General features: G+C 61.6%; 54 protein-coding genes, 1 tRNA gene and 1 riboswitch (2 of these 56 only partly in view). Of the genes, 23 read left to right on the top strand and 32 right to left on the bottom strand.

All coding sequences use genetic code 11. From position 1 onward, the window contains the following. A protein-coding gene (locus tag BMY52_RS02120; protein ID WP_090250211.1) for an MFS transporter crosses the window boundary here: on the top strand, nt 1-112 show its 3' portion. Its footprint begins 1,070 nt before the window's first position; the window shows 112 of its 1,182 coding nt (coding positions 1,071-1,182); its start codon lies off the left edge, out of view; the stop codon is at nt 110-112. A gap of 29 nt (nt 113-141) precedes the next feature. Here the strand turns inward: BMY52_RS02120 and BMY52_RS02115 are convergent, their stop codons facing one another. Both BMY52_RS02115 and BMY52_RS02110 read right to left on the bottom strand, forming a co-directional pair. Beyond that, nucleotides 142-933, bottom strand: coding sequence for an ABC transporter permease (locus BMY52_RS02115; protein WP_090250209.1), 792 nt, complete (start codon nt 931-933; stop codon nt 142-144). 2 nt (nt 934-935) lie between these two features. Next, entirely contained in the window at nt 936-1,577 is a 642-nt protein-coding gene (locus BMY52_RS02110; RefSeq protein WP_090250548.1) for an ABC transporter ATP-binding protein, read from the bottom strand. Between the two features lie 99 nt (nt 1,578-1,676). Further along, nucleotides 1,677-1,878, top strand: a riboswitch (cobalamin riboswitch). A 49-nt stretch (nt 1,879-1,927) separates the two neighbouring features. Here BMY52_RS02110 and bluB point away from each other — a divergent pair. The 3 genes from bluB (at nt 1,928) to BMY52_RS02095 (ending at nt 3,644) form a co-directional block, all read left to right on the top strand. Next, nucleotides 1,928-2,680, top strand: coding sequence for a 5,6-dimethylbenzimidazole synthase (gene bluB / locus BMY52_RS02105; RefSeq protein ID WP_090250207.1), 753 nt, complete (start codon nt 1,928-1,930; stop codon nt 2,678-2,680). Between the two features lie 94 nt (nt 2,681-2,774). Beyond that, on the top strand, nt 2,775-3,263 hold the full coding sequence (locus tag BMY52_RS02100; RefSeq protein ID WP_090250204.1) for a YaiI/YqxD family protein: 489 nt from the start codon (nt 2,775-2,777) through the stop codon (nt 3,261-3,263). 36 nt (nt 3,264-3,299) lie between these two features. After that, nucleotides 3,300-3,644 (top strand): hypothetical protein, encoded by a 345-nt coding sequence (locus BMY52_RS02095; protein ID WP_090250202.1) that lies wholly within the window; start codon nt 3,300-3,302, stop codon nt 3,642-3,644. A gap of 68 nt (nt 3,645-3,712) precedes the next feature. Here the strand turns inward: BMY52_RS02095 and BMY52_RS02090 are convergent, their stop codons facing one another. Both BMY52_RS02090 and BMY52_RS15490 read right to left on the bottom strand, forming a co-directional pair. After that, entirely contained in the window at nt 3,713-4,510 is a 798-nt protein-coding gene (locus BMY52_RS02090; RefSeq protein WP_090250199.1) for a transglutaminase domain-containing protein, read from the bottom strand. 203 nt (nt 4,511-4,713) lie between these two features. Then, entirely contained in the window at nt 4,714-5,403 is a 690-nt protein-coding gene (locus BMY52_RS15490) for a hypothetical protein (protein ID WP_090250197.1), read from the bottom strand. 159 nt (nt 5,404-5,562) lie between these two features. Here BMY52_RS15490 and BMY52_RS02080 point away from each other — a divergent pair. The 6 genes from BMY52_RS02080 (at nt 5,563) to mfd (ending at nt 11,894) form a co-directional block, all read left to right on the top strand. Continuing rightward, a tRNA-Leu gene (locus BMY52_RS02080) sits at nt 5,563-5,648 on the top strand. Nucleotides 5,649-5,734: 86 nt separating this feature from the next. Next, nucleotides 5,735-6,586 carry a universal stress protein gene (locus BMY52_RS02075; protein WP_177169804.1) on the top strand — a complete coding sequence of 284 codons (852 nt, stop codon included), beginning with the start codon at nt 5,735-5,737 and terminating at the stop codon, nt 6,584-6,586. A 57-nt stretch (nt 6,587-6,643) separates the two neighbouring features. Then, nucleotides 6,644-7,063, top strand: coding sequence for a hypothetical protein (locus BMY52_RS02070; protein WP_090250193.1), 420 nt, complete (start codon nt 6,644-6,646; stop codon nt 7,061-7,063). A 29-nt stretch (nt 7,064-7,092) separates the two neighbouring features. Beyond that, nucleotides 7,093-7,971, top strand: coding sequence for a carbon-nitrogen hydrolase (locus BMY52_RS02065; RefSeq protein WP_090250190.1), 879 nt, complete (start codon nt 7,093-7,095; stop codon nt 7,969-7,971). A gap of 109 nt (nt 7,972-8,080) precedes the next feature. Beyond that, nucleotides 8,081-8,287, top strand: a complete 207-nt coding sequence (locus BMY52_RS02060) for a YgaP family membrane protein (protein WP_090250188.1) — start codon at nt 8,081-8,083, stop codon at nt 8,285-8,287. 121 nt (nt 8,288-8,408) lie between these two features. Next, on the top strand, nt 8,409-11,894 hold the full coding sequence (mfd, locus tag BMY52_RS02055) for a transcription-repair coupling factor (protein ID WP_090250185.1): 3,486 nt from the start codon (nt 8,409-8,411) through the stop codon (nt 11,892-11,894). Nucleotides 11,895-11,909: 15 nt separating this feature from the next. On the opposite strand, the gene BMY52_RS02050 is transcribed toward mfd, so the two are convergent. From BMY52_RS02050 to BMY52_RS01995, 12 genes are all read right to left on the bottom strand, one after another. After that, a complete protein-coding gene (locus BMY52_RS02050; protein WP_090250183.1) occupies nt 11,910-13,337 on the bottom strand; it encodes a mannose-1-phosphate guanylyltransferase/mannose-6-phosphate isomerase in 1,428 nt (475 codons plus the stop codon). A gap of 345 nt (nt 13,338-13,682) precedes the next feature. After that, nucleotides 13,683-14,822, bottom strand: coding sequence for a photosynthetic reaction center cytochrome PufC (gene pufC / locus BMY52_RS02045; protein WP_090250180.1), 1,140 nt, complete (start codon nt 14,820-14,822; stop codon nt 13,683-13,685). Continuing rightward, nucleotides 14,819-15,793, bottom strand: a complete 975-nt coding sequence (gene pufM, locus BMY52_RS02040; protein WP_090250177.1) for a photosynthetic reaction center subunit M — start codon at nt 15,791-15,793, stop codon at nt 14,819-14,821. The genes pufC and pufM overlap by 4 nt, the downstream gene beginning before the upstream one ends. 15 nt (nt 15,794-15,808) lie before the next feature. Continuing rightward, the gene (gene pufL, locus BMY52_RS02035) at nt 15,809-16,633 is read right to left on the bottom strand and encodes a photosynthetic reaction center subunit L (RefSeq protein ID WP_090250174.1); all 825 of its coding nucleotides are present in this window, start codon (nt 16,631-16,633) and stop codon (nt 15,809-15,811) included. Nucleotides 16,634-16,781: 148 nt separating this feature from the next. Then, nucleotides 16,782-16,979 carry a light-harvesting antenna LH1, alpha subunit gene (gene pufA / locus BMY52_RS02030; RefSeq protein ID WP_090250171.1) on the bottom strand — a complete coding sequence of 66 codons (198 nt, stop codon included), beginning with the start codon at nt 16,977-16,979 and terminating at the stop codon, nt 16,782-16,784. A gap of 90 nt (nt 16,980-17,069) precedes the next feature. After that, a complete protein-coding gene (pufB, locus tag BMY52_RS02025; RefSeq protein ID WP_025281025.1) occupies nt 17,070-17,228 on the bottom strand; it encodes a light-harvesting antenna LH1, beta subunit in 159 nt (52 codons plus the stop codon). 274 nt (nt 17,229-17,502) lie between these two features. Then, nucleotides 17,503-18,954, bottom strand: coding sequence for a chlorophyllide a reductase subunit Z (gene bchZ / locus BMY52_RS02020; protein ID WP_090250168.1), 1,452 nt, complete (start codon nt 18,952-18,954; stop codon nt 17,503-17,505). Beyond that, complete coding sequence (bchY, locus tag BMY52_RS02015; protein ID WP_281244057.1) at nt 18,954-20,501, bottom strand: chlorophyllide a reductase subunit Y; 1,548 nt, start codon at nt 20,499-20,501, stop codon at nt 18,954-18,956. The genes bchZ and bchY overlap by 1 nt, the downstream gene beginning before the upstream one ends. Continuing rightward, the gene (locus BMY52_RS02010) at nt 20,494-21,450 is read right to left on the bottom strand and encodes a chlorophyllide a reductase iron protein subunit X (RefSeq protein WP_090250543.1); all 957 of its coding nucleotides are present in this window, start codon (nt 21,448-21,450) and stop codon (nt 20,494-20,496) included. The genes bchY and BMY52_RS02010 overlap by 8 nt, the downstream gene beginning before the upstream one ends. A 68-nt stretch (nt 21,451-21,518) precedes the next feature. Further along, the gene (gene bchC / locus BMY52_RS02005; RefSeq protein ID WP_090250165.1) at nt 21,519-22,478 is read right to left on the bottom strand and encodes a chlorophyll synthesis pathway protein BchC; all 960 of its coding nucleotides are present in this window, start codon (nt 22,476-22,478) and stop codon (nt 21,519-21,521) included. A gap of 97 nt (nt 22,479-22,575) precedes the next feature. Next, a complete protein-coding gene (locus BMY52_RS02000; protein WP_090250163.1) occupies nt 22,576-23,733 on the bottom strand; it encodes a methyltransferase in 1,158 nt (385 codons plus the stop codon). Nucleotides 23,734-23,748: 15 nt separating this feature from the next. Then, on the bottom strand, nt 23,749-24,618 hold the full coding sequence (locus BMY52_RS01995) for a polyprenyl synthetase family protein (RefSeq protein WP_090250160.1): 870 nt from the start codon (nt 24,616-24,618) through the stop codon (nt 23,749-23,751). Nucleotides 24,619-24,729: 111 nt separating this feature from the next. Between BMY52_RS01995 and crtD the strand changes: the two genes are divergently transcribed. After that, nucleotides 24,730-26,232 (top strand): 1-hydroxycarotenoid 3,4-desaturase CrtD, encoded by a 1,503-nt coding sequence (gene crtD / locus BMY52_RS01990; RefSeq protein ID WP_090250158.1) that lies wholly within the window; start codon nt 24,730-24,732, stop codon nt 26,230-26,232. A gap of 35 nt (nt 26,233-26,267) precedes the next feature. Then, nucleotides 26,268-27,140 (top strand): carotenoid 1,2-hydratase, encoded by an 873-nt coding sequence (locus BMY52_RS01985; RefSeq protein WP_090250155.1) that lies wholly within the window; start codon nt 26,268-26,270, stop codon nt 27,138-27,140. Here BMY52_RS01985 and BMY52_RS01980 read toward each other — a convergent pair. The 6 genes from BMY52_RS01980 to BMY52_RS01955 form a co-directional block, all read right to left on the bottom strand. Next, on the bottom strand, nt 27,137-28,273 hold the full coding sequence (locus BMY52_RS01980) for a phytoene/squalene synthase family protein (protein ID WP_090250153.1): 1,137 nt from the start codon (nt 28,271-28,273) through the stop codon (nt 27,137-27,139). The two genes, BMY52_RS01985 and BMY52_RS01980, sit on opposite strands and share 4 nt — an antisense overlap. Continuing rightward, entirely contained in the window at nt 28,270-29,811 is a 1,542-nt protein-coding gene (locus BMY52_RS01975; protein WP_238627165.1) for a phytoene desaturase, read from the bottom strand. Before BMY52_RS01975 ends, BMY52_RS01980 begins: the two co-directional genes overlap by 4 nt. Before the next feature lie 118 nt (nt 29,812-29,929). Next, nucleotides 29,930-30,823 carry an alpha/beta fold hydrolase BchO gene (bchO, locus tag BMY52_RS01970; protein ID WP_090250147.1) on the bottom strand — a complete coding sequence of 298 codons (894 nt, stop codon included), beginning with the start codon at nt 30,821-30,823 and terminating at the stop codon, nt 29,930-29,932. A 24-nt stretch (nt 30,824-30,847) separates the two neighbouring features. After that, a complete protein-coding gene (locus tag BMY52_RS01965) occupies nt 30,848-32,641 on the bottom strand; it encodes a magnesium chelatase subunit D (RefSeq protein ID WP_090250144.1) in 1,794 nt (597 codons plus the stop codon). Continuing rightward, complete coding sequence (gene bchI, locus BMY52_RS01960; protein ID WP_090250143.1) at nt 32,638-33,663, bottom strand: magnesium chelatase ATPase subunit I; 1,026 nt, start codon at nt 33,661-33,663, stop codon at nt 32,638-32,640. The genes BMY52_RS01965 and bchI overlap by 4 nt, the downstream gene beginning before the upstream one ends. 237 nt (nt 33,664-33,900) lie before the next feature. After that, nucleotides 33,901-34,410, bottom strand: a complete 510-nt coding sequence (locus tag BMY52_RS01955) for a GNAT family N-acetyltransferase (RefSeq protein ID WP_090250141.1) — start codon at nt 34,408-34,410, stop codon at nt 33,901-33,903. A 133-nt stretch (nt 34,411-34,543) separates the two neighbouring features. Here BMY52_RS01955 and hpnC point away from each other — a divergent pair, with 133 nt between their 5' ends. From hpnC to BMY52_RS01915, 8 genes are all read left to right on the top strand, one after another. Beyond that, nucleotides 34,544-35,419 carry a squalene synthase HpnC gene (hpnC, locus tag BMY52_RS01950; protein WP_090250541.1) on the top strand — a complete coding sequence of 292 codons (876 nt, stop codon included), beginning with the start codon at nt 34,544-34,546 and terminating at the stop codon, nt 35,417-35,419. 44 nt (nt 35,420-35,463) lie between these two features. Beyond that, the gene (gene hpnD / locus BMY52_RS01945) at nt 35,464-36,327 is read left to right on the top strand and encodes a presqualene diphosphate synthase HpnD (RefSeq protein WP_090250139.1); all 864 of its coding nucleotides are present in this window, start codon (nt 35,464-35,466) and stop codon (nt 36,325-36,327) included. After that, nucleotides 36,324-37,652, top strand: coding sequence for a hydroxysqualene dehydroxylase HpnE (gene hpnE, locus BMY52_RS01940; RefSeq protein ID WP_090250137.1), 1,329 nt, complete (start codon nt 36,324-36,326; stop codon nt 37,650-37,652). Before hpnD ends, hpnE begins: the two co-directional genes overlap by 4 nt. Next, a complete protein-coding gene (locus BMY52_RS01935) occupies nt 37,649-38,395 on the top strand; it encodes an SDR family NAD(P)-dependent oxidoreductase (RefSeq protein WP_090250135.1) in 747 nt (248 codons plus the stop codon). The genes hpnE and BMY52_RS01935 overlap by 4 nt, the downstream gene beginning before the upstream one ends. A gap of 219 nt (nt 38,396-38,614) precedes the next feature. Next, nucleotides 38,615-39,133, top strand: coding sequence for a YfiR family protein (locus BMY52_RS01930; RefSeq protein WP_177169803.1), 519 nt, complete (start codon nt 38,615-38,617; stop codon nt 39,131-39,133). Beyond that, the gene (locus BMY52_RS01925; protein ID WP_090250130.1) at nt 39,130-41,490 is read left to right on the top strand and encodes an ATP-binding protein; all 2,361 of its coding nucleotides are present in this window, start codon (nt 39,130-39,132) and stop codon (nt 41,488-41,490) included. The genes BMY52_RS01930 and BMY52_RS01925 overlap by 4 nt, the downstream gene beginning before the upstream one ends. Then, a complete protein-coding gene (locus tag BMY52_RS01920) occupies nt 41,487-43,571 on the top strand; it encodes a putative bifunctional diguanylate cyclase/phosphodiesterase (RefSeq protein ID WP_090250126.1) in 2,085 nt (694 codons plus the stop codon). Before BMY52_RS01925 ends, BMY52_RS01920 begins: the two co-directional genes overlap by 4 nt. Nucleotides 43,572-43,590: 19 nt before the next feature. After that, nucleotides 43,591-45,648: a TonB-dependent receptor plug domain-containing protein gene (locus BMY52_RS01915; protein ID WP_177169802.1), complete on the top strand. Its 2,058-nt coding sequence runs from the start codon at nt 43,591-43,593 to the stop codon at nt 45,646-45,648. A 22-nt stretch (nt 45,649-45,670) separates the two neighbouring features. Here BMY52_RS01915 and BMY52_RS01910 read toward each other — a convergent pair whose 3' ends face one another. After that, nucleotides 45,671-46,357, bottom strand: a complete 687-nt coding sequence (locus tag BMY52_RS01910) for an endonuclease III domain-containing protein (protein WP_238627157.1) — start codon at nt 46,355-46,357, stop codon at nt 45,671-45,673. Next, nucleotides 46,354-47,148: a 23S rRNA pseudouridine(2605) synthase RluB gene (rluB, locus tag BMY52_RS01905; RefSeq protein ID WP_090250119.1), complete on the bottom strand. Its 795-nt coding sequence runs from the start codon at nt 47,146-47,148 to the stop codon at nt 46,354-46,356. The genes BMY52_RS01910 and rluB overlap by 4 nt, the downstream gene beginning before the upstream one ends. A 141-nt stretch (nt 47,149-47,289) precedes the next feature. Here rluB and moaB point away from each other — a divergent pair, with 141 nt between their 5' ends. Continuing rightward, the gene (gene moaB, locus BMY52_RS01900) at nt 47,290-47,808 is read left to right on the top strand and encodes a molybdenum cofactor biosynthesis protein B (RefSeq protein ID WP_090250538.1); all 519 of its coding nucleotides are present in this window, start codon (nt 47,290-47,292) and stop codon (nt 47,806-47,808) included. A 6-nt stretch (nt 47,809-47,814) separates the two neighbouring features. Here the strand turns inward: moaB and scpB are convergent, their stop codons facing one another. From scpB to BMY52_RS01875, 5 genes are read right to left on the bottom strand one after another with little or no spacing between them, the layout of a single operon-like run. Next, nucleotides 47,815-48,354, bottom strand: coding sequence for an SMC-Scp complex subunit ScpB (gene scpB, locus BMY52_RS01895; protein WP_090250117.1), 540 nt, complete (start codon nt 48,352-48,354; stop codon nt 47,815-47,817). Beyond that, entirely contained in the window at nt 48,351-49,220 is an 870-nt protein-coding gene (locus BMY52_RS01890) for a segregation and condensation protein A (RefSeq protein ID WP_090250114.1), read from the bottom strand. The genes scpB and BMY52_RS01890 overlap by 4 nt, the downstream gene beginning before the upstream one ends. Before the next feature lie 9 nt (nt 49,221-49,229). Next, nucleotides 49,230-50,447 (bottom strand): tryptophan--tRNA ligase, encoded by a 1,218-nt coding sequence (locus tag BMY52_RS01885; RefSeq protein WP_090250111.1) that lies wholly within the window; start codon nt 50,445-50,447, stop codon nt 49,230-49,232. A gap of 38 nt (nt 50,448-50,485) precedes the next feature. Continuing rightward, nucleotides 50,486-51,163 carry a site-2 protease family protein gene (locus BMY52_RS01880; protein WP_090250107.1) on the bottom strand — a complete coding sequence of 226 codons (678 nt, stop codon included), beginning with the start codon at nt 51,161-51,163 and terminating at the stop codon, nt 50,486-50,488. A gap of 5 nt (nt 51,164-51,168) precedes the next feature. Beyond that, nucleotides 51,169-51,786, bottom strand: a complete 618-nt coding sequence (locus tag BMY52_RS01875) for an L-threonylcarbamoyladenylate synthase (RefSeq protein ID WP_218140380.1) — start codon at nt 51,784-51,786, stop codon at nt 51,169-51,171. Between the two features lie 355 nt (nt 51,787-52,141). Between BMY52_RS01875 and BMY52_RS01870 the strand changes: the two genes are divergently transcribed. Further along, nucleotides 52,142-52,441, top strand: a complete 300-nt coding sequence (locus BMY52_RS01870; RefSeq protein WP_090250102.1) for a YciI family protein — start codon at nt 52,142-52,144, stop codon at nt 52,439-52,441. A gap of 38 nt (nt 52,442-52,479) precedes the next feature. Continuing rightward, nucleotides 52,480-53,322 carry a peptidylprolyl isomerase gene (locus BMY52_RS01865; RefSeq protein WP_090250098.1) on the top strand — a complete coding sequence of 281 codons (843 nt, stop codon included), beginning with the start codon at nt 52,480-52,482 and terminating at the stop codon, nt 53,320-53,322. A gap of 161 nt (nt 53,323-53,483) precedes the next feature. On the opposite strand, the gene BMY52_RS01860 is transcribed toward BMY52_RS01865, so the two are convergent. The 3 genes from BMY52_RS01860 to BMY52_RS01850 form a co-directional block, all read right to left on the bottom strand. Then, complete coding sequence (locus BMY52_RS01860) at nt 53,484-54,842, bottom strand: phosphohexomutase domain-containing protein (protein ID WP_090250096.1); 1,359 nt, start codon at nt 54,840-54,842, stop codon at nt 53,484-53,486. 33 nt (nt 54,843-54,875) lie between these two features. Next, on the bottom strand, nt 54,876-55,883 hold the full coding sequence (locus BMY52_RS01855) for an NAD-dependent epimerase (protein ID WP_090250093.1): 1,008 nt from the start codon (nt 55,881-55,883) through the stop codon (nt 54,876-54,878). Between the two features lie 61 nt (nt 55,884-55,944). Then, nucleotides 55,945-57,070: the 3' portion of a nucleotide sugar dehydrogenase gene (locus BMY52_RS01850; protein WP_090250090.1), read on the bottom strand. The gene runs 155 nt beyond the window's last position; the window shows 1,126 of its 1,281 coding nt (coding positions 156-1,281); its start codon lies beyond the right edge, outside the window — the gene reads right to left on this strand; its stop codon occupies nt 55,945-55,947.

Here is a 57,070-nt window from a genome sequence, read left to right as displayed (position 1 = left end):
GGAAGGCCATGTGACCACCTTCATGCTCTTCGCCCTGGTTGGACTCGTGGTCGCTGGGCTGGGGTCATGGCTGCTGAGCGAACGCCCCGTGGTGGACTGGCAAATCTCTTGATGCCCCCGCTCCCGGGGGCGGGGTCCTCGTCAGGCCAGCCGATCCAGCCGCAAACGTTCGCGCTCGTCGAACAGGCGCCGGGCGCCCAGCCAGATGGCCCCCAAAGTGCCAAAGCCCGTGCCGGCGGTGATCAGGAACATGACCAGTATCTGGTATTTCACCGCTTCCATGGGGGGGGTGCCGGCGAGTATCTGACCGGTCATCATGCCCGGCAGGCTGACAATACCGGCAGCGGCCATGGCGTTGATGATGGGCATGAGCCCACTGCGGGCAGCATCCCGGCGGATATCCTGAATGGACTCGGACCAGGTCTGCCCCAGGATCAGACGCCCTTCGATCATGCGCCGCTGCTGCCAGGCCGTGGTGGTGAGCCGGTCCAGGCCCAGGGCAATGCCCGTCATGGTATTGCCCAGCAGCATACCCAGCAGGGGGATAGCGTACTGTGGCTCCCACCACGGGGCGGGGCTGATGATGACCGTGAGGGCCAGAATCGTGGCAGTAAAGGCCGATGTGAACATGGCCAAGGTGCCAATGCCATATCCCCACCAGCCCCGAAAACGCCGTGCCTGGCGTGCCATTACCTCGCGGCCCGCCACCAGCAGCATGATCAGCGCCATCAGAGCCACCCAATGCAAGGCAGCGTGCTCGAACAAGGTGGTCAGCACCAGTCCGATGAGCAGCAACTGGATCACGGTGCGCGTCGCTGCCACCAGCAGGCCCTTGGAGAGGCCCATGCCCACGCGGCTCGTCAACAGCGCCAAAGCCATGACCAGCAGGGCAGCGATGCTCAGATCCCAGGGGGAAAGATGTATCACCTCCATGGTCAGGCCCTCGATTCCAGCGCGGGTTCGGCCAGCCGCCCCAGTTCCATCATCAGCAGACGGCCACCCAGTCGCTGGCGCTGCTCATGATCATGACTGACCCAGATGGCACCGGCCTGTCGTTCAGTCATATATCCCCTGACCAGGGACTCCATGCGCAGAGTATTGTCGGGATCCAGGTTGGCCGTGGCCTCATCCAGGAGCAACACTCGAGGACCATTGCCGAGCATCCGGGCCAGGGCCAGGCGCTGACGCTCGCCACTGGAGAGGCGCTCCACCTCCCATTGGCGCACGTCCGACTGGAACCCCAACTGCTCCAGCCAGTCGTCCTGAACTCCCGTGAAATGCGCATCCACGGTATCCGCCCACCACACGGGCTCTGCCGGCAAATACCCCACCTGGCGGCGCCAAAGGGCGGGGAGAATGGTTTCCCGCAACTGGTTGTCCAGCCATACCTGGCCACGAAGGGGATCCAGATCGGCAATAGCCCTGAGCAGCAGCGACTTGCCGGCTCCGGAGGGGCCGGCGATGAGCAACAGTTCGCCAGGCGCCAGTGACAAATCAACCGGCCCCATGTGATCGGATTGCAATCCAGTCAGTTGAAGCAGGGGGCCATCGGTGACGGCAAATGTAGGCGCATCCATGCGGCCAGTATACCGACAGGTTTTGGAAAATGGGGCACCGGTTTCCACCCGGGACATCCTGCCGAACCAGGCAGACTATCCGTTATACTGCACCCCGCCATTCATCATCGGCTGTCGGGTGCCCGTTTTTACACGGGAGAATCGGGAATGCGGTGGGGTGATCGATCCACGATCACCGAGTCCGCAACGCGCCCAGCGCTGTGAGGGGGACCGCGGAGACATCATGCCACTGCCATGCGCGGGAAGGCGTTTCCACGGGACGAACCCGAGTCAGAAGACCGGCCCGACAGCTTCATTATGCGGCAGCAAGGCCGGGCTGCCGTCCCACCTGCTTGAACAAGGGGAATAACATGCAGGCTGGTGATTCAAACCACGAACCTCACCGTTTCACTCAGGCCGAACGCGAGGCCATCTACCGCAATATGCTCTGCCGGCGGGACGTGCGAGGGCAGTTCCTGCCCGACCCGGTGCCCGATGACATGCTGGCCCGGATCCTGACGGCGGCCCACTTTGCTCCCTCGGTAGGCTACATGCAGCCCTGGAGTTTCGTGGTCGTCAAGGATCCGCAAATCAAGGATCGGGCGCATCAGGCGTTCACCCGTGCCAATGAAGAGGCAGCGGGGATGTTCGAAGGCGAGAAACAGGAAACCTACCGCAGTCTGCGCCTGGAGGGCATTCTGGATGCCCCCATCAATCTGTGCATCACCTGCGACCGGGAGCGTGCCGGCCCGGTGGTGATTGGTCGCACCCACGACCACCGAATGGACCTTTACAGTGTGGTCTGCGCCGTGCAGAACCTGTGGCTGGCCGCCCGCAGCGAGGGGCTGGGCGTGGGCTGGGTGAGCATCTTTCGGCCGGAGGATATCCGCGAGGTACTGAATCTACCTGACGAGATCGTCCCCGTGGCCTATCTGTGTATTGGCCGTGTCAGCCACTTCCACGACAAACCTGAACTGGAAGCCGCAGGCTGGCGCCCTCGATTGCCTTTGGAGCAGTTGATCCATGTGGATGGCTGGGGGCATGCCCCTGCCCCGAATGACAACCTGGTCAAAGCGGTTCAGGCATGCCAGGCCAAGGCAAGCCGCTCTGAAGTCCCCCTTTAACTCCCCTGCATCCAGGGGGGCTTCACCCCCTGGATGCAGGGAGTCAGGGCAATCACAGGGGATCCTGAACAGAAATGTGGTTTACACTGGTGCAATGACATCCATTCAACCCGCTACACACGACCCCGGCCCTCGCATATGGGTGGATGCGGATGCCTGCCCCGTGGTGATCAAGGAGATCCTGTTTCGTGCGGCACAACGCACCCGAATCTCCGTCACCCTGGTAGCGAACCAATTCATCCAGGTACCGCGTTCACCCTTTATCAAAACCCTACAGGTGGGATCCGGCTACGATGTGGCGGATAACGAAATCGTGCGCCGGATCTCCTCGGGGGACCTGGTCATTACCGCCGACATCCCCCTGGCCGCCGAGGTACTGGACAAGGCGGGACAGGCACTCAACCCGCGTGGTGAGTTGTACACCCGGGACACGATCCGCCAACGTTTGCAGATGAGAGACTTCATGGACACCCTACGGGCAAGCGGCGTCGACACCGGCGGCCCGCCAGCCCTCAGCCAGGGTGACCGGCAAGCCTTTGCCAATCAACTGGATCGATGGCTGCAACGAAATGCCGGGGCTTGACCCAACCCCTTACCCTCCCCTCCTTAAGGAGTTCCTATGAGATTCGCCCGTTCCCTACCCCTGATCGCCGCCGCCACCACCTGGCTGATGCTATCAGCCTGCGGTGGAGAGGAGCCCGCCGCGCAAGTCCCCCTGATGGTACTTGCGTCCCAACCCGCCAGCCATGATGGCCAAATGATCACCACTCAGGGTGTGGTGCGCTACGTGGAGGACCCCCTGCACTACTGGATCGAGGACGAGCAACTGCGTCGCGTGGGGGTTGAACCGGACGATATGATCGCCCCTCACCTGGGTGAGACGGTCAAGGTGACAGGCCGTTTTCACTACGCCCCCGAAGAAGGGCGCAGTCTGCAGCTGCATCAAGTGGAACCATTGGAGTGAATGCCACCCCGCTGCCGCCCTTGGGATAACCTCGCTAACGGGGCAACCCAGGGGAGGGGGCGATCAGCTCAGTGGGTCAGATCCTCGATCTGCTCCACGAATACGTCCATGCGAGAGGGGATCACCAAGGGGCCAAACTGGTTGAACACCGGCACATCGGAGGCATCACGACCATACCCCAGACGTACCCGTCCAACCTGCGTTTCCGCCTGAGTGGGGTCGAAGGTAAACCACTGCCCGCCCACATAGGCTTCGAACCAGGCATGGAGATCCATGGGTTCCAACCGATGCAGATAGCCCACCACATAGCGCGCCGGGATACTCAGACTCCGGCACAGTGCAATACCCACCTGGGCAAAATCGCGGCAAACCCCGTTGCCTCGCTCGATGGCCTCCCGCGCCGAGATCGGAGCAGGATCGGAATAGGTGAGATACGTCATGTGGCGATGGGTCCAGCGAGTGATGGCATCCACCTGATCGTACCCCGGAATCTTGCCCCGCACGATCTGTGCGGCCTGCTGACCCAAACGATCCGAGTCGCAATAGCGACTCGGCGTGAGGTACATGAGTGTCTGGTCCGGCAAGTCCTGTACCAGCACAAAAGGCGCACCCGGCGCCCGCTCCAACCGGGTGGGAACCTGCACCTCTGACTGCACCTGCACCTGAAAGTGGCCGGCAGGCGCCGTCAGTCGCTGCCAGAGATTACCGTACATATCCGTATACTCGACGATCGGCATGCCGGGCGACACGGTATAGCGGTCCTGCGCCACCCATTGGTGCGCATCGCTGCGCGGCCGCATGAGCAACAGCATGGGACTTTCCACCTGGAAGTCCATCTCAAGGGTACAACCCACCCGCAACCACATAGCTCGACCTCCCGGGGTCGTTGCCATCAACCCATTTATACAGGGCGCCCGTATACAGGGCGCCCGCCGGATGCGGGGCGCCCTGACAGACCGGGCTCACCACCCGTTCATCAGTGTACTCCTCTGCCGGAGAGGAAATCCCGGGAACATGCGCATTCAGACGCTCGAATGCGGGATGACGGCAGGTCTCGTGCCTTCGTCATCTATGACAGCATATTTCGCAACATGGAACGCACCTCCTCGCGAACGATTTCGCGGATGCGCTCCTCCGAAACAGGTGATTCTGGCGGCGGCAATGCCTCCAGGCGCGCACTGATCATGGATGCCACGATGGCGTCCAGGCTGCCAGCGGAGGCGCGGTCCTCGGAAGGGCTCTCGGGCTGCGATGTACTTTCCGGCTTTGCGGCCATGTCTGCTTCCTCGTCTGAATCCTGCGGTGTCATGGTCGGCTCCGGCTCCTGAGTCGGTTCCGGTTCCGGAGTCGCATCTGGTTCCGGCTCCGGCTCTGGCTCCGGCGCCGCTTCCGGAATCATTCCCGGGTGCAACGGAGTGGGGGTGGATGCCGACTCGCGCTTGGGCTCGGACTCAGCCTCCACCATATCCAGCAAGGCCTCCTCGGGATCCTGAAAGGGCTGGCCATTGTCGACATCGTCATGGTCCTCGGGAGGTTCATCAATGACGAATCGATCCAACTCACCGTTCTCAATCCATTGCGCCCACTGCTCGTACAGAGCCTCCTTATCGTCTACCCCCTCCACATCGCCGGAGATAAAGGAAGATATATCCTTGACGTGGTATTTTCGCTGTACGTAATCCGCCAGCAGCGGGCCCACCTCCTCGCTACCGCGGGTCAGGGCCACCAACCTCATCAAACTCTCGGATTTGGCACTCATCTTCTGTTTCCTTGATCAGTCATGAAAGGCACTCACCTCAGGTTAGCGGCATCAGGGGCTCTAGGTTAAGTCCATTGCTTTTACCCGCCTGCCGGGGCCGTTATACTGCCCTCCTGCGGGTGCATCATGGGAGTAAGGTGCCGGACCTGCAATCACCCCGCCCGGGTGGCGAAATGGGTAGACGCAAGGGATTTAAAATCCCTCGGCCTCAGGCCGTGCCGGTTCGAGTCCGGCTCCGGGCACCATATTCCATCGGATCAATCCAAATGGATACCACGGCGGCAGGCAGCCTCAGCGGATACCGCCGACCGATGCGCTTGAGGTGATGCAAATGAACAACATCGTTGCCTGCATTGACGGATCCCGCGCTTCGCCATCCGTGTGTGATCACGCGGCCTGGGTGAGTCGGTGCATGGACCTTCCCGTGATGCTGCTCCATGTGAGCATTCAGCCGGAAACCTCCGGTACCCGACCGGTCCGCGAGGCGTCACCCCTGGAACGCCAGGAGTCGCCTCACAGCACGCAGGAACGGACGCAACAACAAGGACGTCAGTTGCCTCAAAAACAGGGCCAGGCCCTCCTGAACGAGGCCTCGGATCGACTGATGCGCCAGGGCATCCTGGAACCGGGCAATCTGCTGCGCCAGGGCGATATTGCCCAGGTACTTCAGGAACTGCAGCACGAGGCCCGCATCGTGGTGGTGGGCCGCCAGGGAAATCACTCCAAAGGCGACATGCAGCAAGTGGGCCGCCACCTGGAAACCATCATTCGCACCCTGGGCGCACCCGTGTTGATCGTCCCGGAACATTACACCACCCCGCAGCGTTTCCTGATCGCCTACGATGGCAGTGAAGCAGCCAACAAAGTGGTGGCCCGGGTAGCGCAAAGCCGGCTGCTCAGCGGGCTGTCAGGGCACCTGCTCATGGTCGGCAAGGATAACGCCGACAATCGCGCCATGATCCACGCAGCACAAAGCATTCTGGAACGCAAGGGCTTTGCCATGCGTGCAGAGGTCCGCCCCGGTCCCGTGGAAGAATGCTTGACTGCCTATCAGGAGGATCACGACATCCAACTGCTGGTGATGGGGCCCTTCGGACATTCCAGGGTCCGACAGTTCTTCGTGGGCAGCACGACCACACGCATGCTGAAGAGATCCCGCGCACCGCTACTGATCCTGCGCTGACATCCCATCCGAGACACCCTTGGACTGGGGTGAACCCTCATCCCTGGCAGAAAATTCATGCGATTCGCCAAGAAACACCCCCCCAACGCATCACCCCAGCCGGCGAGACATCCTTGGCTGCGCTCCAGGCAACCCACCTATCGCATTGCCGCCGTGGGCGTGGGGCTGCTGATGTTGGCCGGGCTGGGCGTCTATATCGGCGTGGGCTACCTGGGGGGCATACCCCAGCAACTGGTGCTGCTTTTTTCAGCTCCGGGCATCCCCATGGGGTGGTGGTTCCTGACCATGTCCACATGGAATGCTGGCCCCATCAACAGCCTCATCATCCAGGGCGCCACCGGTGCCTGCCTGATGACCCTGGGCATTCTCATCCTGTTCGGAGCCTATGGGGGGATATTCCTTGTCAGCCTGGGCCTGATGCTATTGGCCTGTTTTCACTTCTACCTGGCCGTGCGCAGCTTCCGACGTCGGCTTTGACCACACCTGAAACCCGCAGACCCCACATCATGCGTATTGCACTCATTCAACAATCCAACACCGACAACACCCAGGCCAACCTGGACAAAAGCCTGCAGGGCATCGGCCAGGCAGCTGAACAAGGAGCCCGGCTAATCATCCTGCAGGAACTGCACACGGGCCCCTATTTTTGCCAGACGGAGGATACCCGGGTGTTTGATCTGGCCGAACCCATCCCCGGCCCGACCACCCAAACTCTGGCGGAACTTGCGGCAGAACTGGGCGTGGTGATTGTCGGCTCGCTGTTCGAGCGACGTGCTGCTGGCCTCTACCACAACACCGCTGTGGTGCTGGACAGCGATGGCCGCTTGGCCGGATGCTACCGCAAGATGCATATCCCGGATGATCCGGGGTATTACGAGAAGTTTTACTTCACCCCCGGGGATCTGGGCTTCCATCCCGTGGATACCTCCGTGGGACGCCTGGGGGTGCTGGTCTGCTGGGATCAGTGGTTCCCCGAGGCCGCTCGACTCATGGCCCTGGCCGGCGCTGAATTACTGATCTATCCCACGGCCATTGGCTGGGACCCGTGCGACAACGCAGAGGAACAGGCTCGCCAACGGGAGGCATGGATGACCGTGCAACGCGCCCATGCGGTGGCCAACGGGGTGCCTGTGGCCGCCTGCAACCGGGTGGGCTTTGAAGCCGACCCATCCGGCGTGGGGGCCGGAAGCCAGTTCTGGGGCAGCAGCTTCGTCTGCGGCCCCCAGGGGGAATACCTGGATCAGGCCTCCACCGATGAAGAGGCCTGCCTGCTGGTGGATGTGGATCTGGCACGCGGCGAGGCCGTGCGGCGTATCTGGCCCTTCCTTCGGGATCGGCGCATCGATGCCTACGACGACCTGCTCAAGCGGTATCGTGACGCCTGAGTGGATCCATAGCGAAATTTCCAGCCCTGGATCCACTCTTATCAACGACACGACGCCCATTTACCGTTAGAGTGAGGGGTTGCTGTAACAACCCAAGGAGGTTTTTAAGATGAATTTTGAAGAAATGAAGAACATGGGTTCCAACGACCGCATGATCCGTGTCGTGGTGGGCCTGGTGCTGCTGGCCCTGGTTTTTGTCGGCCCACAAACCCCTTGGGGCTGGATCGGCCTGATTCCTCTGGCCACCGCCACCATCGGTTGGTGCCCGGCTTATAACTTGCTGGGTATGAATACCGACTCCGACAAAGACGCCTGATTCGCTCACAGGATCAACAGGCGACCCCGATCCCCCACTTACGGGGATCGGGCGCGTAAACAAAAAGGGCACGGTATAATCGGCGGCCTGTTGAAACACACCCCGGCCGCGCGCATACCGAATGCCACAAAACAGCATCTCCAATCCGCTTGACACACTTGAACTCCCCACCGCCGGACACTCCGTCCGGTGGGGAGGCCTTTCCGGCTCTGCCCTGTGGTTGGCCGTTGCGGAAGCTGCCCGCCGGCACCATGGCGTTTCCCTGGTTATCACACCAGACACCCAGACTGCCGAGCGCCTGGAACAGGAACTGGATTTCTTTCTTTCTGGAGAGCAAGTACCGATCCTCTCCCTGCCGGATTGGGAAACCCTGCCCTACGATGTCTTCTCACCCCATGAGGACATTGTTTCCCGCCGACTGGAAACCCTTTACCACCTCCCTGCCCTGAAGCGGGGCGCTCTGATCATTCCCATCACCACCCTCATGCAGCGCCTGCCCCCCCGCGCCTGGCTGCAGTCGGAGTGTCTGATGCTGCAACAGGGCGAACGGATCGACCGGGACAAACTCAGGGAAGGTTTCGAACAGGCGGGCTATCAGCACGTGAGCCAGGTCATGGAGCACGGTGAGTATGCGGTGCGCGGCGCCTTGCTGGATGTCTACCCCATGGGTAGCGATGCCCCCTATCGCATCGATCTACTGGATGATGAGATCGAGACCATCCGCACCTTTGATCCGGAAACCCAGCGCTCCCGTGACACCATCCGCGAGGTGCGCCTGCTCCCTGCCCATGAATTCCCCCTCAATGAGGCCGGCATCAAGGCCTTCCGTCAGAACTATCGCACCGCGATCGAAGGAGACCCCCAGGCCAGCCATGTCTATCGGGAGGTCAGTCAGGGGGCGGCACCGGCGGGCATCGAGTACTATCTGCCCTTGTTTTTCGAACGCATGGAAACCCTCTTCGACTACCTGCCCGACAACACCCTGGCGATCCATGTCGGCGATACGCTCAGTGCCGCGCAGGCGTTTAATGATCAAGTAGCCCATCGTTACGAACAGCGCCGTCACGACCGGGAACGCCCCCTCCTCCCTCCCGATACCCTCTTTCTCAATGTGGAGGAGGTGGCCAATGGTACGCGCGACTGGCCCACACTGGGCCTGACCAGCGAGTCCGTGCAGGACGATACCCCGGGCAATGCCCAGGACGCCGATGCCCGCCCCCATGGCGATCTGCGACTGCAGGTTCGTCAGACCGAACCGGCCAAGGCGCTCAATGACTTTCTCACGGATTTCCCGGGACGGGTGCTGCTCATGGCGGAATCTCCCGGGCGTCGCGAGGTGCTGCTGGACACCCTGCGTCCCTTCGGGATCATCCCGCATCATGTGGATGCCTGGGCCGATTTCCTGGCATCAGACGCCTCACCCGCCATCACCATCGGTCCCTTGCAATCCGGCCTTTGCCTGCCCGGCGGTGGGATCGCGGTACTCACCGAATCCGAACTCTTCGGTGAAAAGGCCCGTCAGGAACGCCGCCGCCGCAAACCCACCCGGGATGCGGACGCGGTGGTTCGCAACCTCACCGACCTGCATGCCGGCGCCCCCGTGGTTCACGAGGACCATGGCGTGGGGCGCTATCTTGGGCTACAGAAAATCACCGCCGGCGGGCAGGAAACGGAATTTCTCACCCTGGAATATGCCGGGGGCGACAAGCTTTATGTGCCAGTGGCCTCGCTGCATCTGGTGAGCCGCTACACCGGGGCAGACCCGGAACATGCCCCGCTGCACAAGCTGGGCACCGAAACCTGGTCCAAGGCCCGGCGCAAGGCCGCGGAAAAAGCCCGGGACGTGGCCGCCGAACTCCTGGACATCTATGCGCGCAGGGCAGCACGTCAGGGCCATGCCTACCAGGCGCGGGGAGAAGAATATGCCGCGTTCGCCGCGGCCTTCCCGTTCGAAGAAACGCCCGACCAGCTCAGCGCCATCGATGCGGTACTCGATGACATGACCTCCGAGCGACCCATGGACCGGGTGGTCTGCGGCGACGTGGGCTTTGGCAAGACCGAAGTTGCCATGCGCGCGGCTTTCGTGGCCATCCAGGGCGGCAAGCAGGTGGCGGTACTGGTACCCACCACCCTGCTGGCCCAACAGCACGACCAGAACTTCCGCGACCGGTTCGCCGATTGGCCCGTTCGCATTGAATCGCTGTCCCGCTTCGGTTCTCAGAAACAGCACCAGGAGGCCATGAAAGGGCTTGAGGATGGGCGTGTGGACATCGTCATCGGCACTCACAAGCTGATTCAGGGCAATCTGCGCTTCAAGAACCTGGGGCTGGTGATCATCGACGAGGAGCAGCGCTTTGGGGTGCGTCATAAAGAGCGCCTCAAGTCCCTGCGGGCAGAAGTGGACATGCTCACCCTCACCGCCACGCCCATTCCCCGCACCCTGAACATGGCACTGTCGGGACTGCGCGATCTGTCCATCATTGCCACGCCGCCGGAGGAGCGCCTGACCATCAAGACCTTTGTCAGCCAATGGAACAGCGCCCTGATCCAGGAGGCCTGTCTGCGAGAGATCCGTCGCGGTGGGCAGGTGTATTACCTGCACAACGAGGTGCAAACCATCGAAAAGGCGGCTCGGGAACTGCAGGAGTTGATCCCCTCGGCCACCATCGGCATCGCCCATGGTCAGATGCGGGAGCGGGAACTGGAACAGGTGATGCTGGACTTCTATCACCGGCGCTACAACGTCCTGGTGTGTACCACCATCATCGAAACCGGTATCGATGTGCCCACTGCCAATACGATCATCATCCACCGAGCGGACAAAATGGGGCTCTCCCAGCTGCACCAGTTGAGAGGACGTGTGGGGCGCAGCCATCATCGGGCCTATGCCTATCTGATCACCCCGCACCCATCAGGCATGACCAAGGATGCCATCAAGCGCCTGGAAGCCATTGAATCCCTTGAGGATCTGGGTGTGGGCTTCACCCTGGCCAGCCATGACCTGGAGATCCGCGGCGCTGGGGAGTTGCTGGGAGATGAACAGAGTGGGCAGATTCAGGAAATCGGCTTCACCCTGTATAACGAGTTGCTGGATCGAGCCGTCAAGGCCCTCAAGGAGGGCAAGGTCCCGGACCTGGACCACACCACATCCGACACCACGGAAGTGGATCTGGGGCTGCCGGCGCTGCTGCCCGATGACTATGTGCCCGATATCCATACTCGCCTGATCCTCTACAAGCGGTTGTCCGCCTGCCAGGACACGGACCAGCTTCGAGAGATGGAGGTGGAGATGGTGGATCGTTTCGGGCTACTGCCCGCCCAAGCCAAGAACCTGGTGGAGACCACGCGCCTGAAGCTGAAGCTGCAGCCTCTGGGTGTGCGCAAACTGGAACTGGGACCCAAGGGTGGCCGGCTGATATTTCATCCCCACCCGCCGGTGGATCCCATGAGCGTGATCCAGTTGGTTCAATCCCAACCCGACACCGTCCGTCTGGATGGTCAGGACACGCTACGATTTACCGCCGAGATGGAGAGCCTGGATCAGCGCGTCGAGGGGATAAGCCGCCTGCTGGCACAGTTGCATATCAAGCAGGAGACAGCGGCCTGACGGCTGGCCCTCACCTCATGCCCGCCCGTAGGTATCCTCAAACCGGACGATATCATCCTCCCCAAGATAACTCCCTGACTGCACCTCAATGAGTTCAAGGGGAATCTTGCCGGGATTCTCAAGCCGATGCGTAACCCCCAGGGGGATGAACGTGGACTGATTCTCGGTCAGCACAAACTGCTCATCCCCCCGGGTGATACGCGCAGTGCCCCTCACCACCACCCAGTGTTCGGCACGGTGATAGTGCATTTGCAGTGACAGTGTCTCACCCGGCTTCACCGTGATCCGCTTTACCTGGAAACGCGAGGCCATGTCGATCTGCTCGTAACTCCCCCAGGGACGTGCCACACAGCGGTGATTCTCCGACTCCTCCCGTCCCTCAGCCTTCAGACGCGCCACCACCTCTTTCACATCCTGGCTGCGATCCTTATGCATCACCAGAACCGCATCGGAAGTCTCCACCACGATCAGATCCTCAACACCCACAGCCGCCACCAGCCGGTGGTTGCTGTGCACGTAGCAGTTGCGGGCCCCCACCGTCATCACATCGCCCACAGCCACATTGCCATCACCATTTTGCTTCCCTACCGACCATAAGGACTCCCAGGAGCCCACATCACTCCACCCGGCCTCCAGAGGAACCATTACTGCCCGGGAGGTTTTTTCCATGACCGCATAATCAATGGACTCGGAGCGACAGGCCGTGAACGCCTCCCTGTCCACTCGCAAGAAATCCAGATCCACCTGCGTGCTTGCCATGGCATGACGACATGCCTCGAGGATGTCCGGCGCATGCTGCTGCAGTTCCTCCAGATACACCGATGCACGGAACACAAACATGCCGCTATTCCAGTAATAATCTCCGGAGGCCAGATAATCTTCGGCAGTGGCCTGATCGGGTTTTTCCACGAAGGCCTTGACCGAGGCCCCCAAGCCTTCCTGTGTCCGCTCGGCCAGGATATACCCATAGCCCGTATGGGGCTCCGTGGGGACCACACCAAACGTGATCAGACCTCCCTGTTCAGCCAGGGACACCGCTTCCTCCAGCGCTTTCTGGAAGGCCTCGACATTGGAAACCAAGTGATCCGCAGGCATTACCAACAGGATGGGGTCGGACCCAGAGGCCGTCTGTTCCAACGCTGCCAGCGCCACGGCTGGCGCGGTGTTTCGGCCCACCGGTTCCAGGATGATCTGCCCCGGCTCGTTTCCCATTTGTCGTAACTGCTCGGCCACCAGAAACCGGTGAGCATCATTACAGATGACTACCGGTGCCCCCATGGCCGATGCGTCAGGCAGCCGCGCCAGGGTCGCCTGGAGCATCGTCAGCGCCTGCCCCGTCAGCGGCAGAAACTGCTTGGGAAAATGCTGCCGGGACATGGGCCACAGCCGGGTACCGGCACCTCCAGAAAGGATCACAGGAATGATGCCCACAGAACTCTCCATATTGGTTGTTTCCAGTTATCGTCGGTATTGAAGTGAAGACATGAACGTCAGCGGTCCGCCCCATGAATCGTGGCCCCGGCTCGCGATTCACGATGATGTGGGCTGCATTGCAGGTTGCGGGGGAGATGAACGCATGGCTCAAACATACACAAAGCGGGGGCGTACTGCACCCACGAAATCCGCAGAATCGCACGGGGCCGCTCCCCTGCATGCCCCCGCACACAACGCACACAACGCACACAACGCACACAACGCACACAACGCACACAACGCACAAGGGACCCTTAGCGGGTCCCTTGTGATACTGCTTCAGATTGTCAGCGGGCCAACAGGCCCCTTTCAATCTTAACTTTCTGCTGCCTCAAGGGCAGCATCATCCTCGACATCACCTGCAGAAATGTCGGGGTCCACCTGAGTCTCGCTCAACTCAGCATCGGCTTTGGATGGCTCCCAGCCCTCACGCCGCTGAACGCGGTTGAGTTCGGGATAATCCGCCAACATCTGAGCACGATCGAGGGGCAGTTGCAGGCCATTATGGCAGGTAGCGCAATTGGCCTTGGGCGCATCACCCAGGGGACCAAGCCGCGAATCCGGATACACCGGCTGCAACGGGTTCAGATAACCCACATTCAACGCCCGTACCATCTCGATGCCGTGCCATGCCGTCACACGCTGCGGCGGGCTGGCCTGCCAGTCCGGGAAGTTGTTCGTGTTATGGCAGGTCGTGCAGTTGGCACCCAGCGCCTTGGAGAAGTGGATCATCAGACCATGGTTCCACTCGGCATCCTTCAGGTTGTAGGGATTATCACCCATGGGCAAGGTGGAACGCGGCGTGATCCGCAGGCCCTGCGGATCCTCAGCCAGGAACCGAGTGAACACGTCATTCGGCAACGAAGCGGAGGCTACGTTCGGACCTGACAGGTTCTGACCCATGCGACTGGCGGCAACGCCACCGGCCTGTTTCGGACCATGATCCTCAAACCAGATCTGATCCGGGACCGGCTGTCCCATGTGACAGGTGTAGCAGGTCACACCCGTTTCACCCACGTGGGCATCCCACTCGGTGTTGATGGTTTTCACCATCTCCAACATGTTGCGAGACACGATCTTGGTGTAGATGTTCTCATCGGCGAAGTTGCCCGGTACATGGCAGTAGTTACAACCCTGTTCCGGCGCCACCCATGCGGTGATCGCGTTCATCAGGCGGTTGAACTCCCCAATGCTGAGATCACCCAACACTTCAACGCTGGTGTAGATATCTCCGGCCTTGGGGCCGGCACTGTTGGCCGGACTTTCGGCCTCAGGGATCACCAGGTCAACTCGCTTTCTGGCTTCCAGATGACGTTTGGTCACCTGTTCCATGCCCAGTCCGCGATAACCCTTCTGATCGGCGTCAATTCCAACTGGCAGCTCACAGCCAGTCACCAGGAGTGCAGCACCCGTCAGTGCTGCCACTGTCACAGTTTTGCGCGTAATGGTATTCATTGAGACATCCCTTGAAGCGTGGCCGGATCTTCGACGGGCGGATAGATGTTCGGATACGACGGTGCGACACCGTGATCAATCGCCCACATGTACCAGTTATCAACCACTGTGCCCGTAAGCAGAATGCCGATACCGCCAGTGATCGGGACCAGAACGGCGAACCACCAGGCCCAGCGGTGAATGGATTCCATGGTGGCGTTGAAGCCCATGGTCCAGCGCCAGAACAGGGCAGCCCGGTCGGAGGCCGTACCGCGGTCGGTGATTTGCTCGATTTCGCGCTCACCACCGTAGCGGCCCACCGCCAGCACCGTTGCACCGTGCATGGCAAACAGCAGGGCCGACCCATACAGGAAGGCAATGCAGAGCATGTGGAACGGGTTGTAGTACAGGTTGCCGTACTTCAAGGAGAAGGCAGTCGTCCAGTCCAGGTGAGGGAAGATGCCGAACGGTACTGCTTCGGACCAGTCACCCATCAACAGCGGACGGAAGAAGCCGAGGGACAGATACAGGAAGATCGCCGCCGCGAACGCCCAGGCCACATGAGTGCCCAGATTCAGCGCCCGTGCCCGACGATAGACACGTACCCACCACAGCAGGATCGAAGCCGTGAGGAAAAACCCTGCCATCAACCACCAGCCGCCTTCTGCCAGGGGCGGAATCCCCAGGCCATATTCAGCTGCGGGCGGTTCCAGACCCAGATAGAACAACTGACGAACAAACTGCGCAGGATCCCAGTTCACCTGGGCCCAAAAGTTGAAACCAATGATCAGAATTGCGATCAAACCAAAGAGGATCGAGAACAGACCCGTATAGCCCAGATAGATGGGGCCAATTTGGGCGTTACCGAACCGACCGGCTAGATGCATCAGCATCGGCTTGCCGATTCGTTCCCGTTCGTTTTCCAGCGGGACGCCGGCCTCAGGCTCCGCCTGGACCTGCACTCGATTGAATATATTTTGATATTCGGCCATTGTGGTCCCCTTACATTAAGCCCAGATCGGAAGGTTAAGCCACCAGTTCCACCATTCCGGCCAGCTACGGGTCCAGAAGGGACCGCTCAGAATGATGCACACGGCGCTCCAGAAAGCAGCGTTCAGGGCCAGGAACAGACCCAAACGGTGGACGCCAAGGGCACCAATGGAGTAGCCGACGGTGTCACGGAAGAAGGTATCTTCGTATTCAGGAGTCTTGACTGGCTCGCCCTTCTTCGGATTGGTCACGGACAGGATCAGGCCGCCATGCAGCGACAGGGCCAGGGCCGTGGTGAAGAAGAAGGTGATGGCCAGCATGTGGGCCGGGTTATAGTGGAAATGCAGGAACTGGTAACCCACGTTGGACACCCAATCCAGGTGACTCATGATGCCGTAGGGGAAACCGTGACCCCAGGCACCCAGCAGAATCGGGCGGAAGACCACCAGCGTGACATAGGCGAAGATCGCAACACCAAAAGCGATCGGCACATGATAACCCATGCCCAATTTGTTACAGATTTCTACCTGGCGAAGTGCCCAGGAGACAAATGCGCCGATAGCGCACATGGTAATGAATTGCCATAGGCCGCCCTCGGTAAGCGGGGCCATGCCCAGACCATAACTCAAGTCAGGTGGGGCAATGCTGATCTGCCAGACATTCCAGGTTGGGCCCATCGCCGCGCCCCAGATGATCAGCAGCGTTCCCAGCACTGCGAAGATGGCCGTCAGCACACCAAAAAAACCGACGTAGAATGGGCCGACCCAGAAGTCAAATAGATCGCCCCCGATCAACGTCCCCCCGCGTACGCGGTATCTCTTCTCAAAGCTCAGCATGGACATTCCTAGAACCTCCGGTCAGAAGGCACCGGCCGGAGGTTCCGGCCGTTGCCCTATACTCTCAACACTCTGGTCAACGTATTGGCCCAGATGCCGGGCGGGATGCATATGGCGTAGCCATCCCGCCCGGGAGCGTGGGCATCAGACGTCTTCAGGCCAGGGTTGACTTGCCTGTCTGAGCCTGCACGGCGACCTGCTCGGTCGTGTCGACCAGAGAGGCGGTGTGCATCCAGTTGAAGCGCTCGGTGCTCAACAGGATGAAGTGGATCAGCAGAGCCAGCACGGCCAGGAATGCAAACAGGGCAACCAGCGCTCTGCGCGGATCGAACAGCAGCCAAACACGCCACATATTGAAATCTCCTATATTGGAAAGAAACTGCTTTTAATGCTTCACTTAAGGTACGGCTCAAGACTCGATTCGCCTTTCAGGCGAAGCGTCTTACCAAGCCACACCCCAGGGACGCCACATCCAAGCCAGAACGTGGGCCACAGCGGCAACCGCCAGGAAGCCCATCATGCTGGTCATGAAGACACCATGAAACTCCATGGCTTCCTCTTCGTTGAGCCCCGAGAGCGAACCTTTCGTTTCATCAACCATTTAAATACCCTCCAAATGAGCCTAATTGGCAAATACCGCGTTGACTCAACGCGATCACATACGTCGCAGTAAACCTTACACTACGACAAGTTCAACGATCGTGATCCAGCACAGGTAAAACCCGAAATCTGGTTGAAGCCATCCGAGAACGGCGGATTCGCCATCTCTGCAGCTTCCACCACGATCGACCCATAACCTCCCGAACGGGAGGCCATGATCGCCTCCGCCGAACGCTTGCTACTGTTCAGGCGGCGACAATCAAGAAAAGCCACGTTCATGCCACACCCCCGGCCGATACACTGGCCGCGCTCTGCGTCACCCGTTCCAGTGTGACGCGCTGCTCGCCTGCCTTGCGGGCCGCACCTTCAATGGTGTCCCGCAGGCGCTTGGCTGCAGAAATTCGCGTGAGCACGGGATACGAATCCACCAATTTGTCCAGTGCTGCCTTGGCATCATCATCCCAAGGCAGTTCTTGATGCATCCGCGTGGGCGTAGCATCCACCCGATCCAGATCCGTACCCAGCGGCAGAATATGGAACAGGGCATCAAACAATGCATTGCACACCTCCTGAACCAGGTAGGTGGCCCCGGCATATCCCATGAACGGCGTGCCCGTATGACGCCGCACAATGGCACCCGGGAAAGAAACCGGGATGTACATGGCCCGACCGCCGATCTCTGATAAGTACATGCGCTCGTTATAACTGCCGAACAACACCAGAGGCGTCTTCTCGTGTACCGCCTTGCGCACCGCCGCGTTGTCCGGCTTCACACCCGCACTACGCGAGAAGGAGAAGTGGCAGGGCATGCCCATTTCGTCCTCCAGGAAGTGCCGAATGCCACGGGCATAAGTATCAGTGGCCACGATGCCGAAACTGGCCGTGCCGAAGAAGTCCTGCGTCACCGACCGCCACAGGTCCCACAGAGGCTTGATGGTGGTGTGCTTTTCCTTTTCGATGAACGGTTGCGGATCCAGCCCCAACAACTCACCCAGCGTGTTCAGGAACTTGGTGGTGCTGTGCAGACCCACGGGCGCCTGCAAATAGGGGCGCTCCAGCGTCTCGCACAGTTGTCGCCCGAACTCCCGATACAGACAAACATTCACTTCGGCATCCGCAAGCCGGGGGACATCTGCCAGATGGCTACCTAGAGGAAACACCATGTTGACCTCGGCGCCAATGCCCTCGATCAAGCGACGAATCTCCGCAAGATCCGACGGCATATTGAAGTTGCCATAGCTCGGGCCAATGATGTTGACCCTGGGCTTTTCGCCCGCCTTACGGGCCTTCAACTCCGGAACCTTTTTCGGGCCATACTGTGTCCAGAGCCAATTCAGGGCACGGTCAGAGCACTGCCACTGGTCCTCATCGATGGTGCGGGGCAGGAAACGCTGGATGTTCGTCCCTTCCGGCGTTACTCCCCCACCAATCATCTCTGCAATCGAACCCGTCACCACCACGGCCGGAAAATCGGGATCCAGCGTCCCGTGGGCCCGCTTCATGGCCTCTTCGGTCCCGCTCTGACCCAGTTCTTCTTCGCCCAGACCGGTCACCACAATCGGCAATTCATGGGGCGGCAGGGCATCGGTGTAATGAAGTACGGATGTCACAGGCAGGTTTTCGCAGCCTACGGGACCATCGATGATGACCTGCAGACCCTTGATGGCACTGAACACATACACAGCACCCCAGTAACCACCTGCCCTATCCAGATCCTGCACCAGCATCAGAGTGCTCCCCCTTTTTTGGAGGCCTTGCGCTGCTTGGCCAGACGATCACGATATTCCGCCTGATCCTGGGGCACGTGGTCCCAGACACCGGCATTGGAACCTTGGCCCACATCCCCAAAGAAGGCTCTCATCTGATCGAAACGCGCCTGATTGCCCAGTGCCGCGTTGATCACCTGGGCCAGTGAACCGGCCCCCGCTGGGCCCATCAAGGGACGCGCGGAAATCAGGTTGGTGAAGTACAGAGCGGGAATGGCCTTCTCTTTGGCGTGTTGCACGACCGGCGTGGTGCCGATGGCCAGATCAGGGCCAAACTCTTCAATGGCCGCGATATCCTGCTCCAGCGTGGCGCGGTACTGGACATGCACCCCCTTCGCTTCCAGCCATTCCCGATCAGGCGCAGACCAAGGAGTTTTCGGGCAGGCAGTGCCCACATAGGGCACGTCCGCGCCGCTTTCGATCAGCAGGCGGGCTACCAGCAACTCGGAGCCTTCGTATCCGGAGACGGTGATGCGGCCCTTGACGGGCGCATGACTCAAGGCACTCTTGATGGCCGGCAAGAAGCGATTCTTGGATGCATCCACAGCGGCTTGCTTCACGCCGCAGGCCTGGCCGATGGCGTCCAGCCAGGCAGCCGTGCCGTCGTACCCCACGGGAGCGGAGCCGACAACCTCGCGGCCCGCCGCATTCAATTCGCGAACGGAGGCGGTGTAGAAAGGGTGAATGGCGGCGCCCACGGCGCAGTCGAGGGCGGCATACAACTCACGCCACTCACGCGTGGGCACCACCGGGCCCGTAGCGAGACCCAGAGGCTCAAGCATGGCACCCACTCCCATGGGGTCGGCCGGGAACATCTCACCCAGCAGAGTCACGGTAGGTTTGTCCTTGCGGCCTTCGCGAGGCGCCTGAACCGGGCCTTGTTCCGCCTCGCCCCGGGCATAGCGCAACATGGTGCCCGCCAGAAGATCCTTGGCCTCGGCATGGGTTCCAACACCAAAACCCGGAACATCCAGACCGATGATACGAACCCCATTGATTTCCTTGGGCAGCAATCTGAGCGGTACACCGGAGGCTGAGGGTACACACAGATTAATGACGACCACCGCATCATTCACCGCAGGATCAGCCAACTGGTGGACAGCCTCACGGATATCTTCGAACAGCTTACCCGTGACCAGGGTTTCGGAGTCGAAGGGGACATAATTGACGGTGCGACGCGCACCGTAGAAATGCGATGTAAAGCTCAGCCCGTAGACGCAGCAGGCGGAGCCAGAAAGGACAGTGGCCGTGCGACGCATGCGCAGGCCCACGCGCAGGGATCCGAACGCCGGGCACATGCTCTGGGGTTGATCATGAGGCCCCTTGGCCGATTTACCCGACTGTGAACCTTGGGCACTTTGCGTGGTCTCTACAGTCACGGGGATTGTTTCAACCGCCGTTTTCGTCGAGGCATTGTAAACCCCGGATGTGGACGCCCCCTCTCCCGCACCGGAGAGGGTTTCGGTGAGGCCGGCATCACCCGGGTGACCGCGATGTCCTTCAGACATCGTCATAAATCACCTCGAGAGACGGCTTCTTGACGATCGTGCCGCCATGCATGTCTTCCTGAGTGGCCGGTTCAAGCACCACGTCACGGCCGACTTCCTCGCTGGTAAACAGCCCCAGAAGCTCATCCTGGCTCAGCGGGTTGGGATGCCTGGGTGGCGCCTCGGCAACCTGGGTCGCCAGTTCAGCGAACAAAGGCCCCCACTCCCCATCGGGGTGGGCCACGATCTGGTAGTTGGCGCTCTTGCGGCGGATATCTTCATTGGCCGGGATGGAGGCCAGGATCGGGATGTCAGCTGCCTTGGCGAAGGCCTGGGCCTCGCCCGTGCCGTCGTCCTTGTTGATCACGATGCCCGCAACCCCCACATTGCCGCCCAGGCGCCGGAAATATTCCACGGCCGAGCAGACGTTATTCACCACATACAGGGACTGCAGGTCATTAGAACCCACCACGATGACCTTCTGACACAGGTCACGGGCAATGGGCAGACCAAAGCCGCCGCAGACCACGTCACCCAGGAAGTCCAGAAGGACATAATCGAACCCCCACTCATGGAAGCCCAGTTTTTCAAGGATTTCGAAGCCATGAATAATGCCGCGACCCCCGCAACCACGCCCCACTTCAGGGCCGCCCAGTTCCATGGCGAACACGCCGCCCCGCTTGAAGCAAACATCACCGATCTCTACCTGCTCGCCTGCCTGCTTCTTCCGGGCCGCAGTATCGATGATGGTCGGGCAGGCGCGCCCACCGAACAACAGGGAGGTGGTATCACTCTTGGGATCACAGCCGATCAGCAGCACGCGCTTGCCTTGCTGCGCCATCATGTAAGAGAGATTGGAGAGGGTGAAGCTCTTGCCAATACCGCCCTTGCCATAGATGGCGATAATCTGAGTTTCTTTGGCGGAAGAGCTCTGCACGCTAACATCCCCTTCAGGCTGGCTGGAGTCCATGCCCGCTCCGGAACGGAGCTGACCACGGAGGCTTTCAAGTGAAACGGAGGATTGGCCGTCTGCCTTCTTCATTGGCCATCCCTCCAGTCGAGGATCATCTTCAGGCATTGAGGGTCACCAAACGCGATGCGATAGGCCTCATTCGCCTGGACAGCCTGATACCGATGGGTAATCAGGCCTTTCAAGGATAACCCACCCGACTCGATCAGCTTCTTGACTTCGATCAGATCCGCTGCGTGCCATTCAGCCGCGCATCGAATCTTTGCCTCACGCATGAAGGCGGGTGGAAACTCGAAACTCAGTGGCTGACTGTAGAACCCGGCCAGGATGACCTCGCCACCACGCGCCAACCGTGTGATCAGCGTATCCAGAATCTTCGAATCACCACTGACATCGACGATGCAGGGATAATCCCGACGTTCGTCCTTATCCGGATGAACCACCGTGTAGCCTTCGGCACCCTCTGCCCGTTGGGCATCCAGTTCCCAAACCATTGGCTGCCCACCCGCCGCGACGACAATCCGGGCCAGCAATCGACCCAGCACGCCGTGACCAATGATCAGCCCAGGCAGAGCCGCCTTGTCCAGGCCCTCCACGGGCTTGCCCTGGAAGATTGCATGATAGGCCGTCGCTGCCAGCGCCAGAAGGACACCCTCCTCACCCAGATCATCCGGCACCGGGACGACCTTGGCACCCGGCACCACCACCCGGGAGGCGGCACCCCCGAACAGTCCACGGACTTCGCCATAACAGGCGGCACCCGGCACAAAGACCTGTTCGCCCACTCGACGACCGGAGTCCGGCCCGGCAGCGGCGACGCGCCCGACCGATTCATAACCGGGCACCAGGGGATAACCCATTCCGGGAAAGCTTGGCATCCGTCCAGTCCACAACAGGCGCTCCGTGCCGGTACTGATGCCACTAAAGGCAATATCCACGACCACGTCAGCATCACCCGGAGCGGAGAGATCCAGTTCACTGATCACAAGATGTTCGGGTTTTTCGATGACGACGGCTGTCGCTTTCATGGCAATTCGACCCGGGGCGATCTTGCCCCTACGAGATATGCGTGTAAGTCTAGCGTGACCCTAGAGGTTGTCAACCCAAACTAACACGGCCCCGATGTCATGGCTGGGCCAACATGACACGAGTCAATAAGGGATTCCTGGTATTCAGCAGGCGCACACGGCTAAACCCTGATTCTCTTAATAAAATTTCGATTTCAGCGGGCGTTCTGGGGCGCCCTCGCCCCATGGCGAACAGATAAACACCAAAATAGGCATCCCCTATGGGCTCGGCACCCCGGGTGCCGGACATCGGCTCCGCCAACAGCAGCGCGCCATCATCGGGCAGGGCTTCGCGCACAGCGCGAAGCAACCCCAGGATGTGGTCGTCATTGTGATCATGGACCACACGCACCAGGGAGATGAGGTCAGCCCCCCCGGGCAATTCATCCGTGAAGAAATCCCCGCCTACGGCAGTGGCTCGATGCCCCAACCCCTGAGCCTGAAAGGTTTCACGAGCCTGCTTGGCCACGGCTGGCAGGTCGTAAAGCACAAGCTCGATGTCAGGTGCACGGCGGGCCACCGCAGACAGGAATGTGGCATTACCGCCGCCAAGATCCATCAGTCGCTTGTATCCGGCGGGGTTGAAGGCATCGAGAATTTCTTCGGCCACCAGTTGCTGTGAAACCGACATGAGCTGGGTGTAGGGGGTGATCCGCTCGCCAGCCAGTGTTGTTGGCGGCGTGTCACCCGCATAGGCCCAATATTCACCCAGCCGGGTTTGCGGATAATGCCCACGCAACAGGCCCACGGGGTCCATGAGATCCTCGTAAAGCATGGCATGGTGATCCACCATGGCGGCAATGCCGGGATTGGCCATCATGGCGGCACCCTGCGCGCCGAGCCCATAACAGCCCCGCCCATAGTATTCCACCAGCTTCAGTGATGCCGCTGCCTTGAGCAACAGCAGGCAGTTTTCCTCGGGCATATCCATGTAACGCGCCAATTCCGGCACGGCTTGCGGCCCCTCCGCGTGCAGATGATCCAGCAGTTTGAGCCTCACGCAGGTATAAAGCACTTGCGAGTAGACGAACCCAGCCACGATATCGAACAGGTGGCGAGCCCGCCGGCGGGCGATGGGCCGCGTCAGAGGGAACGCAGCTGCCCAGCGCTGAAAGGCGGGATTAGAGAGGATGCGATTACGCAGCGACAGAAAACCGCCGCGCCAAAGTGCCTCGGATGGCGCACCTGTCGCCATCCGCTTCCAGTATCTTGTCATGGGAGTTGCCTGGGTTCAGGCGGCCTGCTGGGCCAGTTCCTTGGGCAGGAATTTGGAAGCCTGCTTCATGAGCAGCACCCGCAGTTCTGCCTCGCCCGGGCAAGCGGGAATGGAGTCCATCGCCTCTTCAAGCAGACGCTTCAGGCGTTCGGTGGCACCCTTGACACCCAACTGACGCACTGCATTGGGCCGGTCCAGGGCCTCGTCCTGACCCACCGGTTTACCCAGTTCTTCGGAATTGGACACCGCGTCGCGCAGATCATCCGCCACCTGGAAGGCCTCCCCGAGTTTCTCACCCAGGGCACGCCAGGGAGCCGGGTCCTCACCCGCTGCTGCGGCACCCACCATGGTGGCCGCCGCAAACAAGGCGCCAGTCTTGGCACGCTGGTACTCCGCCAGGTCCACCTTGGGTTCACACTCCCAGGCCTGACCCGCAATGATTCCCGAGGGCACACCCACTCCCTGCCCCACCGTGAGCAACAAGGGAGCAAGGCGCTCCGGTGAATTGGCCGTACCCCGCGCCAGTACCTCCATGGCCAGAACGATCAGGGCATCCCCGCCCAGCACGGCCAGGCGCTCGCCATACGCAGCATGAACAGAGGGCTTGCCGCGACGCATGTCAGCACTATCAAAACAGGGCAGGTCATCATGCACCAGGGAGGCGCAGTGCATCAGTTCAATGGAGGCCAGGGCGGCATCAGTGACTTCCGGGGCATCATCACCGCACGCCTGAGCCACGGCCAGCACCAATTGGGGGCGAATCCGGGCGCCCCCTGGAAACACCGCATAGCGAATCGCTTCAAGCAATAACGGCGGCCCTGCCGGCGACTCGCCATCAGCCAGAGCCTGTTCAAGTGCCTGCTCGATTCGCGTCGTGGCTTCCATGGTGTGCCTCCGCCCCGTAGTGTAAGGTTAGGTTGTCATTTATACGATTCGCTCAGCATAGACACAAGCCAGGGCCGAGTCAAAGGCGTTGGCCGAACGACAAGGAATCACATGGGCACACCCAATATTGCCATCATTGGGGCGGGCATTGCGGGCCTCTCCGCCGCTCTGGAACTGGCGCACGCCGGCATGAATGTCACCGTTCTGGAGCAGGCAGCCCGCCCCGGAGGGAAGATCCGCGAAGTGGGTGTCGGCGACGCTCGAATCGATGCGGGACCCACCGTATTCACCATGCGGTGGGTATTCGAGGAACTGTTCGATTCGGTTGACACATCCCTGACGGACCATCTGCAACTGCAGCCCATGTCGATCCTGGCTCGCCACGCCTGGAGCGAGGATGAGCGCTTTGACCTGCACGCGGACCACAAGGCCTCGGTGGACGCCGTGGGCCGCTTCGCCGGTGCCGCCGAGGCCAAACGGTTCGAGCAGTTCTGCGAGCGCGCACGACGTACCTACCAGACCCTGGAAGGGCCGTTCATTCGCGGCACCCGACCCACGCCACTGAGCCTGGTCGGGCGCGCTGGCATCCGCGGCCTGGGTGGACTCATGCGCATCTCACCCTACGACACCCTCTGGCGCGCCCTGGGCCAGCATTTTCATGATCCCCGGTTGCGGCAGCTGTTCGGGCGCTACTCCACGTACTGTGGATCCTCCCCCTTCCTCGCACCGGCGACGCTGATGCTGGTGGCCCATGTGGAGCAGGAAGGGGTATGGATGGTGGAGGGCGGCATGGCCCGAATCCCTGAAGCCCTGGCGTCCCTGGCCCAGGCGCGCGGTGCCAAGGTACACTACCGGACCCAAGTGGATGCCATCGAAACCCGTGGCGGCCGGGTCACGGGGGTGCGTCTGGCCGACGGCGAGACGCTGACCGCCGATGCGGTGATCTCCAACACGGACATTGCCGCCCTGAGCCATGGCCTGCTGGGTACGCAGGCCTGCCGTGCGGTGGCACCCGTGGCTCGCGAGGGACGCTCCCTGTCCGCCATGACCTGGAACCTGCGGGCACCCACTGACGGATTCCCGCTGCTGCGTCATAATGTGTTCTTCTGCCGTGATTATCCGGCCGAATTCGACCACATCTTCAAGCATGGCCGGGTGCCGACTGAACCCACGGTGTACATCTGTGCCCAGGATCGTGGCGATCGGGACGGCAATGGGGTATCGGGCGCCGAACGTCTGCTGTGCCTGATCAATGCCCCACCCATCGGCGACCACCATGCCTTTGATGAACAGGAGATCGCTCAATGCCAGGAGAATGCTTTCCGGGTGCTGGAACGCTGTGGATTACGGGTGAAACCGGGGACGGAGCACCCCGTGGTCACCACACCCACCCAGTTCGAGGGACTGTTCCCCGGGACGGGCGGGGGGTTGTACGGCCAGGCCACACATGGATGGAGGGCCACGTTCAATCGCCCGGGGGCCCGCAGCCGGATTCCGGGCCTGTACCTGACGGGCGGGAGCGTGCATCCGGGCGCCGGCGTGCCCATGGCGACCCTCTCGGGACGTCTGGCGGCATCGGCCCTGCGCGAGGACCTGACTTCACGGAAACGGTAACTCCAGGGGGTTACCTGTGGTGGTACCTGGATGCCTTGAGCGATGACGGTCGCCACGGGATCACCCTGATCGGCTTCGTGGGTAGCGTCTTCTCCCCTTACTATGCCTGGGCCCGCCGCCGCGGCAATCCGGATCCGAATCACCACTGCGCCATCAATGTGGCCTTGTACGGCGACATGAAGCGGTGGGCCATGACGGAACGGGGGCGAGGCGACCTGGCACGGGACAGCCACCATCTGACCATCGGCCCCAGCAGCCTGTCCTGGGATGGTCAGGCACTGACAGTGACCATTGACGAGACCACCGCGCCCATCCCCTCAAAACTCCGGGGGCAGGTCCGCCTGACACCCCACTGTCTGACCGATTACAGTTTCGCCCTGGACGGCCAGGGCCTGCACCAATGGCGCCCCATCGCGCCCTCGGCACGGGTGGAGGTGGATCTGGAACAACCTGGTCTTCGATGGCAAGGGCCCGGATACCTGGACAGCAACCGCGGCGAGGAGCCGGTGGAAAAAGGCTTCCGCTACTGGGACTGGTCGCGCGCAGTAATGGAGAATCAGGAGACCATGGTGCTCTATGAAGCAGACCGCCGCGATGGTGGTCACAGCCTGCTTGCGCTGCGCTTCGATGCGGACGGAAAGGCACGGGAGGTAGAACCACCACCTGCCCATGCCCTGCCCACGGCGCGCATCTGGCGTGCCCCCAGGGCCACCCGCGCCGACGCGGGTAGCGCCGCGATCCGGCATACCTTCGAGGACACCCCCTTCTATGCGCGCTCGCTGCTGGATGCACGCATCCATGGGGAGAAGGCCGTCGCTTTCCACGAGAGCCTTTCGCTGGATCGCTTCGATAACCCGGTCGTGCGTTTGATGCTGCCTTTTCGGATGCCCCGTCGGGCTCGGGGCTAACCCAGGGCCACGTCCCCGCGATCCCGGTTGCGGGCCAGGGCACTGGTCTTGGCAGCCGGACGCATGGAGCGATCCCGCTCCTCCAGACGGTGGAAAAGATTATGCAGCCACATCAGGCGGTGCTCGACCCGTCCCATGGCCATGGCGGTGGGACGGATGCTGTCCCGACCAAAGGGATGCTCACGCACCGCGTCCACCAGGAAACGATTGGCCTCCAGGGGTTCTTCCACGAGGATCCGATTCATCACGGCCAGTTGTTTGTCGCTGAACCGACGGAACATCTGGGTCAAGGCCCGGATCTTGCGGGATGGCGACACCACAGCGCGTTGATTGATGGAGTCCAGGCCGTTGCGTTCCACTTCCCGGCCGATCTCGGAATACAATGCCATGGCCGCCTGAATCCCGGGCCGGCATGAGGGCGGCAGGGTCTGAACGCCGACAGCACCCCGTTCATAGAGCCTGTCAGCGGCCTCCAGCAGACGCTGGATCACCTGCCCCACTTCTGGAGTGAATTGCGGATCGGCCAGGAAGGCCTCGACGTCGATACCGTGTTCCTCCATCCAGTTCAACGGCAGATAGATGCGGCCATTGCGGGCATCCTCCCCCACATCCCGGGCGATATTGGTCAATTGCATCGCCACGCCCATGTCGCAGGCACGGGCCAGGGCATCGGGAGAACGCACGCCCATGACCAGGGTCATCATGGCCCCCACGGTGCCCGCCACCCGGGCACCGTAGGCCTCCAGTGAAGCCAGGTCCGGATAGGTTCGCCCACCCGTGTCCCACTCAAAGCCCTCCAGCAGGGCCTGCGGAAGAGCCTGCGGGATGGAGAAGCGCTGCACCACCCGGGCAAAGGCCCGGTCCGCGGAAAAGTTGCGGGGATTCCCCTCATAAATCCGATCGAGACGATCCTGCATGCGCTCCAGACCGTCACCACGACCATCGTCCAGATCGATGGCATCATCCGCAAGCCGGCAAAAGGCATACATGGCCGTGGCAGGCTCCCGGATCTGCCGGGGCAGGAACAGGGAGGCCGCATAGAAGGACCGGGAGCCGTCACACAGGAGAGATCGGCAGGCCGTCATGTCCGCGGCCCGCGTGGGTCGCTTGGTGGTGGAGGTCGCTTGCATCATCGGGCACCTTTCGCTTGGGCTGCATCCGGAACCACGCTGTCCAGCACGCGTGCCGAGGAGATCACGCCCGGCAGACCGGCGCCGGGATGCGTCCCGGCGCCCACCAGGTAGAGTCCTTTCACGTCCTCGCTCTTGTTGTGTGGGCGGAATGCCGCACTTTGCAGCATGACCGGCTCCAGCCCAAATGCGGCGCCGCGGAAGGAGTTGAGATCGTCCTGGAAGTACTGGGGAGTGATCATATGGGAACTGATCACCTGCTGCTCCAGATCGGGCAGTATGCTGGAAGACAAGAATTCGGAGATTTTTTGACGGTAGGGCTCAGCCTGCTGCGCCCAGTCCACACCGCTTTGCATGTGCGGCACCGGCGAGAGGACATAGAAGGTGTCGCAACCCTCTGGCGCCAGGGAGGGATCGGTCTTGGTGGGCCGATGGAGATACAGGCTGAAGTCTTCGGCCAGAATCTTGCGCTGAAAAATGTCCTCGATCAGCTCCTTGTAGCGTGGCCCCAGAATGATGGAATGGTGCGGCACGTCCTCATAACGCTTTTTCGTACCGAAATACCATACAAACAGACTCATGGAATAACGGGCCCGCTCAATGCGGCTATTGGTCCAGCGCTGACGGGCCGGTGACGGCACCAGGTTGCGATAGGTGGAGGCGGAGTCGGCATTGGATACCACAATGTCGGCGGATATGGATTCACCCGACTTCATGCGCACCCCGGTGACACGCCCGGACTGCACATTGATGTTGGCCACCTCCTGGCCGCAGCGCACTTCGTTCCCCTGCCCCTGAATGAGATCCACCAGTCCTTCCACCAGTCGGCCCGTGCCACCCATGGCAAAGTGAACGCCGTAGCGACGCTCCAGGTATGAAATCAGACAGTAGACGGATGTGGTGCGGAAGGGATTGCCCCCCACCAGCAACGGATGAAAGCTGAGCACCTCGCGTAGCCGAGGATTCTTGACATATTTGGCTACCAGGCCGTAAACGCTGCGATAGCTCTGCAACTTCACCAGATCGGGGACCACCTTGGCCATATCCAGCATGGAATTGAAGGGGACATGCGCCAGATCCTCGAAGCCCACCTTGTAATTGGCCTGACTGGCCTTCATGTAGGCGTCATAACCCTCCAGGTCCTCCGGCGCAAAGCGTTTGACTTCCTCGCGCACCTTTTCCACATCGGCCCAATAGTTGAAGACCTCGCCGTCGTGAAAACGAATCTGGTAGAAGGGATCCATGGGGCGCAGATCAATGTCATCCTCCATGCGCCGACCGCAGAGTTGCCAGAGTTCCTCAAGCACAAAGGGGGCGGTGACAATGGTTGGACCAGCATCGAAGGTGAAGCCGTCCTGGCGGAACACATAGGCACGCCCACCGGGCGCATCCAGCTTTTCCAGAACCGTCACCCGATAGCCCCGGGCACCAAGCCGGATGGCTGCGGCCAGCCCTCCAAAACCGCTGCCGATCACCACGGCATGCGGACGGGCATCATCAACGGAGGAGGATGAGATGGCAGGCTCGGCAACTGTGGTCACGGGCAACCCTATGAAGTGTAAGTCTTGCTCGGCAGTCTAGCAGGGGTCCCCACCCCTGACCAGACAGGAGAGTGGTGGAAAATCCCAGGTCAATTGACTTCGATTACACAAGGAAGGATCAAGACACCCCCGAGGCGCCGCCCACCCCCTGACGAGCCACTTGCTGGGCCAGCAGGGAGGGCCTCTCCTCATGGGCCAGATGACCCAGCCCCGGCAGGCGCAACAGGCTTGAACCGGGTACCAGCGCCTGCACCCGCAGGGCCTCGGACAGAGGTACCATCCGATCCCGGTCACCGACAATCTGCGCCAGATCCACCGGCAACCTCGCCAGATCCCGCGCCAGGGGCTGCAGATCCCAGTGGTTCATCATCTTCAGCACCCCGGCCACATGCCCCGGATGACGGATCAACCGGCCATAGAACTCCGTACCCCTCGGGTCCACAGTGGAGCCGGTGCCACGCAGCAGATCCTCCACCGCGCGGCGATCCGTGGCGCGCCAGGCCACCATTTGGGGCAGCATGGGCATCATGGATAACAATCGCGCGGTATTGGAAAACAATAAGGTCACCGCCCCAGGGAAGGGCAACATCACGCCATTGAGACTGATCAGGGTGCGGGGGCACACCCAGTCGTCCAGGCACAGGCGCGCACCCACAGCCGCCCCCGCGGAATGCCCGACCACCAGAGCGGGGCGTTCCTTCAGGCCCTCCAGCAACCGGCCCAAGGCACTGGCCATCCCGGGCAGTGTAAAGGGAGCGGGATCCTTATCCAGCGGGCGTGAAAAACCATGACCAGGCAAGTCGACAGCGATCACGGTGTGTTCACGGGCCAGTAGCGGCATCACATCTCGCCAGCTGTGGGTCGCCGCACCGGTACCATGGATGAGGAGTACGCAAGGCCCCTCCCCCATGCGCTGCACATGCCAGCGCACGCCGCCAGCCTCCACAAAACGACTGACATGGCGATTGGGCCAATCCTTCCCTTCCCGCTCCCAGTCCGGCCAGTGGGTCATTTCGGTCACAACGTCAACACGGCATCAACTGCTGGCTGTCTGAACGGCGCTGGACAGGGTGGCGGCATCGGCATGGGGCAGTGGCAGATATTGCGCCTGCATGGCCATGGCCAGTTCCTGACCGCTGCGCTGCGGCCGTGGCGAGGTATCCACCAGAATGATCTTGAGTTGCTCCGCAGCCAGTTCCTTGGCAGCTGCCAGGGCATCCTCCATTGCCTTGGAACGCCCCTGACTGCCATCGCGAGCAATGTTGGCCCGGCCATCGGTGAGGAATACGGCCACGGGGGTTTCGCCACGCCGTTTCACCGACTCGGCCAGCTCGCGCACCGCGTCAATGGCAGAGGCCAATGGCGTCCCTCCGCCCCCCGGCAACCCGGCGAGGCTGCGCTTGGCGCGAACCAGCGAGCGCGTCGGTGGCAGCAGCAGATCGGCCTGCACCCCCCTGAAGGCGATCAAGCCCACACGGTCACGACGGATATAACAGTCAGCCAGCAGCAACTCCACGGCACCCTTTGCCTCGGCGAGGCGATGTAGGGCCGCGGAACCGGAGGCATCCACCGCAAAGATGGTTGTGGTCTCAGTGCGTTGCTTGAAACGGGTGATACGAAAATCATCCCGGCGCACATGGACCCGCAGGCTCTTGGGAGAGCTGCCATCGGCCAGAGCCTGGGCCCGTCGAAGCGGCTGCCAGGGGGCAGCGGCACGCAAGGTCTCGATGACATTCAATCGGGCGCCGGCACGCAGCTCCCCACGACGAGTGCCAATGGGACGCCCACGACGGTTGCCCTGCTGCAGTGCGCCGGCCTTGCCAGCGGCGGAGGAACGGGACCGGGCGCCCAACCCGGCCTGCAACTGCGCCAGCAAACCCGCCGGCAATGAGGCTTTGGCAGCTTCCAGCACGCGGTCTTCCAGGGGCTTGTCCAGCTCCGCAGGATCCTGGTCTTCCTGATCCTCTGGCTTCTGCTCCTCCTCAGGCGGCTCCTCTGGCGGTGGCGGCTCCTGCTCCTCGGGCATCTCTTCCTCGGAGGGTGGCAACATGGTGGCGCGGGGAGCCAGCACCAGGCGGGCGGCCAGGGCTGCATCCTCTTCCGCTACCTGATTCCGACCATCCAGGGCCGCTGCCGCACGCGCCGCGCGCAGGGCCAGGAATGGCACCCGCAAAGAGGCGATGCCCAGCGCCCGGGCCGTGCCACACAGGGCCTCCAGAATCTTGTCGCTCACCTCCACCTCGGGCAGGATTGCCCGAGCGCGGGTGACGTCTTCGCTGGTCCACAGGGGTTCGTCCATATCGCGCACGGCGATGGGGATCAGATCCATGTGGAAGGCCAGCCGATCCATCAGGACATCGGGCACCTGCTCTTCTTCGGACATCCCCTCATCCAGGGCCACCACCCCAAACCGGGTGGGCACGCGCATGCCCAGACCATCCCGCTCCAGGACCACTTCATGGGCATCCATCACGGCCGCAACGCGACCGGCCGTGGAGGAGGTCAGCCGCTCTGCCATGGCCATGACGGCCACCCCACCATCGCATTCTGCCAGGAGGCCGCGTTCGGCAATGGGCTTTCCTGCCTTGAGCGTGGCCGCCAGATCCAGGCCGCCGAGCAGACGGCCATCGGCAATATGCAGTGGCAGACGCCGCATGGGCGCCTTCGCGGGCAACAACTGGCGCAGCTGTTCCAGCCAGCGGTCACGCACCGGGCCGGCATGGGCACGCACCGCCACGCCACCACACCCCTGGGGATCCACGGCAAACAGGCCAGCGGCGATGCTGGCCAATGCCCACGGCGTCAGTTCGGGGGCCATGGTTTCGGTCATGCGCCGAACAGCTCCTCGATGGCACGCCCCACGCGCACGGAGGATCCAGCGTCATCCAGTGGGTTACGACGCAGGCGATGGCGCAGGGCCGGCGGCGCCACGCGCTTGAGGTGCTCATCGGTCACCTCTTTATCACCCTCGAAGGCCGCCAGGCCGCGGGCAGCACGGATCAGTGTGAGTTCACCACGCAGGCCATCAGTGCCCAGGGCCAGGCAAAGCTGGGCTGCCCGCTCCAGGGCCGCATCGGGCACCACCACGTCTGGCAGGAGTTCTCGACCCGCAGTGATTCTCTTGCGCAGTTCCGCATCTTCCTTCTCGAAGCGCTGAGTAAAGCCCTCCGGGTCCTTTTCAAAGGCATCACGGCGACGCACCACTTCGATACGGGTGGGCAGGTCCTCGGGCGTGCTGATCTCCACGGAGAGACCGAAGCGGTCCAGCAACTGCGGACGCAGTTCCCCTTCCTCCGGGTTACCACTACCGATAAGCACGAACTTGGCGGGATGGCGCACACTCAGGCCTTCGCGCTCCACCACGTTCTCACCGGAGGCGGCCACGTCCAGCAGCAGGTCCACCAAGTGGTCCTCCAGCAGGTTGACCTCATCGATATACAGAAAACCGCGATGGGCGCGGGCCAGCAGACCCGGCTCAAAGGCCTTTTCACCCTGGGTCAGGGCCCGCTCCAGATCCAGGGCGCCCACAACCCGGTCTTCGGTGACGCCCAGCGGCATATCCACCACCGGCACCGGCACCTGACGGGTCTTGGGTGCCTCCTTGGCATCGGGCCCATCGCACATCTTGCACAGACCCGCCTTTTTGTCCGGAGCACACCCATAAGGACAGTTCACCACCGCCTCCATGGGCGGCAACAGGGCTGCCAGGGCACGGACCGTGGTGGATTTGCCGGTACCCCGATCCCCGAACACCAGCACCCCGCCAATACTCGGATCAATGGCGGAGATAAGAATGGCGAGCTTCATCTCGTCCTGCGCGACAATCGCCGAAAACGGAAACGTCAAAGCCATAGTCTGTTTGTTCTGCCTTAGGTAGCGGCCGTGCACGGAAATCCATGCCACTGCCGGTTTTGAGGTGCGACGCGGGGCGATCTTACCAGAGCCTCCCGGCGGTGCGTACCGAGAACACCCGCGCAGCAGCGTAAAGCGCGTAATATTCTCCCAAACGAGTCAAAAAAACAAAGGTGAAGGCTGCCATCCCACGGGTAAATGCCTGCCAACTTGACGGGAGTCAGGGGCACCCCTTCCCTACGACGCCTCTTCCAGATCCCTGCGCCGCAAACGCAAGCGCATGATGCCGCCACCGTAGGGATCCGTCACGCCGGACAGCATGCCGTAAGGCAGAAAACCCAGCTCATAGAAAAATAGGGTGGCCGGAACATTGCGTGAAGAAACCCGAACATGCACCTCCCGGCAGCGGTAATGCGCAAAGGCCCTATGGGTCAAATGACGCAGCATTGTCGACCCCACACCCCGGCCCCGATAGTCCGGGTGCACGATCAGGTGACGCAGAAAACCATCCCCTCCCGGCTCCATTTTTCCCAGGCCGCCGAAAGCGATCACCCGGCCCCGGTACACCCCGACGACGGCCTCCGTACAACGACTGACGCAGGACTGCAGGCCCGCCTCATGGAGAGGCCGCGGGACATCGGGGAAGGCCCAAACCACCTCTTCTCCAGTCCGCGACAAGCGTCGCAAGGACGAACTGTGCTCAGCCGATGCGGCCTGAAGGCCAAGAAACGCCGGGTCATACCACATGAAGGTGTTTCATCTCGCGTCAGAGGAATCCATTGAGTGTACCGCCCGTGCCCCCACTCACCGCTCGCGCAGGGGAGTTCACCCGAGACCATGGTAAACTCCACGCCATTTGAACCCTACCCAGTGGGAACAGATGAACGCCGCCAGCCAACCTGTGGACCAGGCTTACCGTGAATGTCTGCGTCAGGCCCATGGTCATTACGAAAACTTCCCGGTGGCCTCGCGCCTGCTGCCTGCCCATTTGCGTCGTCCGGTGGCCGCCATCTACAGTTTTGCCCGTCGGGGAGACGATCTGGCGGATGAAGGTGAGCGCTCCGAGGAGGAACGCCTTCGTGCACTGGATGACCTGGGGCAGCAGCTCGATGCCGCAGCCGCTGGCGAGCCGGATAACGACCCCACCTTCATCGCCCTGAGCCATGCCATCCCGACCTTCAACCTGCCCGTCGGGCTGTTCCATGATCTGCTCACCGCATTTCGTCAGGATGTCACCACGCATCGCTACGCCACGTTTGGCGATGTCATTCAGTATTGCCGGTGTTCCGCCAACCCGGTGGGGCGCCTGCTACTGCACCTGTGCAACCAGGCCGACCCCCGACGCCTGGCGTTGTCCGATGCCGTCTGCTCGAGCTTGCAACTCATCAATTTTTACCAGGACATGGCCCAGGACTACCACGAAATGGGACGCATCTATATCCCGCAGGAGGAGATGCAGGCCTTCGGGGTCACCGAGAACCATTTCCGCCACCAGCTCACCGATGATGCCTTCCGACAACTGATGCGCAAACAGTTCCAACGCGCCGATCAACTGCTACGCAGCGGGGCCCCCCTGGGGGCCATGCTGCCCGGTCGCCTGGGCTTGGAGATTCGCCTGATCATCGTGGCTGGCGCCCGCGTGGTCTGGCATCTTCAGCGCCAGCAGGCGGACCTGTTTTCCCGTCCGCGCCTGGGTAGCCGGGATTATCTGGTCATCCTCAGGGATGGACTGTTACCGGGACGCCTGCCTGTATGACGGTATGATAGTTTACGCATTCACCGCCCAAGCGAACCAGATCCATGACTCCCGATCAGTATTGCCAGGAAAAGGCCGCCGGTAGCGGTTCCAGTTTCTATTACAGCTTCTTGTTCCTGCCACCGGAACGACGCCGGGCCATCACTGCGCTCTACGCCTTCTGTCGGGAGGTGGACGACGTGGTGGACGAATGCCAGGATCCGGCCGTGGCTCGGGCCAAGCTGGACTGGTGGCGGGACCAGGTCTCGGAAACCTTCAGCGGCCAGCCGTCTCATCCCGTGTGTCAGGCCTTGCAACCCTGCATCGAGCGCTTCAATCTCCCCGAGGAACACTTCCGGGAGATCATTGATGGCATGCAGATGGACCTGGAATTCGACGCCTACCCCAGCTTCACCGAATTGTCGCTGTACTGTTACCGGGTAGCCTCGGTGGTGGGACTCATGTCCGCCGAGATATTCGGCTACGAGGATCGCAAGACCGCACGCTACGCCCATGACCTGGGCATGGCCTTCCAGCTCACCAACATCCTGCGCGATGTCCTGGAAGATGCCCGCCGGGGTCGAATCTATATCCCGCTGGACGAACTGGAGCGCTTTGGTGTTCAGCCCGCGGATCTGCAGCGACCACAAACCTCCGAGCGACTGCGGAGCCTCTTCGCCTTCCAGGCCGACCGGGCACGCGACTATTATCGGCGCGCCTTCGAACACCTGCCCGAGACCGACCGCCATGCCCAGCGCAGCGGCATCATCATGGCGGCCATCTACCGCACCCTGCTGGACGAGATTGCCGCCGATGGTTACCGGGTACTGGAGCAGCGCGTCCGACTGACACCCGTGCGTAAGCTGTGGATCGCCTGGCGCACGGCCCGGCACGAAAAACGGCGCCATCGCAAGGCCATCAAGGGATGACGACACACGATATCTGTATCGTGGGTGGTGGCTGGGCCGGCCTGTCCGCAGCCGTACGCCTCACCGAGGCGGGACGCCGGGTCACAGTGCTGGAGGCCACCCGACACCTGGGGGGGCGTGCGCGGCGAGTGGATAGGGACGGCATGCCGCTGGACAACGGCCAGCACCTGCTACTGGGGGCCTACGAGCACACCCTCCGGCTGATGAAGACGCTGGGCATGGAGGAGTCTCGCGCCTTCATGCGCCTGCCCCTGGACCTGAACATGCGGGAAGCCGGCGCCCCGGGAATCAGCCTGGCCAGTTTTTATCTGCCCGCGCCCCTGCATCTTCTGGCCGGCCTGCTCAGCGCCCGTGGCATGCCGGGGCGAGACCGGCTGAGGGCTCTTCCCGGCCTGGCCCGTCTAATGCGTTGGCAGCAGGATGAGGACATCTCCGTTAGCCGCCTGCTGCACGAACATGGACAGCCGGAAGTTCTGGTGCGTGGCCTGTGGGAACCCTTGTGCCTGGCCACTTTGAACACCCCGCTCACGCAGGCCTCAGCCAAACTGTTCTGCGCGGTACTGCGCGGCGCGTTCTCCGGTCACCGCAGTCACGCGGATCTGCTGGTTCCGAGGATGAGCTTGGGAGATCTCCTGCCGAAACCCGCCCACCAATGGCTTGATGCGCGGGGTGTAAGCGTACGCACCCTCACCCACGTATGCAGCGTGATCCCAACGGAGACGGGATTCACCCTGGCCCTGCGTGACGGCGAGACGCTTGATGCGCATCAGGTGGTCCTGGCCACGGCGCACCCCGCCGCCGCGCGCCTGCTCAAGCCGCTGCCAGGCCTGAAAGATGTCACCGAAGGCCTTGAGGCCCTGGAAACCGAGCCCATCTGCACCGTCTATCTGCAGTACCCCGAGTCAGTCCGCTTGCAAACACCTTTCTTTGGCATGCTGGGCACCACCGCCCAATGGACCTTCGATCGCCGCATCACGGGCCAACCCGGGCTCATGGCCGTGGTCATCTCGGCTTCCGGGCCTCACATGCAAATGGACAATCAGGCGCTGGTGGCCCAGGTACGGGCGGAGCTACACATGCTCTTTCCAGACTGGCCCTTCCCACTGAAGAGTTGGGTGATCCGCGAAAAGCAGGCCACATTCCGCGCGGCAGTGGACTGCGACCGACTGCGACCGGGCAACACCCTACCCCAGCCGGGCCTGTGGTTGGCCGGCGACTATACTCTCACCGGCCTGCCAGCAACGCTCGAGGGAGCAGTGATCAGTGGGTTACAATGTGCCCAAGCGATCCTCCAACAGACTCCAGCCACAACGGAAACGCAATGATCCCGCAACAACTTCTCCATTACACTCCCGCGCCCGACCTGTTCAAGGATCGGGTGATCCTGGTCACCGGTGCTACTGGGGGTATCGGTCGAGCCCTGTCCCTGGCGCTGGCCAGACACGGCGCCACCGTGATCCTGCTGGACAAGGTGATCAAGACGCTGGAAAAGGTATATGACGAGATCGAGGCCGAGGGTGGTCCGCAGCCAGCCATCTACCCCATGAATCTGGAAGGCGCCACCGCCAAGGATTACCAGGACCTGGCCGAGAACCTGGGCAACGAGTTCGGGCGGCTGGACGGCGTTGTACACAATGCGGCCTGGGTGGGCGCGCTGACCCCACTGAAACTCTACGATCTGGAAATGTGGGCCCGCGTCATCACGGTCAACCTGCACGCCACTTTCCTGCTCACCCACGCCACCCTCCCACTGCTGGAAAAGGCACCCGACCCGGCCATCGTCTTCTCCACTCAGGACTGCCAACGCGCCTACTGGGGCGCCTTCGGCGTGGCCAAGGCGGGACAGCGCGGGCTACTGGACATCCTGGCGGCCGAATACCAGGGGGCCCGTCGCATCCGGGTGAACGGAGTGGATACCGGCCCGATCCAAAGCCCGCTGCGGGCGGACCACTACCCCGGAGAAGATCCGAGCCAGCACCCTGAGCCCGCGGAGGTGATCGGACCTTACCTCTACCTGCTCGGCCCCGATGCCGGGGAGACCACCGGGCAGAATCTCAAACTGGCCTGACGCGGACACAGGGAGAAGGCACCACGCGATCCTCTCCTTCGGGGGAACAGGGCGCCCGGCGAAGACAGCGACCCGTGCCTATCCTAAACTCCCTGTCAGCGTCTGGCTCTGACGAACGGCATGGGTGGCACCGCGCTTCGAAATGCGTATCGGGACAGGATTCAAGGACAGAGCATGGGCTCGCAGGATGGGCGAGTGCGGTCGCGTGGCATGCCGCGGATGAGAAGCATTGCCCAGTCATTCCTGATTTACCTGCTCCTGTCCTTCCCTGCTCATGTGGCCGCTGGCACGCCTTCCGAGTATCAGCTCAAGGCTGCCTTTCTTTATAACTTTGCGCTATTCACCGAATGGCCTGAAGCAGTCGGCGATACGCTGGATCTGTGTATCTACGGTAGCGACCCGTTCGGCGACGCCCTCCTCCCGCTCAATCACCGACGGGTGGGCCCTCGTCGGATCATCACCCAGTTACCCACCACGCTGGCCGAGCTGCCAGACTGCGAACTGGTATTCATCGCACGCTCCGCCATGGGCCAACTGCCGGAGATCCTCGGGGCGGTGCATGGCTTACCGATATTGACGGTAGCTGACTCACCCGGCGCCATGCGCCGGGGGGTGGCGATCAACATGATCACGCAGCACAACCGTATCGCCTTTGAAGCCAATCTGACAGCCGCCCGCGCACACAGCCTGAACCTCAGTTCAAGATTGCTTCGCCTGGCAGAAGAGGTGGAGAAATGAACATCACCTTGCCCGACAAGGATCCGCCTCTCTCCCTGGCAGACCGGTTACGTCGCATCAATGGCGCGGCACTGGTGATCTCGGTCATCATCATGGCGGTCATCACCATTCTCGGAGGGTTGACCGTCAGCCTGTTCAGCATGGTGGATGCCAACCGGGTCAAGACTAAGGTTCTGGCCGAAAACGCCGCGGCGACCATGCTGTTCGATGACAGGAAGGCTGGCCTGGATTTGCTGGCTTCACTGCGTCATTCACCCGATGTTCAAGCGGCGGTCATCTACGACCGCGAGGGCCAGCCGTTTGCCCGTTATGAATCCGCCTCCGGTCTTCAGACCCACGATATGGAGCAGCTTCAGGAAGAGACGCTCTATGGGCTGACCGCTGTCAGGCTGACCCAACCCATCACCTTGCAAGATGACACGCTGGGGGCGATTCAGACCGTCATCGGCCTGAGATCGCTCTATGTGCAAATGTGTCTGCTCATCCTCATCACAGCGGCGGCCGCCGTCCTGGCGCTGCTCACCAGCCGGATTCTGATGGCGCGTCTGGTTACCCGCGTGCTTCAACCGGTCTCTGCCCTGACCGCATTGATGAAGCGTGTCACGCAGGCAGGGGACCTTGGCGTGCGCGCCAGCAATAGCGACATCCTTGAAATCAGAACCCTCGCAGAGGGCTTCAACAGCATGCTGGAGGAAATTCAGGAGAGGGATCGACGCCTCGGCCTGCAAAACGAGCGCCTGGAGGAAGAGGTGGCAACGCGGACCGCTGAGTTGAAGCACGCCAAAGAGGCTGCCGAGGCCGCCAGCCAAGCCAAAAGCGAGTTTCTGGCCAACATGAGCCATGAGATCAGAACCCCGATGAATGGGGTGCTGGGCATGACCGAAATGCTGCTGAAAAGTCCATTGGATTCCAGACAACGTCATTATGCGGATACTGCCGTTCAGGCCAGTCGACACCTGCTATCCATCATTGACGCCATTCTGGACTTCTCCAAAGCGGATTCGGGCCATATGCACCTGGAGTCGTTGGACTTTGAGTTGGTGACATTGATCCAGGACTGCGTCCAGCTATTCCAGGAAGCGGCCGCCCAAAAGGGCTTGAGCCTATCCACGGAATGTGCCCCCGCGGATCAAGCCTTCTGGTGTCGGGGGGACCCCCTCAGGCTACGACAGGTTTTGACCAATCTGCTGAGCAATGCCGTCAAGTTCACCCATCAAGGCAGCATTCGCGTGTATATCGAGGTCACGGCAACAGCCGATCGGGAGAACTTGATCCATCTCAGGGTCGAGGATACCGGCATCGGGATCGCGCCCGAGGCCAGGGATGTCATATTCGAGCGCTTCGCGCAGGCAGACGGATCAACGACCCGGCGCTATGGCGGGACCGGTCTGGGGCTGGCCATCTGCAGGCGTCTCGTGGAGCTGATGGGCGGGATCATCCAGATGCACAGCACACCCGGGCAAGGCTCGAGCTTGCGTGTGGAACTCAGGTTGCCTCAGGGCGTTTGCCCCGAGCATACTGAAACCACGCGTAGGGAACCCCAACTGCCACAGAATATCCCTGAGACCTGGATTCTGGATGGCAGTGTCCTGTTGGTTGAGGATAACCCTGTCAATCAACTGGTTGCCCGGGCCATGCTGGAGCAAATGGGGCTCCGGGTGAGCATGGCCAATCATGGTAAGGAGGCCTTGTCAATGCTCGAGGAAAACCCGGTGGATTTGATCCTGATGGATTGTCGTATGCCGGTCATGGACGGCCATCAGACGACGATGGCGATCCGCGAAGGATGGGTGCCAGACTGCCGCAAGACCCCCATCATTGCGCTGACCGCCAACGCATCCTCACAGGATCAGGAGCAATGCCTGAAAGTCGGCATGCAGGCTTGTCTGCCCAAGCCTTACACCCTTGAACAACTGCACACCCTGCTGCGCCAATGGCTTCCTGCCGCCGCCTCATCAGCCACCCCTGCCCGGCCATCCTCGACGCACGCACTCCAATCGGATGACCCATCGATGCTGCATCCGCAGGCGCTCCATGAGTTACAAAACCTGAGCCCTGATCAGGGCCTTATGACAAGGGTATTCCAGGCCTTTCTGGACAGTGCCCACCCACTGGTCCAAAAGATTGATGAGGCTTTGACAGCAGGTGATCCCGAAGCCTTGCGCAACGCCAGTCATGCCCTGAAGTCCAGCTCAGGCAACGTTGGCGCCAGGCGTCTGTCCGAGACCTGCCGGCAACTGGAAGCCTGTGCCCGGGAGAACCGCCTGTGTGACACCGACACCCTGTCGAAGGAATTCCGGCATATTTCACGTGCAACCCTCGATGAAATCCGCAAACGGATCAAGGCAGGCGTATGAACGAACGCGTCAGGATTCTGCTGGCTGACGATGACGTGACTGCACTCATGCTGATGACTGCAGCTCTGGAGGCGGCGGACTTCACGGCGATCAATGCTCAGGATGGCGAACGCACACTGGCATTATTTGCTCAGACACCTTGCGAGATGGTGCTGCTGGATGTGGACATGCCCGGCATGGATGGCTTTGAGACCTGCAAACGCCTGCGCCACCTGGCCGGCGATGAACTCCCCATCGTCATGGTCACTGGCCTGGACGATACGGAGTCCATTGCCCGAGCCTTCGAGGCCGGCGCCACTGATTTCATCTCCAAACCCATCCATTGGAATCTCATCGGACACCGAATCAAGTACCTTTGGCGTGCGCACCTCACGCGTCTGGATCTGCACCGTGCCAATGCGCGTAATGCTGCCATTTTGAGTGCGCTGCCGGATACGCTGCTCCGGCTTGCTGATGATGGGACCGTGCTGGATCGGCTGGCAGGACACAACGACCAGGCCCATCCCGGGACCGGATCCCGGCTGCAAGACACACTGCCCGAGGCAATTTCACAGGCCTACATGGATGCCATCACAGAGGCCCGTTCGGCCGGCCAGATCCAGGACATTGAATACTCTCTGCAGCAGGTGGATGGGCCCGTTCGCTATTTTGAAACCCGTCTTGTCATCATCGACCGCCAGGAAACACTCTGCCTCATTCGGGACATCACTCAGCGCAAGGAAGCCGACCAGGAAATACACCGACTGGCCTATTACGACACACTGACAGGGTTGGCCAATCGGCAACATCTCATGGATCGTTTGGAGGGCGAAATCCGCCGGGCCAGAAGCAGTTGCACTCAACTGGGCGTGCTGTTCCTGGACCTGGATGGCTTCAAGCAGATTAATGACACGCTCGGCCATGCCATCGGTGATGTACTGTTACAGCATGCCTCACAACGTCTGCGGCTGGGTGTCCGCCCTACAGACACGGTCTCCCGTCCGATGATTCAGCATCCGGGGATCAGCCTGGCCCGTCTTGGTGGAGATGAATTCACCGTCATCATTCCGGACATGAACCATCCCGAAGATGCCCTGATCGCGGCCCAGCGGATACAGGAACTCATGCGGCAGCCGTTCTTCATCGCAGAACGGGAGATGGTCATCACCGCCAGCATCGGCATCGCCATATTTCCGGATGATGGGGAAGATGCCGACACGCTGCTCAAGCACGCGGACACCGCCATGTACCACGCCAAGTACCTGGGGCGTAACAACACGCAGTTTTATAGTCCCGCCCTCACTCAGGAGGCCATGCGGCGCCTGAACATGGAGAGCAACCTGCGCCGTGCCCTGGACTCGCAAGAGTTCTTCCTCGTCTACCAACCCCAGGTGGACCTGCAAACCGGACATATCCGCTCCGTCGAAGCCCTCATCCGCTGGGTGCACCCCCAACATGGGCTGATACCCCCAGCAGAATTCATCCCCCTGGCTGAAGACAATGGGCTGATTATTTCCATCGGCGATTGGGTATTACGCACCGCCTGCCGGGATGCCGCCCGCTGGCACGCCGCGGGTTTCTCCCTGGAAATGGCGGTGAACCTCTCCCCGGTACAATTCAGAAACGGCACCTTGACGCGAAAAGTCCGAGACATCCTTGAGGAAACAGGTCTGGACGCGCGATTCCTTGAACTCGAGATCACGGAAACCACGCTCATGGACGAGAGTGCCACCACACTGCAAACCCTGTGTGAACTGCAGGAACTGGGAGTAAAGTTCTCCCTCGATGATTTCGGCACCGGCTACTCATCCATGAGCTACCTGAGGCGGTTGCCTCTGCACAACCTCAAAGTGGACCGCAGCTTTGTCAGTGGACTGCCCCATGATGCCGGAAGCCTGGCGATCATCAGGGCCATTGTTTCCCTGAGTGAGAGCATGGGCTTCACGGTGACTGCGGAGGGAGTGGAAAATCTGGAACAGGTAAAGATCTTGATACAACAATCCTGCCATACTCTCCAGGGTTATTACTTCAGTAAACCGGTGCCATCAGACCAGCTCCCAGCCCTGCTGGGCCAGAACTGGGATTTTGATCGGCTTCCATGACACCATGAGCGCGCATAGCATGGACAGGTTCGCCACTGACAGACGCATCCCCGTCATTTCCTGTCTTTTGATCATCCTTGGCGGCGCTGCTCCGTCCGTGCAGGCTTCGGACATTGAACGTTTTCTCGAACTCTCTTTGGAGGATCTTCTCCAGCAGGAGGTGGTCTCCGCCAGCCGACGGGCACAAGCCCTGTCCGACGTTGCCGCTGCCGTGCATGTCATTACAGCCGAGGACATACGGCGTTCAGGCGCCCGGTCGCTGCCGGAAGCCCTGCGCCTGGCTCCGGGGGTGGATGTTGCCCGGATCAGCGCAGATCGCTGGGCCGTATCCATTCGCAGCCACACAGAATATCTCTCCAACAAACTCATGGTGCTGGTGGATGGACGCAGTGCCTACAGCCCCAACTTTTCCGGTGTGGTCTGGAACACACTGCAACTCCCCCTGGAGAACATCGAGCGTATCGAAGTGATCCGGGGTCCGGGCGGAGCCGTCTGGGGGGTGAACGCGGTCAATGGCGTCATCAACATCATTACCCGCTCATCCCACACCACCCATGGCACGCAGGTCAGCGCCGGTTATGGTGACAATGCCGGCCCGTCCGCCCTGGTCAGGCAGGGTGGCGCCTGGGGAGAAGACCGCAGCTACAGCGTTTATCTGCAAAACCGTGGCTACCATGAATCCTTGCAAGAATCCGGGGATGATCACCATGATCAAGCCAGTCACCTGTCGGCCGGGTTTCGTCTGGATGGAGACGAAACGGTGGGCCGTTGGATGGTGAGCGGCAATCTCTATCGAACAGAATCGGATGGGATCGGGGTTCCCAGAGACCCCCTCCAGCCCCCTGTATACCGGCGGGTGGAATACATCACTGACCGTTTTTCCGGTCTTGATCTGCAAACCAGCGTCACCCGGCAGACTTCGGAGCATTCAGAGATCAAACTCAATGCCTCCTGGAGTTATTCCGACCTGGAAGCCGCGATGTTGGCGGATCAACAGCAGCATATCGTCGACCTGGAACTTCAGCAGCGTGTCAATTTTCCGGATCAGCACACACTCACCTGGGGTGCCGGATATCGCTGGTATCAGGATACCCTTTCCGAGGGGCTTACCACGCGCATTGAACAGTCTAGAGAAACCCTGCATCTTGCCAGCCTGTTTGCCCAGGATGAGAGGGAATTGGGCGACGAGGTCAGACTGTCACTGGGCGGACGCCTGGATCACAACGGTTATACCGGTACGGAAATCCAGTCAACCCTCCGCGTGCTGTGGAACATGAGCCCCCAGCACAGCGTATGGAACTCGCTATCCCGCGCCAAACGCATTCCTTCCCGGGGGGAACGTACAGCAGATTACATTCTGACGGTGGCGCCGCCGGGATTGATCTCATTTAACCCACCGCTGGATGCATCCATCGCGACTTTGCCGATACAGGGTGAAGTGCGTGGTAACGAGGGGTATGGATCGGAACGACTGACAGCCTTCGAAGCAGGCTATCGCGGTCAGCCATCATCTGGAGTCTATCTGGATGTGACCGCCTTTGTGCATCGCTACGAGGATCTCAGAACAGCCACGGTCATCACGGATCCCGACAACCTTTTGATCAGTGAAGATAATCAATACCTGATTGCGCCCACTGAGTTCGTCAATACCGGTGAACTGACCGTGACGGGAGTGGAGCTTTCCGGCGACTGGAGGCCCAGTGACAGGCTGCGTTTCCAACTCGCCCACAGTGTGAATGACACCGGTCAATTCACAGGAGGTGATCGCCTTTTCTCCAGCTTCATTCCCAGACACACCACATCGTTGCGCAGCTCATGGAACCTCAGTCACCACACGGATCTGGACATGTGGATCAAGCATGTGGGCGAGCGTGACCGACCCTTTCTGCCCCCGCTGGATGCGTATACCACGATGGATCTGAGGCTGGCCTGGCGACCGGATACCGGCATAGAGCTGGCTCTGGTGGCGCAGAACCTGCTGGATTCGGAGCGGACCGAGTATTTTTCGGTAGCCCCCACATTCCAGCCGGCTCAGACTCGCCGGGGCCTATATGGACAGGTCAGCATCAGCTTCTAACCCGACTCGATACCCTCGGGCCTCAGGAGGAACGCCTTGGCTTGGGGGGAAAGCGATTGAGCCCCTGCCCCGTCGGACATTCCTCCAGCAGCACGCAGGCATTGCAGCGGGGGCGGGGGCGGCAGACTTCCTTGCCATGGATCACAATCACCGCATGCAACTCATTGAGCATCGGCACATCCTCGCCGATCAGCGCCTCCACCGAGGCCCTCAGGCTCTCGTAAGGCTCATCGCCCTGCACCATTCCCAGCCGCGAAAACAGCCGTCGGGTATAGGCATCCACCACGAAAACCGGGCGCTCGAAGGCATACAACAGGATATCGTCGGCGGTCTCTGGGCCCACCCCGTTCACTGACAGCAATCGGGCACGCAACACCCGGGTATCCCAGCCACTCAAGATCTCCTGGCCGCCCTGGTCCAGATACCACTGACAGAAAGACTGCAATCGGCGCGCCTTCACATTGAAATAGCCAGAAGGGCGGATCAACGCCCCAAGATCCTCGGGTGACAACGCCAGGATCCGCTCCGGGGCCAGCGCATTGGCCTGCTTGAGGTGGGTGATCGCCTGCTCCACGTTACTCCAGGCGGTGTTCTGGGTGAGGATGGCCCCCACCATCACCTCGAACCCGCTCTCCCCGGGCCACCAGTTCAGGGGACCGTGGTGCTCGGAGAGACGATCGAAAACCTGTTTCAGTCGCTGTGCATTCACTGCCGTGGGAGACGCCGGGTGCCAGGTGGACGCATGATACGCGTGGGTGTGCGGGGACGCGTCCATTTGAGATCCAGCGCTGAATACAAGCGCTTCATCTCGTCGGGCGCCAGTTCCCGCCAGCGCCCTGAACGCAGCCCCTGATCCAGTTCCACAGGCCCGTAGCGCACCCGGATCAGGCGACTCACCGTCACCCCCTGGGATTCCCACAAGCGACGCACCTCCCGGTTGCGACCCTCACGCAGGGTCACGTGGTACCAGTGATTAGCGCCGGAACCGCCGGCCTCGCGGATTTCGTCAAAACGCGCTTCGCCATCCTCAAGGGCAACCCCTTCCTGAAGGCGCTGGATGACTGCTGGATCCACCTCACCCAACACCCGCACGGCATATTCCCGTTCCATCTGACGGGAGGGGTGCATCATGCGGTTGGCCAGTTCACCATCGGTGGTGAACAACAGCAGACCCGAGGTATTGATATCCAGTCGGCCCACGCTGATCCAGCGGCCCTTGCGCAAGCGGGGCAGATGATCAAAGACGGTGACCCGCCCCTCCGGGTCGGAGCGGGTACTCACTTCTCCCTCGGGCTTGTGATAGGCCAGCACCCGCAGATCCGGTGTCTCCACGGTGACCGGCCGTCCCTGGATGGCGATCTCGTCGTCGGGACCGGCCTGATCTCCCACCTTGGCCACCTTGCCATTCACGGTGATCCAGCCCTGGGCAATCCAGCGCTCCACCTCGCGGCGCGAGCCCAGACCCGCCTGGGCGAGAAGTTTGTGGAGGCGTTCGGTCATGAAAGGTTCCGTGTATAGACAGTACGTGGATAAAAAGTGGGTCAGGTAGACGGTGGCACTGGCCCCCGTGGGATGAGTAGTATGAGGCAACCCGAAGGTCTTTTCGAGACCGGTCATCCCTCAACCCGCCAAGGTGGCCCCATGCCTGATTCCCCTGAGTTCATCCCCCTGAACATCGCCGTACTCACAGTGTCCGACTCCCGCACCCTCAAGGAGGACACCTCGGGGCAGGCCCTGGTGGATGGCCTCACCGCAGCGGGCCACCAGGGCGTGGACCGGCAATTGGTGGCCGATGACATTTACCGCATCCGGGCGGTGGTTTCCACCTGGATCGCGGACCCCCGGGTGAATGTCATCCTGACCACTGGCGGGACGGGGGTCACCGGACGGGACGGCACCCCCGAGGCCATCCTGCCGCTGCTGGACAAACAGATCGAGGGTTTCGGGGAGCTGTTCCGGGCCATCTCCTACGAGGAGATTCAGACCTCGGCCTTGCAGTCCCGGGCCGTGGCCGGCGTGGCCAATGGAACCTATCTGTTCTGCCTGCCAGGCTCGTCCGGCGCCTGCCGCACGGCCTGGGAAAAACTCATCCAGGCGCAGTTGGATCGGCGCACCCGACCGTGCAATCTGGCCATGTTGATGCCCAGGCTTCGGGAGTGAATCGGGTTACGGGGTGGGCCGCTCCTTCAACTCCGCCAATGTAGGCAGTTCATCCAGCGACCTGAGATTGAAATAGTCCAGGAACCCCCGTGTGGTTCCGAACAGCGCCGGTCGCCCGGGTAGCTCCTTATGCCCCACCACCCGAATCCAGTCCCGCTCGGTGAGCGTGCGGATGATGTGGGAACTCACCGCGACCCCACGCACTTCCTCGATCTCGGCCCGGGTGATGGGCTGTCGATAAGCGATCAGCGCCAGGGTTTCCAGCAAGGCACGGCTGTAACGGGGAGGCTTCTCCTCCCACAGCCGAGACACCCAAGGGGCCAGTTCCTCATCCACCTGGAAACGGTAACCGCTAGCCACTTCCTTGAGGTGATACCCGCGATCCTCGCAAGACTCGGCAATGATCCTGAGGGCTTCGCGAATGTCCGTCCGCTCAGGCCGGGCCGCATCCGCCTCGAATAACCGCTCCAGATCTTCAATGGACAGAGGACGCTGCGCTGCCATCAGGGCGCCTTCCAGGATGCGTTTCAGCCGGTCGGGTGTCATGGGTTCGTTGGCTCCATGTCAACGTGATCATCCCAACCCTGGCGGGGTCCCGCCGGGCGCAGATAGATGGGGGCATAGACCTCCGCCTGCACCCACTCCACCAGATGCCCCTTGATCAACTCCAGGATGGCTAGAAAGGTCACCACCACCCCCCGACGTCCCTCCTCCACCGTGAACAGGGAGACAAACTCCACATGCCCCCGCTCGCCCAGGGAGGCCAGCACCCGACTCATGCGCTCGCGCACCGACAGCGGCTCGCGCTGGACCTGATGATGGCTGAACATGTCGGCCCGGCCCAGCACCTCCCGAAAGGCCTGCAGCAACTCATCCAGGCCGACATCCGGCAGAGGTTTCTCATGATGCATGGGCGGTGGCTCGATCGCCGCCATGAAAACATCCCGCTCCAGGCGTGCCAGATCATCCAGATTCGCGGCCGCCTGCTTGAAACGCTCATATTCCTGCAAACGACGCACCAGGGCAGCGCGGGGATCCTCCTCGTCTTCCACCTCGGCGGCGCGGGGCAGCAGCATGCGGGATTTGATTTCCGCCAGCACCGCCGCCATCACCAGATACTCCGCCGCCAGTTCCAGGCGCAGCTCCCGCATGAGTTCAATGTACTTCATGTATTGCCGGGTGATCTCAGCGATGGGGATGTCCAGCACATCCAGGTTCTGGCGCCGGATCAGGTACAACAGGAGATCCAGCGGGCCCTCGAAGGTTTCCAGGAAGACCTCGAGGGCGTCCGGCGGGATATACAGATCCTTGGGCGTGAGGGTCAGCGGCTCCCCGCGAACCCGGGCCGTGACCGCCTCATCCTCGCCCACGCCCTCGGGCACGGACGGCAGGACGGACGGCTCATCACTCATCGGTGAGATTCATCGGTAGGCCAGCCCCATGGCCCGTCGGACCTCTTCCAGGGTATCGCGGGCGATGTCTCGGGCGGCTTCACACCCTTCCGCCACCACGGAGCGCACCAGGTTGGGATCGGACTCATAATCCTTGGCACGGGCCTGCATGGGGCCCAGTTCAGCCAGCACCCCATCCACCACCGGTTGCTTGCACTCCAGGCAACCGATGCCGGCACTGCGGCAACCTTCCTGCACCCAGCTGTGCACATCCTCCGTGGTGTACACCTGATGCAATTGCCACACGGGGCATTTGTCCGGATCCCCCGGATCGCTGCGGCGCACCCGGGCCGGGTCAGTGGGCATGGTGCGGACCTTCTTCTCCACATCCGCCGGCTCGTCGCGCAGGGAAATGGTGTTGCCATAGGACTTGGACATCTTCTGCCCGTCCAGCCCCGGCATCCTGGAGGCCTTGGTCAGCAACGCCTGAGGTTCGGGCAGAATGATGCGACCACCGCCTTCCAGGTAACCGAACAGGCGTTCACGATCACCCAGGGAAATGTTCTGCTGCGTCTCCAACAGGGCGCGGGCTACATCCAACGCCTCGTCTTCGCCCTTTTCCTGGTAACGACGACGCAGGTCCCGGTACATGCGGGCGTTTTTCTTGCCCATCTTGTCCACCGCGGCCTCGGCCTTATCCTCGAAGCCCGGCTCGCAGCCGTACAGGTGATTGAAACGCCGAGCCACCTCCCGGGTGACCTCCAGATGGGAAACCTGGTCCTCCCCCACCGGCACCAGCCCTGACTTGTAAATGAGTACGTCGGCGCTTTGCAGCAAGGGGTAACCCAGGAAACCATAGGTGGCCAGATCCAACTCCTTGAGCTTTTCCTGCTGATCCTTGTAGGTGGGCACCCGCTCCAGCCAGCCCAAGGGGGTGATCATGGAGAGCAACAGGTGCAGTTCCGCATGCTCCGGCACGCGGGACTGGATGAAGATCCGCGAGGACCCTGGGCTGACGCCCGCCGCAAGCCAGTCCACCACCATCTCCCACACGCTCTCGCCGAGAACGCGCGGATCTTCGTAATGGGTGGTCAGGGCATGCCAGTCGGCCACGAAATACAGGCACTCATAGGAATGCTGCAGTTCAACCCAATTTTTGAGCACGCCGTGATAGTGGCCCAGGTGCAGTCGGCCCGTGGGACGCATGCCCGACAGGACGCGCTGATTTTGTGTCGGCAGGGAACTCAAGTGGACTCCTCACACATGCAGTTGAAAAAACGGATCGGTTATCGCCAGGATGGCAGGGCAAACACGGTCTGGAGCAGGTCCACGAAAAAACCGTAAACCGGGAACAGAATCGCCCCCAGGATGCCCGTGAACAGCAGAATCAGGATGATCACCAGCCCATAGGGCTCCAGGCGCTCATAGCGGGCCGCCACACGGGACGGCAGAAAACCGGCCACCACGCGCCCCCCATCCAGCGGCGGCAAGGGCAGCATATTCAGCACCATGAGCAGGATATTGATGGTGACCCCAGCGATGCCCATATAAAACAACGGGATAGCCACCCAGTCCACCCCCCCCTGAAGGAGTATGGAAAGCTTGATCATCAGCGCCCAGAAAATGGCCATGAGCAGGTTGGCGGTGGGCCCTGCCACCGCCACGATGGCCATGTCGCGCTGCGGATTTCCCAGATTATTGATGTTGACCGGCACAGGCTTGGCCCAGCCGAAGACAAACGGCGGCGCCGGGGTCAGTGCGGTGAGCAACAGCAGACCGATGGGCACCAGCACCGTCCCCACCGGATCGACGTGCTTCAAGGGGTTGGCCGTGAGCCGGCCCAGCATCTTGGCCGTGGGGTCGCCCAGTTGCTTGGCCACCAGGCCATGGGAAGCCTCGTGCAGGGTGATGGCAAAGAGCACGGGCAGGGCCCAGATGGCGATGATCTGCAAGATGTCTTCCATGGCCCCTATTCCTCAAGGCCCGGAGGCACTTCACCCCGACCACGCCGCATGAGTCGGGGCACATCCCCCTCCAGATCGATCACCGTGGTGGGTTCCAGGCTGCAGGCGCCGCCGTCAATTACCAGGTCCACCAGCGGCATCATGCGTTCGCGAATCTCGAAGGTATCGGACAGGGGATGCTCGTCCCCCGGCAGTTCCAGGGTGCTGCTCATCAGGGGCTGCCCCACCGCCTCCAGCAATGCCTGGGAGATGGGGTGGTCGGGGATGCGCAGCCCCACCGTCTTGCGCTTGGGATGCTGCAGGCGCCGCGGCACCTCGTGGGTGGCTTTGAGCAGGAAGGCATAGGGGCCGGGCGTGAGCCCCTTGAGCAGCCGATAGGCGCTATTGTCCACCTTGGCATAGATGGAAATCTCCGAGAGATCCCGACACACCAGGGTGAGATGATACTGCTCATCCAGTTGGCGAATGCGGCGGATGCGTTCCATCCCGGCCTTGTTGCCCATGGCACAGCCCAGGGCATAACAGGAATCGGTGGGGTAGACGATGACGCCCCCCTCCAGCACCACGTCCGCCGCCTGCCTGATCAGGCGCGGCTGGGGGTCCAACGGATGGATCTCGATCACGCGACTCATGCTGTATCCCTGAGCAGTCGAAAATGTAATCGGCAAGTTTATCAGACGCAGCGGTCATCGCCCGAATGGATTCACCTGGCTTGAGGCTCATCATACCCCGCCGATCCGATCCTGCACCTTGGCAGAGAATGGCGGTGGCTTCGGATACCTCCTTTCGCGGGCAGGCCCGCTCCCACGGAAGATACTAACAAAGTGAGGGGAGCACCGAATTTGGTTATGCCCCCGTGGGAGCGGCCCTTGGCCGCGAATGATGGACGGGCTTTGCTGGCGTGGCGGGTGCTGTATTCCGTGGGCCGGGTGGGTTACCCTTCCCGACGTTTATCCATCGCCCTCCAGGAGGTGCTTGATGCTCTACGCCATCATCAGTCAGGACGTGGAAGACAGTCTGGAAAAACGCCGCTCGGCCCGCCCCGCTCACCTGGAGCGCCTGCAGGCCCTGCAGGATGCTGGCCGCCTGGTCCTGGCCGGCCCCTATCCGGCCATCGACAGTGCCGATCCGGGTCCCGCCGGCTTCACCGGCAGTCTGGTGGTCGCCGAGTTCGACTCCCTCGACGCGGCCCAGGCCTGGGCCGACACCGATCCCTACGTCGCCGCGGGCGTGTATGCCCAGGTGAACGTCAAGCCCTTCAAGAAGGTCTTTCCCTGAAGGCCACTTCCATCGCTTTTCGAGGACACCCCGCTTCCATGATCCAATTCAAGTCTCTCCCGCTGCTGGCTGCCGTTGCCGTTTCACTGGCGGCCTGTTCCCAGGACGCACAGACCGATCAACCGGCTGACCCGGTTGACCCCGCCAACGCCATGGCCGTGGTCAACGAGGTTCCCATCACCGAACAGGATCTCACCGAGTTTCTCCAACTACGGCAAATGTCCGGACATCAGCAGGGGGACCCTCAGTCCCCCGAGGCTGCCCTGGACGAGATGGTGAACATGGAACTCCTGCGCCAGGAAGCCCTTGAGAAGGGCCTGGATGAGGATCCAGAGGTCCGCCGCCAACTGGAGCGCACCCGCACCAACCTACTGGTAAACACCCTGGTTGAGCGTTATCTGGAGGAACAGGATTTCTCCGAAACGGAATTGCGGGCTGAGTATGACCGTCAGATCGCGGCACTGGATGCCCGTGAATACCGCGCCCGGCATATCCTGGTGGACAGCGAGGAGGAAGCCCGGGTGCTCATCGAGGCCCTGGATCAGGGAGACGCATTCACCGACCTGGCCCGGGAGCATTCCCAGGACACATCGGCCGAGGCCGGTGGCGACCTGGGCTGGTTTCAACTGGACATGATGGTGCCGGAGTTCTCCGAGGCGCTGGCCTCACTGGAGGTCGGTGAGTATTCCCAGACCCCAGTGGAATCCCAGTTCGGTTGGCATGTCATCCTGCATGAGGAAAATCGGGAGATGGAACTGCCCACCTTCGAGTCCACGCGGGACCGCCTGGAACAAATCCTGGCCACGGAAGCCCTGCAGAGCTACGTGGATGAACTGCGGGAGCAGGCGACCATCGAGATTCATGAGGAGCGCTTGCGGTAAGAAAGGGTTTGTGGTGGCAGAAACTCCGCCCGGGCGCTTCTCGAAGCGCCCCTACGAGATGCACCGAGTGCGTTCAACCCGGCGCGTGGAGCGCCGTCGCTTCAGCCCACGGCAGGTATCCGTAGGGGGCGTTCGAGAACGGCCCGGGGCGGCGCCGGCCATCATGCACCAATCAAGCCGCCCAACTCCCGCGTCTTCTCCCGCATCAGCCCGGTATCTCCCCGGGCCTCCACATTCAGGCGGATCACCGGCTCGGTGTTGGATGCCCGCAGGTTGAAGCGCCACTCGGCAAACTCCATGCTCAGGCCATCGGTGTCATCCACGTGTGGGCCCTGGGGGAGATAGAACTGCGTCACCCGCTCCAGCGTGGCGGGCACATCGGCCACCCGATAATTGATCTCGCCGCTGCAGGGATAGGCGCGGATGCGCTCCTCCACCAGGGCGGACAGGCGCTTGCCCGTGAGGCTCATGCGCTCGGCGGTGAGCAGCCAGGGGATCATGCCGCTGTCGCAGTAGCTGAAATCACGGAAGTAGTGGTGAGCGGACATCTCGCCACCGTAGAGGGCGTCTTCGCGGCGCATGCGCTCCTTGATGAAGGCGTGGCCTGTCTTGCTCATCACCGCCACACCGCCGGCGGCCTGCACCATCTGCTGGGTGTTCCAGGTCAGGCGGGGATCATGAACGATGCGCGAACCCGGCTGTTTCTCCAGCATCTGCGCCGCCAGCAGGCCGACGATGTAATAGCCTTCCACGCACTCGCCCCGCTCATCAAAGAGGAAGCAGCGATCAAAATCGCCGTCCCAGGCAATCCCCAGGTCGGCGCCATGGGCCACCACGGCCTCGCCGGTGACGGCGCGGTTCTCTGGCAGCAGCGGGTTGGGGATGCCATTGGGGAAGCGACCATCCGGCACGTGGTGGATGCGGGTCACACGAAACGGCAGTCGCGCCGCCAGGGCATCAAAGGTGGGGCCCGCGGCGCCGTTGCCGGCGTTCACCAGCAGATGCAGCGGGCGCAGATTCGACAGTTCGACAAAACTCAGGACGCGCTCTACATACCCTTCCATCACATCCAGGGTGCGATCCTCGCCCGCCACATCGGCCGCCGGCCCTGAATTCCCTTCCCGAACCCGTTGCTCGATCTCCTTGAGCCCGGTATCTCCACTGATCGGGATGGCCTGCTCGCGCACCAGCTTCATGCCGTTGTAGTCCATGGGGTTATGGCTGGCGGTGACCATGATGCCGCCGCCCATACCTTCAAGGGAGGCGGCATGATAGACCGTCTCTGTGCCGCAAAGGCCCAGGGAACGCGTGTCCACACCCGCGTCATTCAGGCCCCGAATCACCGCCTGAGCCAGCTCAGGACTGCTGAGGCGAATATCCTGCCCCACCGCCACGGCCCCCTTGGGAGCAATCACTCCAGCATAGGCCCGACCGATGCGGTAAGCCAGATCGGGGTTGAGCTCATCGGGGATACGCCCACGGATATCGTAGGCCTTGAAACAGGGCAACGGCGCAGACATGGCGAACCTGACGTCTTGAGTGGGCTTGGGCGTTCAGACCTTGTAAAAATCCCGGTACCAGCGCACGAAGTTCTCGACCCCCTGCTCCACTGGAGTGGCGGGGCGATAACCCACGTCCGCCACCAGGTCTTGCACGTCCGCATAGGTATCCGGCACATCTCCGGGTTGCAGGGGCAGAAGGTTCTTCTCCGCCTTGAGCCCCAGGCAATCCTCCAGCACCTGGATATAGTGAAGCAGTTCCACCGGCTGGTTGTTGCCGATGTTGTACAGGCGATACGGGGCGAAGCTGGTGGCGGAATCCGGCTTGGCGCCGGACCACTCGGGGTTGGGCTCCGCCACCTTGTCGAGGGTGCGCATCACGCCTTCCACGATGTCGTCGATATAGGTGAAATCGCGGCGATGACGGCCATAATTGAAGACATCAATGGGTTTGCCTTCGAGGATGTTGCGGGTAAACATGAACAAGGCCATGTCCGGCCGGCCCCAGGGGCCGTAGACCGTAAAGAACCGCAACCCCGCCGTGGGCAGGCCGTACAGCGAACTGTAGGTATGGGCCATGAGCTCGTTGGCCTTCTTGCTGGCCGCATACAGGCTCATGGGATGGTCCACGTTGTCGTGCACCGTAAAGGGCATGGTGGTGTTGGCCCCATATACGGAACTGGAGGAGGCATACACCAGATGCTCGACACCGTGATGACGGCACCCTTCCAGGATATTGATGAACCCTACCAGGTTGGTTTCCACATAGGCGTGAGGATTCTCCAGTGAATAGCGCACCCCGGCCTGGGCCGCCAGATTGACCACGCGCTGGGGTTTGTGACGCGCGAAGGTCTCCTCCATCAGGGCCCGATCAGCGATATCGGCCCGCACTTCGGTGAACCCGGCGTGGTCCTTGATGCGATCCAGGCGCGCCAGCTTGAGGTTGACGTCGTAGTAGTCGTTGAGGTTGTCGACCCCTATGACCTCATCCCCCCGCTCCAGCAGCCGCATGGCCAGGGCCGAACCGATGAATCCAGCAGTGCCGGTCACGAGAACCTTCATGTCATCTTGCCTTGATTGTCAGTTTGAGCTGTGAGGTCATCAACCACTGTCACTGGAGGGGTTACAGGCTCCAGTAGCGGGTGATCTCCGGGACATCATCGGGATGCAGGGCTGATTTCACATCCAGCAACACACCGCCCCCGGTCAGCCGGGTGCAGAGGGCACCGGCCCCGTCTTCCAGATAGGCGCGATGGGGCACAGCCAGGATCAGGCCATCCAGATCCGTGAAGGCATCCAACTCCGTCAGTTCCAGATCATATTCATGGCGGGCCTCTTCCGGGTCGGCCAGGGGATCATTCACCAGCGGCTCGATCCCGAATTGACGCAGTTCACGGATGATATCCGGCACCCGGGAGTTCCGCAGATCCGGCACGTTCTCCTTGAAAGTGAGCCCCAGCACCCCCACGCGGCCGCGCTTCACCGGGCGATCCTGCTCGATGAGAAGCTTCACCAGGCGCTGGGCGATGTAGGCCCCCATGCCATCATTGATGCGTCTTCCGGCCAGGATCACCTGAGGATAGTAACCGACCGCCTTGGCCTTGGCGGTGAGGTAGTACGGGTCCACACCAATGCAGTGTCCACCCACCAGACCGGGGCTGAAAGGCAGGAAGTTCCACTTGGTGCCCGCTGCCTCCAGCACGTCCTGGGTGCGAATCTCCAGGCGGTCGAAGATCAGTGCCAGTTCGTTCATCAGGGCAATATTCAGATCCCGCTGGGTGTTCTCGATCACTTTGGCGGCCTCGGCCACCTTGATGGTGGGGGCCCGGTGCACACCGGCCTCAACGATGCGTCCGTAGGCTTCGGCCACCCTGTCCAGGGTACGCACATCCTCACCGGAGACCACCTTCACAATACGGGTCAGGGTGTGTTCCTTGTCGCCCGGATTGATGCGCTCCGGCGAATAACCCAGCTTGAAGTCCTCGCCCTGGCGCAAGCCGGACACCCGAGCCAGAATGGGACCGCAGATCTCCTCGGTGACGCCCGGGTAAACGGTGGATTCAAACACCACCACGGCCCCGGGGGTGAGCATCTCCCCCACCGTCTCGCAGGCCTTCATCACGGGTGTGAGGTCCGGCTGGCGGTTGTCGTCGATGGGGGTGGGCACGGTCACCACAAAGAAGGTGCAGCCCTTGAGATCGGCCGGGTCCCGGGTGTACACAAGGTCGTGCTCCGCCAGTTCCTCGGGA

Origin of the sequence: Ectothiorhodospira marina (genome assembly GCF_900109495.1) — a bacterium.
GTDB classification, from domain to species: Bacteria; Pseudomonadota; Gammaproteobacteria; order Ectothiorhodospirales; family Ectothiorhodospiraceae; genus Ectothiorhodospira; species Ectothiorhodospira marina.
Note: the sequence above shows the minus strand (reverse complement) of the source record. Positions and strands in the feature narration are given on the sequence as shown.

What these genes read in the sequence shown, in the direction of transcription:
- BMY52_RS02115 (WP_090250209.1), bottom strand. Translation starts at nt 933, where the DNA reads ATGGAGGTGATACATCTTTCCCCCTGGGATCTGAGCATCGCTGCCCTG.
- BMY52_RS02110 (WP_090250548.1), bottom strand. Translation starts at nt 1,577, where the DNA reads ATGGATGCGCCTACATTTGCCGTCACCGATGGCCCCCTGCTTCAACTG.
- bluB (WP_090250207.1), top strand. Translation starts at nt 1,928, where the DNA reads ATGCAGGCTGGTGATTCAAACCACGAACCTCACCGTTTCACTCAGGCC.
- BMY52_RS02100 (WP_090250204.1), top strand. Translation starts at nt 2,775, where the DNA reads ATGACATCCATTCAACCCGCTACACACGACCCCGGCCCTCGCATATGG.
- BMY52_RS02095 (WP_090250202.1), top strand. Translation starts at nt 3,300, where the DNA reads ATGAGATTCGCCCGTTCCCTACCCCTGATCGCCGCCGCCACCACCTGG.
- BMY52_RS02090 (WP_090250199.1), bottom strand. Translation starts at nt 4,510, where the DNA reads ATGTGGTTGCGGGTGGGTTGTACCCTTGAGATGGACTTCCAGGTGGAA.
- BMY52_RS15490 (WP_090250197.1), bottom strand. Translation starts at nt 5,403, where the DNA reads ATGAGTGCCAAATCCGAGAGTTTGATGAGGTTGGTGGCCCTGACCCGC.
- BMY52_RS02075 (WP_177169804.1), top strand. Translation starts at nt 5,735, where the DNA reads ATGAACAACATCGTTGCCTGCATTGACGGATCCCGCGCTTCGCCATCC.
- BMY52_RS02070 (WP_090250193.1), top strand. Translation starts at nt 6,644, where the DNA reads ATGCGATTCGCCAAGAAACACCCCCCCAACGCATCACCCCAGCCGGCG.
- BMY52_RS02065 (WP_090250190.1), top strand. Translation starts at nt 7,093, where the DNA reads ATGCGTATTGCACTCATTCAACAATCCAACACCGACAACACCCAGGCC.
- BMY52_RS02060 (WP_090250188.1), top strand. Translation starts at nt 8,081, where the DNA reads ATGAATTTTGAAGAAATGAAGAACATGGGTTCCAACGACCGCATGATC.
- mfd (WP_090250185.1), top strand. Translation starts at nt 8,409, where the DNA reads ATGCCACAAAACAGCATCTCCAATCCGCTTGACACACTTGAACTCCCC.
- BMY52_RS02050 (WP_090250183.1), bottom strand. Translation starts at nt 13,337, where the DNA reads ATGGAGAGTTCTGTGGGCATCATTCCTGTGATCCTTTCTGGAGGTGCC.
- pufC (WP_090250180.1), bottom strand. Translation starts at nt 14,822, where the DNA reads ATGAATACCATTACGCGCAAAACTGTGACAGTGGCAGCACTGACGGGT.
- pufM (WP_090250177.1), bottom strand. Translation starts at nt 15,793, where the DNA reads ATGGCCGAATATCAAAATATATTCAATCGAGTGCAGGTCCAGGCGGAG.
- pufL (WP_090250174.1), bottom strand. Translation starts at nt 16,633, where the DNA reads ATGTCCATGCTGAGCTTTGAGAAGAGATACCGCGTACGCGGGGGGACG.
- pufA (WP_090250171.1), bottom strand. Translation starts at nt 16,979, where the DNA reads ATGTGGCGTGTTTGGCTGCTGTTCGATCCGCGCAGAGCGCTGGTTGCC.
- pufB (WP_025281025.1), bottom strand. Translation starts at nt 17,228, where the DNA reads ATGGTTGATGAAACGAAAGGTTCGCTCTCGGGGCTCAACGAAGAGGAA.
- bchZ (WP_090250168.1), bottom strand. Translation starts at nt 18,954, where the DNA reads ATGCTGGTGCAGGATCTGGATAGGGCAGGTGGTTACTGGGGTGCTGTG.
- bchY (WP_281244057.1), bottom strand. Translation starts at nt 20,501, where the DNA reads ATGTCTGAAGGACATCGCGGTCACCCGGGTGATGCCGGCCTCACCGAA.
- BMY52_RS02010 (WP_090250543.1), bottom strand. Translation starts at nt 21,450, where the DNA reads ATGGACTCCAGCCAGCCTGAAGGGGATGTTAGCGTGCAGAGCTCTTCC.
- bchC (WP_090250165.1), bottom strand. Translation starts at nt 22,478, where the DNA reads ATGAAAGCGACAGCCGTCGTCATCGAAAAACCCGAACATCTTGTGATC.
- BMY52_RS02000 (WP_090250163.1), bottom strand. Translation starts at nt 23,733, where the DNA reads ATGACAAGATACTGGAAGCGGATGGCGACAGGTGCGCCATCCGAGGCA.
- BMY52_RS01995 (WP_090250160.1), bottom strand. Translation starts at nt 24,618, where the DNA reads ATGGAAGCCACGACGCGAATCGAGCAGGCACTTGAACAGGCTCTGGCT.
- crtD (WP_090250158.1), top strand. Translation starts at nt 24,730, where the DNA reads ATGGGCACACCCAATATTGCCATCATTGGGGCGGGCATTGCGGGCCTC.
- BMY52_RS01980 (WP_090250153.1), bottom strand. Translation starts at nt 28,273, where the DNA reads ATGATGCAAGCGACCTCCACCACCAAGCGACCCACGCGGGCCGCGGAC.
- bchO (WP_090250147.1), bottom strand. Translation starts at nt 30,823, where the DNA reads ATGACCCACTGGCCGGACTGGGAGCGGGAAGGGAAGGATTGGCCCAAT.
- BMY52_RS01965 (WP_090250144.1), bottom strand. Translation starts at nt 32,641, where the DNA reads ATGACCGAAACCATGGCCCCCGAACTGACGCCGTGGGCATTGGCCAGC.
- bchI (WP_090250143.1), bottom strand. Translation starts at nt 33,663, where the DNA reads ATGGCTTTGACGTTTCCGTTTTCGGCGATTGTCGCGCAGGACGAGATG.
- BMY52_RS01955 (WP_090250141.1), bottom strand. Translation starts at nt 34,410, where the DNA reads ATGTGGTATGACCCGGCGTTTCTTGGCCTTCAGGCCGCATCGGCTGAG.
- hpnC (WP_090250541.1), top strand. Translation starts at nt 34,544, where the DNA reads ATGAACGCCGCCAGCCAACCTGTGGACCAGGCTTACCGTGAATGTCTG.
- hpnD (WP_090250139.1), top strand. Translation starts at nt 35,464, where the DNA reads ATGACTCCCGATCAGTATTGCCAGGAAAAGGCCGCCGGTAGCGGTTCC.
- hpnE (WP_090250137.1), top strand. Translation starts at nt 36,324, where the DNA reads ATGACGACACACGATATCTGTATCGTGGGTGGTGGCTGGGCCGGCCTG.
- BMY52_RS01935 (WP_090250135.1), top strand. Translation starts at nt 37,649, where the DNA reads ATGATCCCGCAACAACTTCTCCATTACACTCCCGCGCCCGACCTGTTC.
- BMY52_RS01930 (WP_177169803.1), top strand. Translation starts at nt 38,615, where the DNA reads ATGAGAAGCATTGCCCAGTCATTCCTGATTTACCTGCTCCTGTCCTTC.
- BMY52_RS01925 (WP_090250130.1), top strand. Translation starts at nt 39,130, where the DNA reads ATGAACATCACCTTGCCCGACAAGGATCCGCCTCTCTCCCTGGCAGAC.
- BMY52_RS01920 (WP_090250126.1), top strand. Translation starts at nt 41,487, where the DNA reads ATGAACGAACGCGTCAGGATTCTGCTGGCTGACGATGACGTGACTGCA.
- BMY52_RS01915 (WP_177169802.1), top strand. Translation starts at nt 43,591, where the DNA reads ATGGACAGGTTCGCCACTGACAGACGCATCCCCGTCATTTCCTGTCTT.
- rluB (WP_090250119.1), bottom strand. Translation starts at nt 47,148, where the DNA reads ATGACCGAACGCCTCCACAAACTTCTCGCCCAGGCGGGTCTGGGCTCG.
- moaB (WP_090250538.1), top strand. Translation starts at nt 47,290, where the DNA reads ATGCCTGATTCCCCTGAGTTCATCCCCCTGAACATCGCCGTACTCACA.
- scpB (WP_090250117.1), bottom strand. Translation starts at nt 48,354, where the DNA reads ATGACACCCGACCGGCTGAAACGCATCCTGGAAGGCGCCCTGATGGCA.
- BMY52_RS01890 (WP_090250114.1), bottom strand. Translation starts at nt 49,220, where the DNA reads ATGAGTGATGAGCCGTCCGTCCTGCCGTCCGTGCCCGAGGGCGTGGGC.
- BMY52_RS01880 (WP_090250107.1), bottom strand. Translation starts at nt 51,163, where the DNA reads ATGGAAGACATCTTGCAGATCATCGCCATCTGGGCCCTGCCCGTGCTC.
- BMY52_RS01870 (WP_090250102.1), top strand. Translation starts at nt 52,142, where the DNA reads ATGCTCTACGCCATCATCAGTCAGGACGTGGAAGACAGTCTGGAAAAA.
- BMY52_RS01865 (WP_090250098.1), top strand. Translation starts at nt 52,480, where the DNA reads ATGATCCAATTCAAGTCTCTCCCGCTGCTGGCTGCCGTTGCCGTTTCA.
- BMY52_RS01860 (WP_090250096.1), bottom strand. Translation starts at nt 54,842, where the DNA reads ATGTCTGCGCCGTTGCCCTGTTTCAAGGCCTACGATATCCGTGGGCGT.
- BMY52_RS01855 (WP_090250093.1), bottom strand. Translation starts at nt 55,883, where the DNA reads ATGAAGGTTCTCGTGACCGGCACTGCTGGATTCATCGGTTCGGCCCTG.